The organism is Empedobacter sp. UBA5528 (genome assembly GCF_002426075.1).
Taxonomy (GTDB): Bacteria; Bacteroidota; Bacteroidia; order Flavobacteriales; family Weeksellaceae; genus Empedobacter; species Empedobacter falsenii_B.
Map to the genome: position 1 here is coordinate 14,256 of NZ_DINY01000041.1, position 57,671 is coordinate 71,926.

The following is a 57,671-nucleotide window of genomic DNA, read 5'->3' on the forward strand; positions in this document are numbered from 1 at the left end:
ACCAATTGAGCTATTCCCGCGTGCAAATTGTAAAAATCAAATTAAAAAGTACCTCAGGCGGGACTTGAACCCGCACGTCCTAATGGACACAGGATTTTAAGTCCTGCGTGTCTACCAATTCCACCACCAAGGCAAAATTTGATTTTTATGAATTTTTATATTTCAAAGAGCGGGAAACGGGGCTCGAACCCGCGACCTCAACCTTGGCAAGGTTGCGCTCTACCAGCTGAGCTATTCTCGCGATTGGAGTGCAAATATATAAAATCAATTTCTAATAATCCAAATCAAATTTGAATAAAATTTTAAAAATATATTTGCACTTATTTTAATTAGTTGATAGGCATTAACATATCAGCTACTTCTTTTATTTTATCTTTCATCTTTTTACGGTGAACGATCATATCAACGAAGCCTTTTTCTAATAAAAACTCAGAAGTTTGGAATCCTTCAGGTAAATCTCTACCAATAGTTTCTTTGATAACACGTGGTCCAGCGAAACCAATTAATGCTCCAGGCTCTGCCATGATAACGTCACCAATTGATCCGAAAGATGCTGTAATTCCTCCAAAAGATGGATTTGTTAAGATTGTAATGTAAGGAATGTTGTTGTCTGCTAATTGAATTAATTTAGCTTCTACTTTTGCTAATTGCATCAACGAAATTGCAGCTTCCATCATACGCGCACCACCAGATTGTGTAATGATAATGTAAGGTGTTTTGTGTTTGATAGAATAATCAATTGCACGAGCAATTTTTTCTCCCATTACAGATCCTAAAGAACCTCCAATAAATTTGAAATCCATACAAGAAATTGTAATGTCACGTCCATGAATTTTTCCAGTCGCATTGCGAATAGAATCTGTCATTCCCGTTTTCTTTTTAATTTCTTTTAAACGATCTTTATAAGGTTTTGTATCTGTCCAATTTAATGGGTCTTTACTTTCTACTTTTGTATCTAATTCTGTGAATTTGCTATCATCAAATAAGATATCAAAGTATTCTTGAGAACCAATTTGTACGTGATGATCATCCTCAGGACTTACATACGCATTTGCTTTTAGTTCTTCAGTTTCAATAATTTTTCCTGATGGTGTTTTATACCATAAGCCTTTCTTAACGTCTTTTTTAGACTCTGTAGGCGTTGTAATATTTTTCTTGCTTCTAATAAACCAAGGCATATTCTCTGTTTTTATTTGGGTAAGAATAATCTTAGTGAAAAGATTATCCTAAAGTATTAACATTATTTAAATCGTGAAAAGCTTGAATTAATCTGTCTTTGAAAGTAACTTCTCCAGCTCTTAACCACACGCGTGGATCATAATATTTTTTGTTAGGAGATTCTGGACCTTCAGGATTTCCAATTTGTCCTTGTAAATAAGCTGCATTTTCGTCAAAATATTTACGAATTCCTTCCATAAATGCATATTGTAAATCTGTATCAATGTTCATTTTGATAACTCCGTAGCTAATTGCTTCTCTAATTTCTTCTAACGTAGAACCAGAACCTCCGTGGAATACGAAGTTTACAGCGTTGTCTACACCATACTTTTCGTTGATGTATTTTTGAGAGTTATCTAAAATTTTTGGAGTCAATACAACATTTCCTGGTTTGTAAACACCGTGTACATTACCAAATGCTGCTGCAATCCAGAAATTATCAGAAATAGATTTTAAGTTTTCGTAAACGTAAGCAACTTCTTCTGGTTGAGTGTATAATAAAGAATTGTCAACATTAGAATTGTCAACACCATCTTCTTCTCCACCTGTAATACCTAATTCCATCTCCAAAGTCATTCCAACTTTAGACATTCTTTCTAAGTATCTTTTGCACTTTTCTACGTTTTCTTCTAAAGGCTCTTCAGATAAATCTAACATGTGAGAACTAAATAAAGTCTTTCCGAATTTATTAAAATGTTCTTCGTTAGCGTCCATAATTCCATCAATCCAAGGCAATAATTTTTTTGCACAGTGGTCTGTATGTAAAATTACAGTAGCTCCGTAAGACTCAGCTAAAGTGTGAATATGTTTTGCTCCCGCAATAGCACCTTTGATAGCAGAAAGTTGATTTTCTCCTTTTAATCCTTTTCCGGCATTAAAAGCAGCACCTCCGTTAGAAAATTGAATAATAACCGGAGAGTTTACTTCAACTGCAGCTTCCATTGCAGCGTTAATAGTATCTGAACCGATGACATTACACGCTGGTAAAGCGTATTGATTTGCTTTTGCATCATTGATAATGTCTTGAACTAATGAACCGGTAGCAACACCGGCAGGAAATTTTCTGCTCATTATGTTAGTATTTTGTGAAACAAATATAGATGTTTTTTTAGAAAGGATAATTAATTCCGAAGTGGATTCTTGGTTTAAGCAAATTAAAATTGTCAAATTGCCAGCGATCACCCAATTCGTAAGAAGGGTCATAAATTTTGTAACCTAAATCAAATCTTACAATTGCAAACGTACCAATGTGATAACGGAAACCTAATCCAGAACCAATTCCGAATTCTTTGTAAAAATCTTTGAACTTAAATAATGTTTCTGGACGATTTTTATTAACACCCCAAATATTACCAGCATCAAGAAAATATGCACCTTCCAAACTTCCAAAAAGATTGAAGCGATATTCAGCATTGAATAACAATTTCATGCTTTCAAATTCTAAACTTTGATTTTTAGAATCGATACGTGGTTTACTTCCAGGACCTAAAGTTAACGGTGCCCAACCACGAACATCATTTGCTCCTCCAGCCGAATAACTTCTTACGAAGGGTGCAACATCTGAGTTTCCATATGGTTGAATGATTCCGAATAAGAAACGTCCCGCTACGCTAGAATTTGAATTTAATTTGAATTTTCGTCTAACATCCACATCAAATTTTACGAATTGAGAATAAGGAATTCCAAAGATCAAACCTGCTTGATTTCCGTCTCGATCAGGTTCAGCTTTATTAAAGCCAAAAGCTTTGTCTAAACCTCTTAATACATTTCCGGCTAATTCAATTCTCGCTTGAATAAACCAAGGATTACTTTTTGGTCGAAATGAATTTTCTTGATTAAATGTAAATTGATAGATAAAAGAGTTGATTAATACATTTTGGGAAATATTAGCTTTTCTATATAACATATTCTCAAAATCAACATACAACTTTGCGTTTTCTCCAGTTAATGAACTTTGGAATCCTTTGTCAGCCTCGATTGCGTCTGTTAATTCATCGTCCGTTAGATAAATTGGTGCATTAGGATTGTATGCGTAGTATAAATCTTTTACTTCGTTTTTTGTATTATTATCTTTTGTAAACACTTCATAATAGCGATCTTTTTTTCGGTTACTAATAAATTCTGTGTTAAACAAAGAAACTTTGTGTTGAAACTCCGAACTCGAAATATCCATATCAAAACCAAAACCATAAGTCGTTTTGTCTAAACCTACATTTTTCTGCGTACTTGCATTCATTCGAATAGCAGATTCGGCAGTAAAACGTTTTGGTAAAATATTATCAAGATTAATTGGTGTTAATAAATAAGGAAATTTCAACTTTGTTTCGATAGCGATTTCGTAAGCATTTAAGAATGCTTTATTCATTGAGAAATCTTTGTTGACAGAACCTAAAGTTCCTTTCAAAGTTGTTTCTAAATTTTCTCCTCCTCCAAATAGATTTCTCGAAGTTAAAGTCATTCCGGGAGAAATTGCAAAGTTCATATAGCGAGAAGCATAACTTTCGACAAAGAGATTCAAGTCATATTTCTTTTTTGGTGTAAAGAAAACGTCTACATTTAGGATAGAATCTTGTTTATTAATTCTGAATCCATGTAAGTTAATGTTTTCTTTCTTGAAAATATTACGTTTTGTCTGAATTTCTTGTCGTTGACGATATAGTTGACCAGGACGAATTACAAATGCATCTGTAAAATATTTTGGTCGATATTCTGGTTCTTTTGTATATAAAACGTTATAATCTTTATATTCTTCTTTGATTAATTTACTTTCATCATCAACAAAACTGCGAGAATCTGCATAAATATTTATCTTCCCAAAACGGTATTGCGTAAAAGGTGTAATACTATCCGTTTTCAAAGAATCTTGAATATATTTATCAATAAACATCGTTACATCAAGGCGTTTGTTACTTTTTAATGTATCCGCTTCAAAATATAAATCTTCGCCCGAATCATTAAAATCATAGTAACCTCTATTCTTTAACAAATCGATGATACGATCGCGTTCTTCCTCAAATTTGTCAAAATTATATTGATCTCCAGCATGCAAAACAGTTTGTTTTCCAATAGAAGAATTAAGATATTCTTCTATTTTTTGATCAGATATTTTTTGATCATATGTTTCGATATAAGAAGGTTCCCCTAACTTAATATCATAAATAGTTTCTGCTTTTTTCGCAACAGAATCTTTATTATAGGAAACAGCTACTTTCGAATCGAAATAACCTTTGTCATGAAATAATCTATTTAAGTTCTTTGCCGAAAATTCTGATTGTTGTTCATCCAACAAAACTGGAGCCTCACCTTGACTATAATAAAGACGTTCTTTCCATAAACTGTGCCCAACATATTCGCTAAGATTATTCTTCGTTAGTAAACTGTCCAATAATTTTTGGTTACGAACCGAAGCATCTTGTCGATAATATTCCTGAAAAGTTTCATCAAATTTTGCAGGAGACCAATTATAAACCCATTGCCAAAGAGGGAAAAAACCAAGGAACTTACCAGCTGGTTTTTGTTTCACATAATCACTTAAATCTTTGTTGATTATAGTTTTTTTCTTCTTAATATCGGGATCTTCTTTATCGTAGATAAATTTGTTCTTTACAAACAAATATTCTCCTTCAGGTACTTTTTTAGTTGTACTACAGCTATAAAAAAGTAAACCTAAACAAGAGATAAGTGTTATATTTGTTGTAATTTTTTTTTGCATAAATATGTTATCAAATAACGTTATTAAGATAATAACTTCTCTGGGTTCTAAAAAATATAGACAAAAATATAATTTGTTTGTCGTAGAAGGTGTTAAAAATATTGGGGAAGTTATAAAAAGTTCTATAAATATTAAAGAATTATTTATAACTGAAGACTTTTGGCCAGAAGCTACACATATCAAAAAGACTTTTATTGAAGAAAAAGACTTGAAAAAGATCAGTTTCTTAACTACTCCGAATGTAGGTTTAGCACTTTGTGAATTACCTAATTATAACGAAAACATCAAGTTGAATGGTTTAAGTATTGCTTTGGATGATATTCGAGATCCAGGTAATTTAGGAACAATTATCCGCTTGGCTGATTGGTTTGGTGTAGAGGATATTTTGTGTACCAAAGAATCTGTTGATATGTACAACCCAAAAGTTGTGATGTCGACAATGGGCTCTTTTACACGAGTGAAAGTTCATTATATCGATTTGGAGAAATACTTGTCTGACTATAAAGGAAACATTTTCGGGACTTTTATGGAAGGAGAATCTATTTATGAACAAACACTTCCACAAGAAGGTATCTTGGTAATGGGGAACGAAGCGAATGGAATTTCTCCAGAAATCGAGAAGTTAACGACAAATAAACTAAGTATTCCGTTCTTTGGGAAAAATGGTTCTACCGAAAGTCTCAACGTAGCTGTTGCAACAAGTGTCATCTTAGGCGAGTTTAAGTCTCAACTTTCGCACAAATCATAAAAAAAACTTAATGTTTCTAAACGGGTAACTATTCCACAAATAAATATATACTTTAGTAGAAACAAACAATAAGATTAAGAAAAAACACATGAAATATGTAGCGGTTGTTCTTGCTTCTGCAATGCTGTTTATGGGAAGCTGTAGCAAGAAAAACGAACAAAAAGAAGAAGTTAGAAAGAAGGATCCTCATGCTTTGCGCTATGATTCGTTGGATTGGAAAGCAGATTTCAAGCCAATGAAGTACACACAAGCAGAACTTAATGATTACAGAAATAAACTAAACACCTATTATAAAGACTTTTGGGTTGACGGGAAAGTGAGCGGAGGTTTGTTGGTTGTGAAGAATGGGCAAGTACTTTTAGAGCAATATCAAGGGATGGCAGACGAAAGACATAAGCGTCCAATCACTGCCGAAACGCCTATTCACATAGCATCTATCTCGAAAGTTTTTACATCTATGGCGATACTTAAGCTGGTCGAGAAAGGTAAAATCAAATTAGATCAAAAAGTAAATACAATATTAGAAGGTTTTCCTTACGACGATATCACGGTTCGTAATTTGCTAAATCACCGCAGTGGTTTGCCAAATTATGCCAACGTTTTGTGGAATAACAAGAAGGTAATGATGGATCGCGAGAAACCAATTTCTAATCAAGATGTGTTAGATATCTTTAGAGAATTTGACGTTAAACAAATTCGTCCCGCAGACAAAGGGTTTTATTACTCGAACACCAACTTCGCTTTCCTTGCTTTAGTAATCGAAAAGATTATGAAAATACCTTATCCGAAAGCAATGAAATACATGGTTTTTGACCCTCTTGAGATGAATAACACCTTTGTTTTTGAGTATGATCGCGATAAAGATACAGTAGCTCGTTCTTACAAATACAATGGTTACGAGTGGGCTTGGGATGATTTTGACCGCACGTATGGAGACAAAAATATCTACTCAACGCCAAGAGATCTTTACAAGTTAGATGTTGCCATGTATTCAGACGATTTTTTACCGAAGAAGATCAAGAAAGAAGCTTTCAAAGGATATAGTTACGAGCAGAAAGGTTTCAAAAATTATGGGCTTGGAATGCGCTTGTTAGAATATGACAATGGTAAAAAATTATTGTATCACAATGGTTGGTGGCACGGGAATAACACAGTTTTTGTACACGATGTTAACAATCAATTTACGGTAATTGCATTAGGAAACAAGCAGAATAAGAATATATATAGTGCATTTAAATTGGCTGGACTTACAGGAACTTATCCGCTAAAAGCACCAAATAAAGATTCGATGAGATTGCATCAAAAACCAATTGTACCAAAAAGAACAGCAAAACTTTCGACCAAAGTTTCAAGATAATAGCAAGGCTTTCTTATATAAGAAAGCCTTTTTTATTTTTATGATATAATGTATTTTATTGATAATCAATAGTTTTATTTTGTTAATTAAATATAAAGTATTAACTTAGAGATAATTAACTATTAATATGTAAATACTTTTAATTATGGCTGTAAAATACAACGTTATTCAGAAGGCTTACCCAGGAGATCCTATGGCGCCTAAAAAGTTCTACGCAAATTCTATTGCAGATGGTGAAGTATCACTTCGAAATTTGAGTAAAGAAATTGCGCAAACCTCATCTATTAGTGAGAGTGATGTATATGCAACATTGATTGATTTGGCTAAAATGTTATCGAAACATTTGTCTGATGGAAAGATTGTTCGCTTAGGAGATTTTGGTTCTTTTCAAATAAGTATAAGTAGCGAAGGAATGGATGCAATGAACAAAGTAAATTCTTCTTCTATAAAAAGTGCTAAAATACTTTTTAGACCTGGTCTAGATTTACGAGATACTTTAGCTACTTTAAAGTATGAGAAAAAGAAATAGTTGAGATAATTTTTCTAACTTCTAATTGAAGTAAATAAAAAACGTCAAGTGGTTTTCATTAAAATCACTTGACGTTTTGTTTAAAACCTCCTTAGGTTTTATATAAAAGATAAGGAGGTTTTATAAAAAGTTTATTTATATCTCAATTGAATAATCATTAACAACATAGAAACATAGACTATGAAAACTAAAAAATATTTAGATGAATTAACTTATGAAATAATAGGTTCTGCTATAGAAGTTCATAAAATAATGGGTAGAGGATTATTAGAAAGTGTTTATCATCAATGCTTAAAAGAAGAGTTGAATCATAGGAAAATAAATTTTCTCACAGAAATGAAGATTCCAGTTGTCTATAAAGAAAAACTACTTGATCTTGATTTTCGTTGTGACCTCTATGTAGAAAATAGTATAGTTGTTGAGTTAAAAGCTGTGCAAGATATTGTTCCTGCTTATGAAGCTCAATTATTAACTTATATGAAACTACTAAAATGTCCAAAAGGAATATTAATCAACTTTAATTGTTTTAACATATTTAATGAAGGACAAAAAACGTATGTTAATGAGTTTTTTACTCATTTTCCAAATTATTAAACCGATGTATTTATATTGTAAAAACAGATAGGTTTTAAATTTTGTTTTGGTAAAATATTAACCACATAGAAACATAGAAATTGATTAATTGTGATTTATTTATAAACTTTCAGTTATTAACTTAAGTAAAGTTACTGTGAAAACTATAAGTCCATTCTAATATTTCTAAGAATTAAACCTATGTATCTATGTGGATAAAAAAGAAATATTTTAAATTTTCTTTTGGTAAAATCTTAACTACATAAAAACATAGAAATTGATTAATTGTGATTTGTTTATATACTTTCAGTTGTTAACTTAAGTAAAGTTATTGTGAAAACTAAAAGTCTATTCAAATCTTTATCAATATTTAACCTATGTCTCTATGTGGTTAAAAAAGATAAAATATTAATCACATAGAGACATAGATAAAGATATAACTTGTGTTTTAAATTATTTAAAAAAAGAAAATATAAAACTTTATAAGTTTCTTACTGCTTAATATCCATAATATCTCGCAATACATTCCCAAAGATATTAAACCCAAGAACCAATAACATAATAGCTAATCCCGGTAGAATTGCTAAATGTTGTTTCCCTAAAATAATATGATTATAATGTTCTTTGATGATGTTTCCCCAAGACGGAGTAGGAGGTTGTGCGCCAATTCCAAGAAAACTAAGACCACTTTCTACTAAAATTGCCGAAGCAAAATTGGCAGCAGATATAACAATAATAGGTGCAACAACGTTAGGTAATATTTGGTTGAAGATAATTCTTGTGTCCGAAAATCCTAAAGCTTTTGATGCTTCTACGAATTCTTTTTCTCTGTACGATAGGAATTGTCCACGAACTACACGTGCAACTTCTACCCACATCGTTAGTCCAACTGCGATAAATATCTGCCAAAAACCTTTTCCGATAGCTAAGGTAATTGCAATAACCAATAGTAATGTTGGGATAGACCACACAACGTTTATCAACCACATTATTATGTTATCTGTTCGTCCCTTGTAATAACCTGCAAGAGCGCCCAAGGAGATTCCGACAACTAATGAAATGAAAACAGCGATAAATCCGATAAGAAAAGAAATTCTTGTCCCGATGATTAATCTAGAATAAAAGTCTCTTCCGTAAGAATCTGTTCCAAGTAAATAGGTTTTTGTATAGATAAAATCCTTCTCTATATCTTGCGTTTTGATGTTATGCTTTGTCCAAGTTAACAAATCTATCTTTATTGCTTCACCACTTAGTCCGTTCCCTATATATGGAATATAAGTAATGCTTTGTCCATCTCTTTTGTAAGATGTAATACTTATTTGTTCGGTATCGATTTCTTTCCCGAATATAAAATCAGAAAAGTTCGTTTTTCCTGAATAATTAGGTAAAGGGATTTCGATTGTTTTTTGCTGATAACCTATAGGTGAATATGCAATGGTTAGGTCCTGTCTGTTTGCATTTTCCGTTTTGTCGGACGCAAAGACATAAGCAAAAATAGAAATGATTGCAGCTAATACTATTACACTAAAAGAAAGAACACCAAGGGTGTTCTTTCTTAATTTATTGAATATGATTTGAGAAAATGAACCGTTTTCTTGTTCCATTATTTAATGTCTCTTAAAACGTTAACAGCTTCGTTTAAATAAAAGTCTTTTTGCATTCCTTTGAACCAATTGTTACGTTTAGCTTTTAGAACAGTATCTGTTTTAGTAGTTGCTAAATCGTTTTGATTCATTGTAAATTTGAAATTGTTTTTATACTTGTCTAAAGTTTCGAATTTCTTGATTTTATCTTCGCGTGTTTTACGGTACGTTTTGTAATCTTCTAAGTTCAAAGGAATCTCTTTTACGTCTTCCATTGATTTGATGAACTTGAAACTTTCGTTCATTAATGCTAAGTGAGCATTGTTTGCCAAACGAGTTTTACTGTTCGTTTTAATCTTCGCTAAATCGAAAGCAGAAGGCCATTTTGCAATAACCAATGGTTTGATTTGATCCCAGTTCAAGGCTTCTGAACGAGAAGCTTCGCTGATATCTTCGTAAGTGAATTGATCAACTAATGCAATGTCCGATTGAACTCCTTTCAATTGTGTAGAACCTCCGTTTACTCGGTAGAATTTTTGTATTGTTAACTTAATAGCGCCTAACTCATCACTTCCCGACTGACGATCTAAAGGCAAGATTGTTTGTACAGTACCTTTACCAAAGGTTTGCGGAGAACCCACGATAACAGCGCGACCATAGTCTTGCATTGCTGCAGCAAAAATCTCTGACGCAGATGCAGAAAGCTCGTTAACCATTACTACTAAAGGTCCGTCGTATGCGATAGAATTATCTTTGTCTTCGTGAATTTTAAACATTCCGTCCGAACGTCTCACCTGAACAATTGGTCCTTGATTGATGAACAATCCAGAGATTTTAACTACCTCTTCAAGAGAACCTCCTCCATTATTTCTAACATCGAAGACAAGACCTTTGATGTTTTCTTTCTTCAATATATCAATTTCTTTCTTGATATCATCCGAAGGATAACGTCCGCCTTCTTTTCCCATTGGAGTGTAGAACTCAGGTAAATAGATGATTCCGTATTTATCTCCCTTCTCGTCCGTAATAACAGATGAGCGAGCAAACACTTCCTCTGATTCAATCACTTCACGAATCAAAGAGATTGTTTGTTGAGAACCGTCTTTTTTCTGAATAGTCAAGACAACTTCTGTTCCTTTCTTCCCTTTAATTAGGCGAATAGCATCGCTTAAAATCATCCCAACGATGTTTTTAGCTTCACCATTTTTCCCTTGTGCAACTTTAATGATCTTGTCACCAACTTCTAATTTATTGCTCTTCCAAGCTGGTCCGCCAACAATTAATTCAGCAATTGTAGCGTAACCTCTTTTGTCTTGTATTTTGGCTCCAATTCCTTCCATTTGTCCAGACATTTCGAATTCGAAATCCTCTTTACTTGTTGGAGAGAAGTATGTTGTGTGCGGATCGTATTGTTCTGTGAACGAGTTCATGTAAATAGAAAAATAGTTCTCGCGTTTTGTTTGTTTTATACGACGGAAATAGTCAGAAATCAAGTCTTTAACTTCTTCACGCGCCATCTTTTCTACTTCTGCAAAAGGCGTATCTTTTGTGATTTTCTTTTTCTCATCTGCCAAAGGATCTTTTATAGGTTTTATAGAAGAAGAGTTGTCTAATGTATCTTTCTTTTGACCTTTTAATTCGTCTTGCATTGAAATGATTTCTAACATCACGTTATATTTCAAATATTTGCGCCACAAATCTTTTGATTCGTTCTTATCTTTCGCGAATTTTGATGTTTTATAATCGATGTTGAAATTCTCTTTTTGATTGAAATCAAAAGGTTTTGACAAGGCATCCATCGAATATTTTTCAGCGTCAGCAATACGTTTGTAGATTGTGTCAACAGTAGAATTGTAGAAACCTAAGTTTTCTGATTTGTAATAATCATCTAAATTGTGATAATCTTTTTTGAATAGATCATAATCAGATTGCAATAAAAAACGTTTGCTTGGATCAATGTATTCTAAATATTTATTGAAAACATTTTCCGAAAATTTATCATCTACAGTAGCAGGTTTGTAATGTAGGTAAGTTAGGGTGTTTCGTGTATTTTTTACGATTAACTTTTCTCTTTCTTCATCTGTGTCTAGCATGGGTTTGCAAAAGCAAAAAGCAAGCAAACTCATTGATAAAAACGATAGTAATACATACGTTTTTTTAATTAACATATTGCGTTGGTATTATATAAATTAATAATTTAAGACTCCTTCAAATATAAAACAAAAAAGAAATTAGAAGGAAGTTTTTTACATTTGTAAAAATGATGAATAAAAGTAAGAATAAAATATGGAAAGACCGCTAATTTTAGTTACAAATGATGATGGAGTAACTGCGCCTGGAATAAGAGCGTTGATAGAGATTGCAAAAGGATTTGGAGAAGTTTATGTTGTTGCGCCAGATAGTCCGCAAAGTGGAATGGGGCATGCGGTGACAATAAATTCGACATTGTTTTGTGATGAAATAGAAGTTGATGAAGATGTAAAAGAGTATGCGTGTTCTGGAACGCCAGTGGATTGTGTGAAATTGGCTGTTTCGCAAATTTTACCTCGTAAACCAGATTTGTGTATTTCGGGAATTAATCACGGATCGAATTCGTCGGTGAATGTGATTTATTCGGGAACAATGTCTGCTGCTGTAGAAGCTGGAATAGAAGGGATTCCTGCGATTGGTTTTTCGTTGTGTGATTTTGCTTATAATGCTGATTTTAAAGCTGGAGAAGAATTTATTAAAACAATTATTGATCAAGTTTTAAAACATAAATTACCAAAAGGTGTAGTGTTGAATGTTAATATTCCGAAGTTGAAAGAACATGAAATAAAAGGAATAAAAGTTTGTCGCCAAGCTGATGCAAAATGGGAAGAAAAATTTGATAAACGTGAAGATCCTCGTGGAAGAACGTATTATTGGATGAGTGGAGAGTTTAAAAATCTTGACAAAGGTGAAGATACAGACGAACGTGCTTTAGAGGAGGGTTATGTTTCTGTTGTACCAGTTCGTTATGATTTGACAGCCCATCATTTTTTACCAGATTTAAGAAATTGGGATTTGTTCTAAGTTCGTTAAATCTACATTCAGAATGATAAAGCATAAAAAAAGGACTTCAATTGAAGTCCTTTTTTTTAAAATATTGAAATAATTATTTTACTAATTTTTTCTCAGCGTCACGATAGAAATTTTCTTTTTGTTCGTTTCCTAAAGTTTTGTAAGCTTGAATTAAGTTACGAATAACTTGACGATTTTCTGGTTGAATTTCGTACATTTTTTCAAGATAAGGAGCTGCTTCTGTAAACAAAGCTTTGCGTTTTACTTCGTTTGCATTATAAATTTCTTTCTCTTTTTTAGATGTTCCTAAATTGTTGTTCATTGTTTCAACAATTTCTTTGTCTGGTTGCAAAATAGCTAAAACTAAATTGTTGTAAGACTCGAAATGTTTAGGATTTAATTCAATCGCTTTTTTGAACAAGTTTTTAGATTCTTCTGCTTTAGAAGCGTCATCTAAATATAAAACTCCTAAGTTGTAATAATTTTGTGCATCGTTTGGATTAATTTTAATCGCTTCTTCGATACGTTTTGTCATTTTATCAGAGTTTCCAGAAACTTGGTAAATTCCAGTTGCGATATTGTTGATGTCAGCATCTTTTGGATATTTTGTAGTTGCTTCTTCTACGATAGTATCGTATTTTTTCGCATTGTACAATCCATTAAGTGCTAAAACATACATGTCACGGTTGTAATCTTTTGTTTGATTAGCTGATTTACCAGTGAATCCTTTTGCCGCTAATTCTTTCAAAATCGTTAACGATTTATCATAATCAGCTGCGTTGTAAAAACAGATTGCAGCTTGATATTTATAGATATCTTCTTTTGTACCTAAAGCTTCAACTAAGTTGAAAACATTTAAGAATTTTGTTCCAGCCTCAGTAAATTGTTTTGCGTCCATTGCTTTGTTTGCAGCGTCTAATTCTTTGTTTGCTAAATTAGAAACTTCAGATTGCAACAAGAAACCATATTTTGGTTGTAAAGCAACTTCTTTCGCTTTTGCGTAATTACCACTAGCTGTAGCTTTATCTAAATCGGCTTGAGAATAGTAAAATTCGTCTTTTTTAGAGTCTTTATTTTTGACTTGCCAAACTTTACCGTTTTCGTATTTAGATAATTTTGCTAAATCTTGACTTGCTTTTGTAACGTCACCTTTTGCTAAGTTTTCTTTTGCTGATTTATTATATTTTTCAGCTAAAACTGTAGGTTCTGTCGTTAATTCTTCTGTGTTAGTTTGAGCGAATGATGTCGACATTGCTAAAACTAATCCTAAACTAAATAATAATTTTTTCATTGATTATTCATTATTTGGATCCTCAGCAGGCGTTTCTTCTGCTTGAGTTTCGTTGTTTTCGTTTGTGTTTTCTACAACAATTGGATTTCCTTCTTCATCAAGTTCTACTTCGTTTTCCAATTCTTCTTCAACTTGTACTTTTGCAATTGCTGCAATTTCGTCGTTCTTTTTCAAGTTAATCAATCGAACACCTTGTGTTGCACGACCCATTACACGAATTTCATCTAAACCAGTTCTAATAGCAACTCCAGATTTATTAATGATCATTAAATCATCTTCGTCTGTAACAGCCTCAATCGCGATTAATTTTCCTGTTTTATCAGTAATATTAAGTGTTGTTACACCTTTACCTCCACGATTTGTTTCACGATAATCTTCGATAGAAGAACGTTTTCCGTAACCTTGTTCAGAAACAACTAATACAGTTTCTTTTTCTACATCAGTCACAACAATCATCCCGATAACCTCATTATCTGGTTGATCTCCTAAGTTGATTCCGCGAACACCAGAAGCAGTACGACCCATTGGACGAACTTTCTCATCTTCGAAACGGATAGCTTTACCATATTTAGAAGCGATCATAATTTGAGATTTACCATCTGTTAATAAAGCTTCTAATAATGTGTCACCTTCGCGAACAGTAATTGCGTTGATACCATTAACACGTGGACGAGAATAAGCTTCTAAAGATGTTTTCTTGATGATACCATTTTTAGTTACCATGATTACGTAATTATTATTTACGTATTCTTCGTTCATTAAATCATGTGTAAGGATATATGCTTTTACTTTATCATCTGGCTCGATGTTAATCAAATTCTGAATTGCACGACCTTTAGATGTTTTAGAACCTTCTGGAATTTCGTACACACGCATCCAATAACATTTTCCTTTTTCTGTAAAGAATAACATGTATTGGTGGTTAGATGCCGAAACCATATACTCTAAGAAATCTTCGTCACGTGTTGTAGCGGCTCTATTACCAACTCCTCCACGAGATTGTTTGCGGTATTCAGAAAGTGGTGTACGTTTGATGTAACCCATGTGAGAAATCGTTAAAACAACTTGCTCATCAGGAATTAAATCTTCGATATTTAAGTCTCCACCTGCGTAATCGATATCTGTACGACGTTCGTCACCATATTTTTTACGAATTTCTAATAACTCATCTTTGATAATTTGCATACGTAAATCTTCGTTTGCTAAAATATCTTTCAAATGGTTAATCATTTTCATGATTTCTTCGTACTCTTCACGAATTTTATCAATCTCAAGACCAGTCAATGTACGTAAACGTAAATCTAAGATTGCACGTGCTTGAATTTCTGATAACTCGAAAGCTTCCATTAATCCTGTGCGCGCTTCGTCTGGTGTTGCAGATTCGCGAATGATTTTAATTGCACGATCAAGATCATCTTGTGTTCCGATTACTTTCATGTAACCTTCTAAGATATGAGCTCTTTCTTGCGCTTTTCTCAATTCGTATTCCGTACGACGAACAATCACTTCGTGACGATGTTCTACGAAATGATAAATCATGTCTTTCAAATTCAATTGCTCTGGTCTACCTTTTACCAACGCAATGTTATTTACACTGAAAGATGATTGTAATTGAGTAAATTTATATAGTTTATTTAAAACGACGTTAGGAACCGCATCCATTTTAAGGACATAAACGATACGCATACCTTTACGGTCAGATTCGTCACGAATCTCAGAAATACCATCTAATTTACCATCTTTTACCAACTCAGCAGTTTTTGCAATCATATCTGCCTTGTTAACTTGGTAAGGAATTTCTGTAGCGATAATACAATCGCGACCATGTACTTCTTCGAAATTAGTTTTTGCACGTAAAACAACACGTCCACGTCCAGTTTCGAAAGCTTGTTTTACACCATCATAGCCATAGATAGTACCTCCTGTTGGGAAGTCTGGCGCTTTGATGTATTGTGTTAATTCGTCAATTGTAATCTCACGATTGTCGATGTATGCAATTGTTCCGTCAATAACTTCTGTTAAGTTATGTGGCGCCATATTTGTTGCCATACCAACCGCAATACCAGATGCACCATTTACTAATAAGTTTGGAACACGAGTAGGTAATACAGTAGGTTCTTGGATAGTATCGTCAAAGTTTAGTTGAAAGTCAACTGTCTCTTTATCTAAATCAGCTAATAATTCGTCTGAAATTTTTTGAAGTCTTGCTTCAGTATAACGCATTGCAGCAGGTGGATCACCATCTACAGAACCGTAGTTACCTTGTCCGTCAACTAATAAGTAACGCAAAGACCAAGGTTGCGCCATACGTACCATTGTGTCGTAAACAGAACTGTCGCCGTGTGGGTGAAATTTACCTAAAACTTCCCCTACAATACGTGCCGACTTTTTGTAAGAACGATTAGAAAAAACACCTAATTCATACATTCCGAATAATACTCTACGGTGTACAGGTTTTAAGCCATCACGCACATCCGGAAGCGCACGAGATACGATTACCGACATCGAATAATCGATGTAAGCGGATTTCATTTCATCCTCAATGTTAATTGGGATTAGTCTTTCTCCTTCAGTCATATTGTTTTGTTATATAAGGTGGCTAATATACGAATTTTAAGCTAAAATAAGATTGATAAAAACAAGATATTTGATGTTTTATGAAAGTTTTAAGGAAACTTTTCTAATCCTTCTAAAAATAGCTTTGTTTTATCCTCGTAAATGATATTGTTGATAAGTTTTAATTGTTATTGTTTTAATTTTCTCTTGCTTAACAAAAAAATGTTTTTATATTTGCACTTCGAAAATTACAAAGTGTAGAACGGAACGCGGTTTACTATTAATTCAGCTTTTTTGTAATTTTCTATCAATTTGATTTTTGAATTAATAATAATAACTGTATATTTGCAACCCATTCGAGTAATGGATTAGAAACTTAGTAAAGATGAGTAAGAGAACATTTCAACCAAGTAACAGAAAAAAAAGAAACAAACACGGATTCCGTGAGCGTATGGCTTCTAAAAACGGGCGCAAAGTATTAGCTGCTCGTAGAAAGAAAGGAAGAAAAGCATTAACTGTTAGTGAAGTAAGAGCTAAAAGATAATCGCTACAATTCATAAAAAATAAGCTTGAAGGTCGTTCTTTCAAGCTTTTTTTTTACATTTGTTTTAAAGACTGTAGAAAAGTATGGAAGCTAAAAATGTAATTGAGTTAAGTCAATCATCTATATATCAAAGAAATCATTTAGTATTATCTGACGTTAATTTTACACTTAATGAAGGAGAATTTGTCTACCTTATTGGAAAAACAGGAAGTGGAAAAAGTAGTTTGTTGAAAGTGCTTTATGGTGATTTGCCGCTTCAATCGGGACAAGGTTCTGTGGTTGGAATGGATTTGAAATCATTGAAAACAAGTAAGATTCCTGATCTTAGAAGACATTTAGGAATTGTTTTCCAAGATTTCCAATTGTTAACAGATCGTACAGTTGAGCAAAATTTGACGTTCGTTTTGAAAGCAACAGGTTGGAAAGATAAGGCTACAATCGATAAACGTATTGATGAGGTTTTAGATTCGGTAGGGATGTTGTCAAAAAAGAAAATGATGCCTTTCCGTCTTTCTGGAGGAGAACAACAGCGTGTTTCTATAGCTCGTGCTTTATTAAATCATCCTGAATTAATTTTAGCAGATGAGCCTACAGGAAACCTAGATCCAGAAACGTCAAATGATATTATGGATTTATTGTTGTCGGTATCGAAAGAAAATAATTGTGCAGTTTTGATGGCTACACACGATTATGAAATTATTCGTCGCTATCCTGCGCGTAAAGTGCGTTGTGAAGACGGAAGATTATTTGAAGTTGCGGAAGCGATATCAGAATAAGATAAATTACACAATATAATTTTAAAGAAAGAGTTTACTTAGTTGTAGACTCTTTTTTTTGTTAAATAATTAACTAACTAATGTATCAAGGTAATAAACTTCATTTTATAAGTATGGATGTTCCATTTCCTCCCAATTATGGAGGTGTTATAGATGTTTTTTATAAATTGAAAGCATTTCATCAACTTGGGATTGAGATTCATTTACATCTGTTTGGGTTTAATGAAATAGAAAGCGATGTTTTAAGAAAATATGCTAAAGAAGTTTATTTTTATCCAATACATCAAAAGCCTAATTATATTTTTAAGAAATATCCTATTTCAGTAAGATCGAGGGATAGTCAATTATTGTATGAACGAATTAAATCGTTGAAAGCTCCTATTTTTTTTGAAAGTCTAAAAACAACATTTATTTTGAATAAATATACTCTTGAAGGTTATTCTAAATATTTGAGACTACATAATATTGAGCAAAATTATTTTTCCGGATTGGCTGAAAGCGAAAAGAATCTAGCGAAAAAAGCATTGTTTTATATTGAGGCAAAAAAATATATCCAATACGAAAATATTATCCACCAGTTTGATGAAGTTTTTACACTTTCTAAATTTGAACAAAATTATATTCAAGAAAAATATAATAAAGGAAAATTTGTACCTGTTTTTCATGGAAATGAAACTTTTCAATCATTAAGTGAAAAAGGAGAATTTGCTTTGTATCACGGAGATTTGAGAGCTTCGGACAATTGTAAAGTAGTCGATTTCTTGATAGAAGTTTTTAAAGAAATTGATTATCCTTTCGTTATTGCTTCAGGTTCTAGAGAGGATTGGGTAAAAGCAAAAATTAAAAATCATCCACATATACAATTTGTTAAATTGAAAGATTTTAATCATTTGAAAAAACTTTTCGCAAAAGCTCATCTTAATATTGCGTGGTCTTTTCAGGAATCTGGGACAAAGCTAAAAGTAATAAATGCATTATTCAATAGTCGTTTTTCGATAATTAATGAAAATGTAATAGATGATGAGAAAATTAGTGGACTTTGTGTTCAAGTTTTGAATAAATTAGAGTTGATAAAAGCTATTAATCATTTAAAAAATAAACCTTTTTTAGGGTCAGAAGAATATATTGATACGCTTGAATATGATTTGAATGATAAATTGAATGCCAAAATTATTTTGAAACAAATTTTTAATTAACTTTATGATTATGAACAGAAATCAATTTGCAGATATAATTTTACAACGATTAATTGATCAAAAGGAAGAAATAAGTCAACAATATAATAGTAGCAAAGATAAGATCGGTTATTTTTGGGTTGATGATCTATTACCAGAAGAATTAGTTTTGGAAATAAATCAAGTTTTTCCACAAGAAAAAGAAATGGTGTTGAAAAAAAGTTTGAAAGAAGATAAATATATTGCTGTTCAAATGGATCAATATCATCCTATTTTAGAAGAAATTATTTACGCTTTTCAAGATGAAAGAATCGTAAATTTGATTGCTGAGATTTGCGAAATAAAACAACCTATTCCAGATTCATCTTTGTATGCTGGAGGTTTGTCTATGATGGGAAATCGTCAATTTTTGCAGCCTCATTTGGATAATTCTCACGATGCGAAAAGAGAATTGTGGCGTGTGTTGAATTTATTGTATTATGTAACGCCAGACTGGAAAGAAGAATATGGTGGTAATTTAGAAATTTGGCCAAATGGATTGAAAAATGATCAAATTACGATTTTTAGTAAATTCAATCGATTAGCGGTAATGGCAACGCATAATGATTCTTTGCATTCGGTTTCTCCAATAAAGTTTGAAGGTTTTAGAAAATGTGTTTCAAATTATTATTTTTCTAAAGAACCTTTAAGAGAAACAGATTCTTTTCATGTGACTTCGTTTAGAGGTCGTCCAGAGCAAAAGGTTTTGGATCAAGTTTTGCAAGTTGATAATGCACTAAGAATGGGCGTTAGAAAAGTATTTAAAAAAGGAGTAGTGGAAAATCCGCATATTTATAAAAAATAAAAAAGTAGATTAANNTTAATCTACTTTTTTATTTTTTCAAAAATCTCCTTCAATTTCAATTCTTCATTTTCCCAACAAAGTTCGTTTGCAGCATTTGCAAGATTTTCTTGGTAACTTCTTTTTCCTTCGTCTAAGATTTCTTGTAGTTTTTCAGCCAAATGTTTTGGATAGTGGTTGTCAATCACTTTTCCAACTTTATACTCTTCGACTATTTTTTTTATTTCTGGTAAATTTGTTGCTAAAATTGGTACTCTAGCTTGAATAAAGTCAAATAATTTATTCGGTAGAGCGTAGCGATAGCTTAATCCTAAATCTTCTTCCATACTCATTCCTACATCAGCTAAAGGTGTTATAGTTTTTAAAGTTTTTGGGGGAATATTTCCTAAAAAATGAATGCGATTAGTTAAGTCTAAATCTTTTACCAATTGTTCGTATTCAGTTTTTTTAGGCCCTTCGCCAGCAATCCAAAATTGACAATTATCAATGTGTTTGAACGCTTCAATCATTCTGTCAATTCCTCGACTCATGTTAATTGCGCCTTGATACAATAATATTTTATCGTTTGTTGGATTTTCGGGTAAGCGAAAGAAAATTAAATCTTGTTTATCGTTAAGTTTTGTTCGGTTGGGAACATTTCTAATCACAGCCGGATTAGCACCATATTCCTTGCGAAACCAATTGGCATATCCATCACTTACGGTATAAAAATACTTGATTTTTGGAACAAGAGAACGTTCTAAAGTTTTCCAAACTTTTTTTGTTTTAGGACGATTGTGTAATGATGGCAATTCTGAATAAATTTCGTGACTATCAAAAACTAAAGGAATTTTTTTGATTTTACTTACCAAATAAAAAGGAAGTAAGCTATCTAAATCATTCGCTAGTAAAATAGTTTGTTTATCCGCTTTTTTAAGTAAAGTGAAAAATAATTTGTAATTGAATTCAGCATACTTTTTCATTGTTGATTGATTCTTTTGTTCCATCAAAAATGTCTTGTACGGTTTATTCAATTTCGGTCTACCGTTTATAGTCGCGCCAATCAATTCTACATCGTATCCAAATTTTAACAAAGAATGGCAAACTTTATCTAATCTTTGATCCGTTTCAATATTATTTAGTACAGCAGATAGGATTTTCAATTTTATGGTTTTTGAAGATTATTTTCCAGGTTTGAAGATGATATAATACGCCTGAACTAAAAATAAAATCGCATTTGGAATAAGGACTGGCCAAGCCTCGATCATAGCAGCATAAATTACAAAACATACACAACCAATTGCATTGATAATGCGGATAATTGTAATCTTCGAAAAAAAGAATGCTAGTACAATAAAGACTGAAGCAAGATAGCCAAAAATATCAGCTATACCAATGTTAGATAAAAAATCCATAAAACGATAAATAAGAATGATAAAGTATAGGCAAAATTATGAAAAATAAGTCGATAACTTTGTGTAAATTTGCACAATGATAGAAACTTTATCAAAGATAAAACACAAAGATTCGCCAAACTTCTTTTTACTTGCTGGTCCATGTGCCATCGAAAGTGAAGATATGGCTTTGAGAATTGCTGAAAAAGTAGTAACAATTACTGATAAATTAGAGATTCCTTATGTTTTTAAAGGATCTTTCAAAAAAGCAAATCGTTCTCGTATTGATAGTTTTACAGGGATTGGAGATGAAAAAGCATTGAAAATTATTCAAAAAGTTGGAGAAACTTTTGATGTTCCAACAACTACAGATATTCACGAACCTTTTCATGCAGAAATGGCGGCGGCTTATGTAGATGTGCTACAAATTCCTGCTTTCTTGGTTCGTCAAACCGATTTAGTGGTTGCAGCTGCACAAACTGGAAAACATGTTACGTTGAAAAAAGGTCAATTTCTTTCGCCAGAAGCAATGAAATTTCCTGTAGAAAAAGTAACAGATTCTGGTAATAATAATGTAGCAATTATCGAGCGTGGAACAATGTTAGGTTACGGAGATTTAGTGGTAGATTATCGTGGAATTCCTGTGATGCAAAATTATGCACCAGTTATTTTAGATATCACACATTCTTTACAACAACCAAATCAGGCTTCAGGTGTAACAGGAGGAAAGCCAGAATTAATCGAAACGATTGCTAAAGCTGGAATTGCTGTTGGTGCTGATGGTATTTTTATCGAAACGCATCCAGATCCTAAAAATGCAAAAAGTGACGGTGCAAACATGTTACAATTAGATTTGTTAGAAGACTTATTAACTAAATTAGTTAGAGTTCGTCAGGCAATTCTATAAAAATAATTTTTAAAGAAAATTTATTAAATAATACTTAGTCAAGTTGATTAAGTATTTTTAATTTTTTTAGATAATGGATAATTTAATTCAGAAATATAATATTCCAGGACCTCGTTACACAAGTTATCCAACTGTTCCGTTTTGGGACAATGATGATTTTACTAAACAAGGTTGGATTGAAACTTTTCAACGATCTTTCGATGAAAGTAATGTAGAAGAAGGAATATCAATTTATATTCATTTACCTTATTGCGAGTCGTTGTGTACGTTTTGTGCATGTAACAAACGTATTACGAAACAACATTCGGTAGAAGTTCCGTATATTGATACAGTTTTGAAAGAATGGAGATTATATGTGGATTTATTTTCATCTCGACCAAAAATTAAAGAAATTCATTTAGGAGGAGGAACACCAACGTTTTTTTCTCCAGAAAATTTGAAGAAATTAATTGATGGTATTTTTGAATATGCGGATGTAGCTGAAGGACACGAATTTAGTTTAGAAGGTCATCCAAATAACACAACAAGAGAACATTTACAGGCTTTATACGATTTAGGTTTTAGACGTATTTCGTATGGTGTACAAGATTATGATCTGAAAGTTCAGGAAGCGATCAATCGTGTTCAACCTTTCGAGAATGTGAAAAGAGCAACCGAAGAAGCGCGCGAAATTGGTTTTACATCGATTTCTCACGATTTGATTTTTGGTCTTCCACATCAAACAATGGAAGGAATGATGGAAACTATTAATTTGACAAAAGAATTAAATCCAGATCGTATTTCGTTTTACAGTTATGCGCATGTGCCGTGGATAAAAGGTGTTGGACAACGTGGTTTTCAGGACGATGATTTGCCTTCACCAGAATTGAAACGTGCATTATATGAAGAAGGAAAGAAAATGTTCGAGGAAATGAACTATTTCGAAGTTGGAATGGATCATTTTGCCTTAGAACAAGACTCGATGTATCAATCGATGAAAAACCATACATTACATCGTAATTTTATGGGATATTCTTCTTCGAAAACACAATTAATGGTTGGTTTAGGAGTTTCTTCTATCAGTGATTCTTGGTATAGTTTTGCACAAAACGAGAAGACAGTAGAAGAGTACGAAAAATCAATCAATAACGGAGAATTATCCGTTTTCAAAGGACATATATTATCAGAAGAAGATTTGATTATGCGTCGTCATATTCTAAATTTAATGTGTAATTTAGAAACTTCTTGGGCTGATGATAACATGAAATTTGATGATGTAGATCGTATCAAAACTATGTTACAAGATATGGTTGACGATAATTTGATTGAATTTGTAGAAAATGGTTTGATCGTAAAAGAAGAAGGACGTCCATACGTTCGAAATGTGTGTATGACATTCGATAAGAGAATGATAGATAACGAGCCAGAAACACGCATTTTCTCAATGACAATCTAATAAAATAGATAAATGTTTTAAACTTTATCAAAAAAAGTATATATTTGAATATCTCAAACAATGAAAGAAATAGAAATTCACGGTAAAAAATTTATTCCGTACATCGCTTTTGAAGAAATAGAACACGCCATCAAAAATATGGCAAACGAAGTTTACGAAGAATACAAAGACGAAAGACCGATTTTTGTTGGTGTATTAAACGGAGTTGTAATGTTCTTCAGCGATTTCTTAAAACAATATCAAGGAGAATGTGAGATTTCGTTCTTGAAATTAAAATCTTACGAAGGAACAGAATCAACAGGGAAAATTACTATTGAGATGGATATTCCGATGAATGTTGAAGGACGTCACGTAATTATTTTAGAAGATATTGTAGATACAGGTAATACGTTAGTAGAGTTGCACCGAATCTTGAAAGAGAAAAAGGTAAAATCATTAAAAGTAGCAACTTTATTATTTAAGCCAGATGCTTACAAAAAAGATTTAAAAGTAGATTTAGTAGGAATTTCTATTCCTGATAAATTTGTAGTAGGTTATGGATTAGATTTTGACGGATTAGGAAGAAATTTACCAGATATTTATCAAATAAAACATTAAAACAAAATGCTAAACATTGTATTGTTCGGACCTCCTGGCAGTGGTAAAGGAACACAAGCTAAATTTTTAGAAGAAAAGTACCAAACTCCTCAAATTTCTACTGGAGACTTATTTCGTTTCAACCTTAAAAATGAAACAGAATTAGGCGCTCTTGTGAAATCTTACATGGACAAGGGACAATTAGTTCCAGATGAGGTAACAACAAATATGTTGGTTGATCATTTAGATAACAATCCAAATGCGCAAGGATACATTTTTGATGGATATCCACGTACAACATCTCAAGCAGAAGCTTTAGATAAAATCTTAGCAGATAAATACGAAAGCGAAGTTTCGATTACATTAGCATTAGTTGTGGATGACGAAATTTTGGTTCAACGTTTATTAGAACGCGGAAAAACTTCTGGTCGTGCTGATGATGTGGACGAAAAAATTATCCGTGATCGTATTACAGAATATTACGAGAAAACTGCAATTGTAGCAGAACACTACAAAGCGCAAGGAAAATGGGTTGAGATTGATGGAGTAGGTTCTATTGAAGATATTACCGAAAAATTGAACGCAGCAATTAAAGAAGTTTTATAAGAACAACTTTTACATAATACTAAAAATGCTCCTTTTAATTAAAGGAGCATTTTTTTATTATTATCATTTCTGAATGTAGCTTTTTGTGAAATGAAGAACCGACATCAGAATGACTTTTCTATTTTCCTTCAACCAAGCCTTTACAAATGTTTTTTACAACAGCAGGACCTTCATAAATAAAACCTGTATAAACTTGTAACAAACTTGCACCAGCTTCCAGTTTTTCTTTAGCATCTTCGGCTGTATGAATTCCGCCAACTCCAATGATAGGAAATGCTTTGTTCGATTTTTCAGAAAGATAACGAATCACTTCTGTTGAACGATTTTTAAGTGGTTTTCCCGAAACTCCACCAGTTTCTTTTACAATTTCTGGATCAGATTTTAATCCTTCTCTTGAAATGGTTGTATTTGTAGCAATCACTCCAGCAATTTTAGATTCTAATACAATATCTATAATATCGTCCAATTGAGAATCTGTTAAATCTGGTGCGATTTTAAGTAAAATTGGTTTCGGTTTTTCGTTTTGATTATTGTATTGTTGCAAATAATTAAGAATGTACAATAAAGGTTCTTTTTCTTGTAAATCGCGTAATCCAGGTGTGTTTGGAGAACTTACATTGACTACAAAATAATCAACATAATCAAACAATGCATTGAAACATTTGATGTAATCGTCAACAGCATCTTCATTTGGTGTCAATTTGTTTTTACCAATATTTCCGCCAATAATATAGTTTTCACGATTTTTTAATTCTCTAATTTTCGAAACAGCAAAATCAACACCTTTGTTATTAAATCCCATTCGGTTGATAATCGCTTCATCTTCTACCAAACGAAACATACGCGGCGCATCATTCCCTGGTTGAGGTTTTGGTGTAACGGTTCCAATTTCGATAAAGCCAAATCCGAAGTGGTTCAATTCTTCAATATATTCAGCATTTTTATCAAAACCAGCAGCTAAACCAATTGGATTTTTGAATTTAATTCCAAAAACTTCTCGTTCTAAACTTGGATGATTGTATTGATAAAATTTATCTAATAATTTTCCAACTCCAGGAAATGCAGCATAATTTTTTAGATTTCGCGTAACGAAATGATGCGCATCTTCGGGTTGTAATTGAAATAAAATGTTTTTGAATTGTTTGTACATGCTACAAAATTAATCAATCCTATTCATTATAAAAATATGTTTTGATTACTTATTTTTTGTGATTGATTGTATTGTGCTAATTGGAGAAATTTCAACAGTTTTTTGACCTTTTCCAACTTAAAAATAGTAGAGACTATTGGTATTGATAAGGTAGATTTCTTTTTTCTCACCAGAATTGAAAGTTAAGGTTTGTCCATATTTTTCGAATTTTAAATCTCCATTTTTTATTCGTTTTGATAAAAAATTACCACCACCAATTCCAAAACCTAAAAAGAAACAAATCAGCATAACAAAAAAGAATTCAATTGAATTTTGATTAATTTTCTTAGTGAATTCTTCATTCGTGAGGTTATCAGTTTCTTTAATCTTATAATATTTCTTAATGAATTTTTTCTCTGGATGTTTCAATGAATACTGTTTAAAACTATAAAGTAGAAAAATAAGAAGAATAAAAAAGATTAGTAGGAAAGGATGTGCGGTAATTTCAGAAATTGGACTTATTAAGATATCCATAATGCTCGAAAATTTCAGAATATTAATATCCAATTGATAGTAAAAAATAGATTCTTTAATAATTCCCATGATGACTAAATAAATATAACCAAAAGGAAGTAATCGTTGTAAATGTTCGTTATTCATACTATTGAATCTATTTTTGGCGCGATTTTATTTCTTTGTTAATCATAGAAAGCCTTATGACCAAAGGCATCAAAGTAGTTGAAGTTCTGCAAGCAACGGCAATTAATGCATAATTTTTTGATTTTATTGCTGAATATACCAAGAAGATAGAAATCAAAAACATCAAACATCCAAAAGTAATTACCATTGTTTTGGTTTGTTTTTGCTTTTTCAGAAGTTAGTCATCAGTATATTCGGACAAATTTTTTTAGTATTCATGATAGTGTGTTAATTAATTGAATAAATATAAATAAAAATCTGAGTCATTATAAATTATTCATTCAAAATAGATAATACAAGATTTTAATAAACAAATTAGAAATTGTACTTTTGCAGACTAATTAAAAGAGAAAAATTATGCAATCAAATTTTGTTGACTACGTAAAAATAAATTGTAGAGCCGGACATGGAGGTGCGGGTTCAGCAAGTTTGCATCGCGAAAAATATATTGACAAAGGTGGACCAGATGGTGGAGATGGTGGACGTGGAGGAAATATCACGCTTCTTGGAAACTCAAATCTTTGGACCTTGTTAGAATTTCGATTCAAAAGACATTTCCGTGCGCAAAACGGTGGACGTGGAGGTAAATCTCGTTCTACTGGTGCTGACGGTGAAGATATTATTTTGGAAGTTCCGATCGGAACAATTGCCAAAGATGACGAAGGAAATATTATTGGCGAAGTAACAGAAAATGGGCAAGAATTAATTATTGCGCAAGGAGGAAAAGGGGGGCTAGGAAACTGGCATTTCCGTTCTGCAACGCGTCAAACGCCTCGTTATGCACAGCCAGGTTTGGATGGTGACGAGCGTCAAGTTACATTGGAGTTGAAAATTTTGGCAGATGTTGGTTTAGTTGGTTTTCCAAATGCAGGAAAATCTACTTTATTATCAGCTGTTTCGGCTGCTAAACCAAAAATTGCAGATTACGCATTTACAACGTTAACACCTAACTTGGGAATTGTAGAATACCGTAATCATCAGTCATTTATTATGGCAGATATTCCTGGAATTATCGAAGGTGCGGCAGAAGGAAAAGGTCTTGGACATCGTTTCTTGCGTCATATTGAGCGTAATTCTAACTTATTATTTTTAATTCCTGCCGATACAGAAGATTATAAAAAAGAATATGAAATTCTGTTGAATGAATTGAAAAAATTCAATCCTGAATTGTTAGATAAAGAACGAATTTTAGCTATTTCTAAGTCAGATATGTTAGATGATGAATTGGAAGCTGAGATTAAAGCACAATTACCAACTGATATTGATACGATATTTATTTCGTCTGTTTCTGGAAAAGGAATCACAGAATTGAAAGATTTATTGTGGAAAAAACTACACGAATAACTAATTATTAAAGATAAAGACAAATGTTTAGAAATTTTGGAGACATCATGGGAATGATGGGAAAAATCAATTCATTTAAAGATAAATTTTCTGATTTGAAAAATGAATTAGATGGAGAAATTTTTACAACGACTTCTAACGATGGAAAAGTAAAAATTACAATGTCTAAATTAGCAACAATAAAAGATATTGAACTTGCTGAAGGAATGGAAAAAGAAGAAATTGAAGATTTGTTAGTGATGACGTTAAACAAAGCGTTGGAACAAGTAAAAACAGAAGCAATTGACAGAGCGAAAAAAACAGCTCAAGAAAATTTACCAAACATTCCTGGAATGCCTTTCTAAGAAGAATTTGAAAAAATAAAACCCCCTGAAAATTAATTTTCAGGGGTTTTTGTTTGATAATTTGGTTCAATATTTTTATCATCTTTCTCATCCAAAGATTCAAGATATTCTGCTTTCAAACGTTCTTGTTCTTGGTAAATATCCCATAAACGCTCGGCTTGTGGATCATAATAATTTTCTTGATCCCATTTCGGAACTTCTTTTTGTGGACCAATATTTCTAAACAAATAAGCAAAAAATGCACCCGAAATAAATCCACTTAAATGTCCTTCCCAAGAAATAGAATTACTACTTGTATCTGTTTTTAATTGTGGTAAAATTTCTTGAGGAACCATTCCCCAAATCATTCCGCCGTATAATAAAATAATGATTAATGAAATCGCCATTAAACCGCGTTCTTTTCTAATAATTCCACTGAAAAATATGAACGAAGCCAATAAATAAACGATAGAACTTGCTCCGATATGGCAACTTACATTATCATCTAAAAAAGGAGGATTTCCAATCATCCAAAGAATAATTCCTGATAAAATCCAACCAAAAAAAATAACATAATAAGCTAATCTATCGTACATCAATAGTGCGATAAAGCTAAGAAATGCTAACGGAAAGGTATTACTGATAATGTGTTTCCAACCCGAATGAAATAAAGGTGAGAGCAGAATTCCTTTCAATCCTACGAAAGTTCTCGGAATAACGCCGTAACAACCGTTTAAATTGTATCCGTTTTGTTGGAACAAAAAGATAATCCACATTGGTATAAGCAGTAGCAGAGGAATTATAATAGTTTTCTTCGGAAAAGGATAACTCATAAAATTGGTTTTGAAAACATCATTCAATCTTTATTCCTTTCCAGAAAATCTGCCAATTTTGGTCAAATTAAGTTTAATAGCGTTTTATTAATTCTCTCGCAAGCAATTTCCAATCTGTCCATTTCACGCCTAATTGATGATTTTGAACAGCAATTTTATGTTGGTAATTCAAATGCTTAATCACTTCCTTATAAGCTTTTATCAAATTAAAATTCGGATCATAAATATGAGTTGCTTCAGAATTTGCACCATTAATTTCAAGTATGACAAAATTTCCGTTCTGAAAATCTTCTAAACTTTTTGCTTTCAAATCGATACGACCATAATAAAAACCATCAATTTTTTGTGCGATTTGATCTATAGTTTCTTCTAATTTAGACGTTTTTAGAGAAGATCCATCTAAAAAAGTTGTTCCTCGACTATGATTTCCTATTGGTTCAACCAATAATTTTTCATCTTTTTGAAGAACTGAATTTAGTTCGTTTTGTAAACGTTTAAACAAATAATCTTTTCGGTAAAAAGCTCTTAAATTTTGTTCGATTAATTCTTTCAAAGTTGATTTTCCATCACCCGTAAACGTCAAAAAATCTTTTGCTGTTATCGACAGTATTTTACCATTTTTTTCTTTTGGTAATCTAACATAGAAAACACCAAACTCAAAGTTTGATTGAATATATTCTTGTAAAATTAAATCTCGATTATTTTGCTCTAAATAATTTTTCCAATCAATTTCATTTCTGATTAATTCTACACCAATTCCACGTTCACCAAGATTTGGTTTTGCAATAAAGGGAAAATTAAACGGAATTTCTTGTGTTGTAAATTCATCAAAAAAAATGGTTTTTGGCTTATAATTTTTATCAATTTGATTGAGTAAATCAATTTTAGAATAATCAATAAATCCGCCCCATTTCATTGTAGGATTTGCCGAGCAAAAGTAAGCTGGAGCGCCTGTTTGAAAGATTTTATAAATGTACCAAGGTGTCAATGGCGCATAAAATAACCAGAATGGCCAAAATTCGTATCGTGTCCATTTTGTTATTTTCGGATTCATTTTTCTTGATTTTGAAAAGCAATTGTAGAAGATGCAATTCCAAAATTTTGTGGAATTTTAATCGTTGAAAAATGAGTTTCGATCGCAATTTTAATCAACGCAAAATGATGAATGCTATGATCAAAACAATACATTAATTCGCGATAATTTGTGGTATTAATTGTGAAATTCTCTCCGTAATAATTCTGTTTTAGCTGAATTGTTTTTTCTAAATCTAAACGTTCTATTTGTGATTTTAGATGATTCAGCGTATTCAAACTTTCAACAACCGAATTTTCTAAAGCACGATTTCGCTCTCTATCATCATAACAAATACAATTGTTTTTTTGCGCTTGTAAAAAGCACGAATAAAACTCGATAATATGACGAAAATGTTGACCAACAGAAGCACCAGAAATGATTTCTAATTCCTTTTGAAAAGACAGATCGTCAAATTGCAAAAGAATCGATTTCATTTCATCAAAGGAATGCGCTATAGTTTTCTGAATACTCATAATTCTTTGCAAAGATAAATTTTTACATTTGAACTAAATTGAAAAATGAGATGTGTATAATCAGTTTTTACAGAAATGAGGATGAATTTGTGTTGACGCACAACCGAGATGAGGAAATAAATCGTTCTTCTTCTAAAGAGATTGTGGAGCAAAAGCGTTTTGATAAAACTTATTTTTCGCCTGTAGATGAGCGCGCAAATGGAACTTGGATTTTTTATTCGGAACAATATGTTGCGTGTATTTTGAATGGAGGAATCGAAAAACCAATGCATTTCAAAGAAAAATACAGAGAAAGTAGAGGAATTATCTTATTAGATTTATTGAAATATAATTCTGTAAATGAGTTTATTAATTCGGAAAATTTGTCAGGAATCGCACCTTTTACAATTTTTGTTTTTGAAAGACTAACTAAAAATGCTTACCTTTTGTTTTGGAATGAAAATAAACTGAGCGTAAAAGATATTTCGCAAGAAAAAATTGTGACATGGTGTTCGTCGACATTGTACAGTCCTGAAAGAAGAAATGAAATTGATGAAATTTTTAATCAAAATAATGATTTAAAATCCGAAGAAATTTTAGAACTTCACGATGATTTGAAAATGAAAAAAGGTGATTTGTACGATTTTTTAGCAACGACATCTATCTCTCAAATTATTATGAATTCTTTAAGAATTGATATGAAATATTGTCAGCTATTTTGAAATTAATAGACAATAATTCGTTATTTTAAGGAATCATCAAATCATTTCGGACATAGGCATAATTTATGCTATAGTCTATCAGAATAATTATATTTGTTAAAGACAGCTTAAATAATAAAATGAACGATAATTTCTCACAACAAGTAAAAGACGTTATTTCTTATAGTAAGGAAGAAGCGTTGAGATTAGGCCACGACCAAATAGGAACGGAACACCTTCTGTTGGGGATTATTCGCGACGGTGAAGGGAAAGCCATTTCTGTCTTAGAAGCATTGAATGTCGATTTAGACGAAATGCGTCAAAAAATAGAAAACCTAAACCCAGCAAAAGAAACTCCAGGTAATAATATAAAAAATTTGAGTTTGACAAAACAAGCTGAAAGAGCGTTGAAAACAACATTCTTAGAAGCAAAATTGTTTAAAAGTCCGACTGTAAATACAATTCACTTATTATTGTGTATTCTTCGTAATGAAAACGATCCGATTACAAAATTGATGAATAAGTTGGATATTGATTACAATACAGTAAAGGAGGAATTCAAATTTCAATTTCAAGATGAGGAAATTCAATCTCCTCGTGCAGAAAATCCATCTTTTGATGGAGGTGATTCTGATAACGATTTTGAGCGTGCATCTACAAGTAAACCTACTTCGAAAAGTAAAACACCAGTTTTAGATAATTTCGGACGAGATTTGACAGCGATTGCGCAAGAAGGAAAATTAGATCCTGTAGTTGGACGCGAAAAAGAAATAGAACGTGTTTCGCAAATTCTTTCTCGTCGTAAAAAGAACAATCCATTGTTAATTGGAGAGCCAGGTGTTGGTAAATCTGCAATTGCAGAAGGTTTAGCGTTAAGAATTGTACAACGTAAAGTTTCGCGCGTATTGTTCAACAAACGTGTGGTAACATTAGATTTAGCATCATTAGTTGCTGGAACTAAATATCGTGGACAATTTGAAGAGCGTATGAAAGCAATCATGAATGAATTAGAGAAAAATGATGATATTATTCTTTTCATTGATGAGTTACATACAATTGTTGGAGCAGGAGGAGCTACGGGTTCTTTAGACGCTTCTAACATGTTCAAACCTGCTTTGGCGCGTGGTGAATTACAATGTATTGGAGCAACAACGTTGGACGAATATCGTCAATATATTGAAAAAGATGGTGCATTAGTTCGTCGTTTTCAAAATGTGATGGTTGAACCAACAACTCCAGAAGAAACATTACAGATTTTACATAATATCAAAGATAAGTATGAAGCGCATCATAATGTAAATTATACAGATGAAGCGTTGCAAGCTTGTGTAAATTTGACAACACGTTATATTACAGATCGTTTCTTGCCAGATAAAGCGATTGATGCTTTAGATGAAGCGGGTTCTCGCGTGCATATCAAGAATATAAAAGTTCCTCAAGAAATTTTAGATCTTGAAGCAAAATTAGAAGAAGTTCGCGAAGAGAAAACGAAAGTTGTAAAATCTCAAAAATACGAAGAAGCTGCTCGTTTACGTGATTCAGAGAAACAAATAGAAAGTGATTTGAAACGTGAGCAAGCAAAATGGGTACAAGAATCGAAAGAGAATCGTGAAACAGTTACAGAAGAAAATGTAGCGGAAGTTGTTTCGTTGATGTCTGGCGTTCCTGTACATCGTGTAGCTGAAAAAGAATTGAAAAAATTGGCTCAGATGAATGAGTTAATGAAAGGAAAAGTAATTGGTCAAGATGAAGCGGTAACGAAAGTTGTAAAAGCAATTCAACGTAATCGTGCAGGATTGAAAGATCCGAACAAACCAATTGGTTCATTCATTTTTTTAGGAACTACGGGTGTTGGTAAAACACAATTAGCGAAAGTTTTGGCGAAAGAAATCTTTGATTCGAATGATGCGTTAATTCGTATCGATATGTCAGAATACATGGAGAAATTTGCCGTTTCTCGCTTAGTTGGAGCACCTCCGGGCTACGTTGGTTACGAAGAAGGTGGACAATTGACAGAAGCAGTTCGTCGTAAACCATATGCGGTAATTTTGTTAGATGAGATTGAGAAAGCGCATCCAGATGTATTCAATATCTTGTTACAAATTTTGGATGATGGTCATGTAACAGATAGTTTAGGTCGTAAAGTTGATTTCCGTAATACGATTATCATTTTAACGTCTAACATTGGTACAAGACAATTGAAAGAGTTTGGAGATGGTGTTGGATTTGGAACTTCATCTAAGAAAGATTCTGCTGATGAACGCGCAAAATCAACAATTGAAACAGCTTTAAAACGTGCTTTCGCGCCAGAATTTTTGAATCGTATTGATGATATTATCTTCTTTAATTCATTAACAAAAGAAGATATCATGAAAATTATCGATATTGAATTGGCAAGTTTAATAGAGCGTTTAACAGCTTTAAATTATCATATTGAATTAACTGAGGAAGCGAAGAATTTTATCGCAGACAAAGGATTTGATAAAGATTATGGAGCTCGTCCGTTGAAACGTGCGATTCAGAAATACATCGAAGATCCGATGGCAGAAGAAATCATCAATGCTGTAATTAGTGAAGGAGATGAATTAATCCTTGATTTAAATGATGCAAAAGATGGTGTTAAAATTTCTGTAAAAGGAAAAACGAAAGAAGAAAAATCAGAATAATTTCTAAGTTTCTATAATAGAAAGGCTTGAACATTTTTGTTCAAGCCTTTTTTTATTTCGGTAACTTTTGCCGTACATTTGCGCTCAGCAAGCCACTTTGTCGCTTCATGTATGTGAAGAGGAAAGTCCGGGCTCCAAAGAGTAAGCATAGCGGGTAACGCCCGTCCGTCGAGAGGCGAGGACAAGTGCAACAGAAAGTATGTACAGTTCGGCTGTAGTGAAACCAGGTAAACTCTATGCGGAGCAATGCCATGTATACCAGCAGTTAAGAGCTACTCGTTCGTTGCTGGGGGGTAGGCAGATTGATGTTTTAGGTAACTAAAATACTAGATAAATGACAAAGCATCTTGATTTATTAAGATGACAGAACCCGGCTTATCGGCTTGCTTTTTTTCTATTTTTTGAAGTAAAGACTAAATAATTCTGATGTATTAGAACAATCATTTTTCTTCAAAATATTTCTACGATGTGTATCAATAGTATGTTTACTTAAGCCAATTGCATCAGCAATATCTTGACTTGTGTAGCCTTTGATCAGAAACTCGATAATCTCCGTTTCTTTTTTTGTAAGTTGTAAAGATGAATTTGTTTTTGAATTAAGAAGATTATTCAATCCATCTTTGATATTGTAAATATGCATGGTCGGTTTTCCACCAACCTTTATTTGTGTGATGTCAGTCGCTAAGCAAAAAACTCGATTTGGTAAAAAATTCTTACTTAATTCGTAAAAGAAATGTTGCAAATGAATTTGATGAATTTCGCCTTTTTTATCCATCACACGAAAATCATACGTAAATTTATAATTGATTCTTTCTTCTGGAACAATTTCCAAACTGAAATTTGCAATTCGTTGCTGAATATCAATTACATGTTGCAAATCATCTGGATGTACGATCTCTACGCATAATTCTGCAGTGTATTCGTTAGGTAGATAACCTAAAATATCCTCGCATTGAGGAGATACATATTCGAAAGTAGCAGAATTAGGACTGATAAAATACATGAAAGATTCGCCAAGCGCAAGGCTTCCTAAAGTTTGTAAATAATCATTAATCGATTGAAAACTCTCATCTTTTTCGTTAAAGGTTCTACTATCTGTATTTTCACTCCATAATTTTTTTACAATACTTGCATATTCAGTTATAGATTTTTGATTTGCTTTTTTCATATGCTTACAAGTAAAAGATTAATAAAATACCATTAAATGAGTATTTTTTGAATTAGCAATATAAACTAATTTTGCAAAATATCTATAGGATTAAAGCAGTTTTGCTTTTTTCAACCAACCTATTTATATTTAACCTATAAAAAAAGGAGCTAAATTTTTTAGCTCCTTTTTAATATTATAATGGAATTAAAGTAAAGATTTTACTTTCTCGATTACAGCAGTAGAATCGATTCCATATTTTTTCATTAAATCTGAAGGTGTTCCAGATTCACCAAATTTATCATTAACCGCAACAAAAGCTTGTTTTGTTGGTAATTTTTGTGCTAAAACTCTTGCAACAGATTCTCCTAAACCACCTAAAATATTGTGTTCTTCAGCTGTTACAATTTTTCCTGTTTTCTTTACAGAGTTTAAGATAATTTCTTCATCCAATGGTTTGATTGTATGAATATTGATTACCTCACAAGAAATTCCTTCTTTTTCTAACTCAGCAGCAGCAACCAAAGATTCCCAAACTAAATGACCTGTCGCAACAATTGTTACATCAGAACCTTCGTTCATTAAGATACCTTTACCAATTTCAAATTTTTGGTCAGCTGGTGTGAAAACTGGAACAGCAGGACGTCCGAAACGTAGGTAAACAGGACCTTCGTATTCAGCTGCAGCAATTGTAGCCGCTTTAGTTTGATTGTAATCACAAGGATTGATAACCACCATTCCTGGTAACATTTTCATCAAACCAATATCTTCTAATGTTTGGTGAGTAGCACCATCTTCTCCTAATGTTAAACCAGCGTGCGATGCAGCGATTTTTACATTTTTGTTAGAGTAAGCGATAGATTGACGAATTTGATCGTACACACGAGCTGTAGAAAACTCAGCGAACGTTCCTGTGAAAGGAATTTTACCTCCAATTGTCAAACCTGCAGCAATTCCCATCATGTTTGCTTCTGCAATACCAATTTGGAAAAAACGCTCTGGATTTTCTTTGATAAATTGATCCATTTTCAATGAACCAATCAAGTCAGCACACAATGCAACAACGTTAGGATTTGTTCTTCCTAACTCTGTCAATCCGTCTCCGAATCCACTACGTGTATCTTTTTTTTCTGTGTATGTTAAGTCTATCATTGTTTTTGTTTTTTGTATTCGTTTTTGTATTTTTCTACTTCTGTTTTTTCATCAAATTGATAAATAAAATCATTTGGCGAAACATTAATTTCTTCTTCCTCTTCAGCGCTCTTTTTGATCCATTTTTCTAAGGTTTCAACATTTTCTAACACAATATTTTGTCCAACTCGATAAATCAAGCCTTTCAAATTTAGTTCAGAATTGATAAACGGAACGGTGTTGATGTTAGAATTTGTATCGATACAAATTTCTGTACCATTGTCGTTGTCATTATCTTTTCTGAAAATATTATACACTTCACATTGTTTATTCAGAATTGTTTCTTTTTGACCAGTTTTGTTCGCAACATAACTATTTCCGATTGCGGAATTCGTTAAACTTGGATTATTAGTCGCTAAAAAAGAATTTCCTAATAAATCTTTTGTGCCTTCGAAATCTATTTTAAAAACCTTCGGATTTTCTTCTTCGCTGTAAACAGAATACATATTGTCGTTTACTTTTAATGAAGCGAAATTTCCCATCGGTGTTCGCGTAATCATTAAATGCGCTTTATAATCTTTGGTTGATAAAATATCCAGAAAATCTGAATAGAAATCACTTTTGATACGATATTGAATAACGTTTTCGAATTTATACGATTGCATTTGAGCAAAAGTTAAACTTGTAAAAAGCGTTAATATAAAACTGATTGATTTTTTCATTATCGATGTATTTTGATCAATATTAATCCAAAGAATTCAAGAAAGTAGTTAACTTATCTTTGTCCTCTTTTTTCAGTTTATCATATTTATTGTTGATTTCTAAAATACTTTTTCTCATTGCATCAATTGTTCCCGAAAGAGCAACACTTCCACTTTGATAAATGTATAAATCGCACACTTGTCCTGCGTAATTGTAAACCAAATTTCCTAAATCTTTATCTGTAAAAGTTGGAATTTTAGCTTTCAAGTTTTTGCAATGTTCTGGTGCAACTTTCATGAAATCTTGAACGTCTGGATTGTCGATTGCTAAATCGATTTTGCTAATATCTGTCGTTTTGTAAGTAGACGTGTACGGATCGTAATAATCTGCAAGATTATAAGACTCAGCAACAGCAGAATCTACTGCTACAGCCGCTTCATCATAATCTGTTGAAACTTCTGTTAATTTAAACTTTTTAGCATCATCGAAATACGTTTTGAAAAGGTTATTTAATTCTTTTACTTCGCTTTTGTTTGCTAACTTATTCTTTTTGAATTGTTTTACCAATTGATTTGTAGAACCTTGCGCAGTTGCCAAAGCTTTAGAACGCTCTATATCAGGATTTCCATCATAATCACTATCATTATAAATCAAGCTATAATTTAATGAAGCAACAGTTCCAAAAAGACTATTTACGTTATCACTTTCTGATGTTTGATAATTGTAATAATTAATAATAGGATCCTCGTAACGATTGTCTGGTGAATAAGCTACTGCTTCGGCTGCATAAGCCGTATCTACAGACGACATCATGTTATCGTATTCTTGTTTCTTTTTTGCCAATTCGTTAGTAAAACTTTCGATTTCTTTTTTCTCATCAAAAGTTACTTTTACGTTAGAATTTGCAATATTTTGAATCGTTAATCCATTAAAATCTCCTGCGTCATATCTAATTAAAAGCCCTTTCAATTTTGTTTGAGGAAACATAATCGCAACGTTATTAATTGCATTTTTTTCATCAACACATAATGTAGAAGATTTTGTTTCGAAATCTGTTTTAGATGTTAATTCGTATTCATTACACTTATATCCATTGATCGTTGTAGATGAATTTAGATTTTTAACTGAAATAAATTTCTCGAACAAGTTATCTGAATAAGGTTTTAAACTATCATCCGATATACCTTCGTAATAATAAGGGGCTTTTATCGATAATTGATTTTCTAATGAATTGGCATATACTTCGAAAAACTTGCTGTTGTTGATAAAGAAAGCATCTTTATTAAAGCTTCCTGAAGTATAAGGACCTCCTTCCGAAGTTCCTAAAACAGCGTCTTTAGAAATATAGGTTACAAAAAATAAATCTTTTTGACCATCTAAATAAGTCTGATATTCTTCTGGTAAATTGATTTTATACGATACTTTTTTGTCAAAAGAATATGTTTTTTCCTGCCCAAAGGCTGTTAAAGAACAAAGCGTAAGTATAGAATAAAATAACGTTTTCATAGTATTTTGATTGTGTTGAAATTATTAATAATCTGTCAATTCAGTTTCAGGATTTTGCTCTAATGCAGAAGCTAATTGCTCGTCGTTAGGCGCTTTTCCGTGCCAAGAGTGGCTTCCCATCATGTAATCAACTCCATTACCCATTTCTGTGTGTAATAAAATTGAAACTGGTTTTCCGTTTCCTGTTAATGTTTTAGCTTCTTCTAAAATAGCAATTACTTTTTCTAAGTTATTTCCATCTTTTTCTTCTAAAACAATCCATCCAAAAGCTTCTAATTTAGCTTTCAAATCTCCTAATGGTAAAACGTGGTCTGTATCACCATCAATTTGACGACCATTGTAGTCAATCGTTGCAATTACATTATCCACTTTTTTACCAGCAGCATACATAAAAGCTTCCCAGACTTGACCTTCTTGTAATTCACCGTCACCATGTAATGTGTAAACTAATTTATCGTCGTTGTTTAATTTTTTTGCTTGAGCAGCACCTAAAGCAACTGATAAACCTTGTCCTAAAGATCCAGAAGCGATACGAATTCCAGGTAAACCTTCGTGTGTTGTTGGGTGACCTTGTAAACGAGAATCTAATTTTCTGAATGTAGCTAATTCGCTAACAGGGAAGAATCCTGAACGAGCTAATGTGCTGTAGAAAACTGGTGAAATGTGACCGTTTGATAAGAAGAATAAATCTTCTCCTTTTCCGTCCATAGAGAAGTCTGTAGAGTAAGTCATGATTTTACCGTATAATGCAGCAAAATATTCTGCACAACCTAATGATCCACCTGGGTGTCCACTATTTACGGCATGTACCATTCTCAAAATATCTCTCCTTGTTTGTTGTACTTGTGTTTGAAGTTCTTGAAGTGTCATTGTTTGTTTATAAAAATTTGAACAAAAATAATTCTTTTTTGTAGGGCAAAAAAATCGTAGAACATAAATCACTACAATTGGGGAGAATAATCGGTAATAATAGCTAACCTACTTATGAGACTATAAAAACCAGCGCTGAAGTTTATAAAGAAGAAGCTTGAAGTTAGTTAATAAGAAGGCAAGAGTTTTACAACGTTTATTTATCTTTTTGTAATCTTCTAATTGTAAAGGGTACAGAGAGATGTTTTTTAATAAAAAAGACGAAGCAAAACTTCGTCTTTTTTATTTATTCTTCTTCCACATGCCATTCGCCACGATGAGGTATCAAAGCGTCACGGACTTGTATCATTTCAGATTCTACCACCACCAAATAAGCAACTGCATATTCTGGTTCAACCTCTACAAATTCAGAAAATGTACTTTGTAACTTTTCTTTTTCTGCATATTGTTTCAAGTGAATTGCATGATGTTTTGCAGTTGGTATAGCATCGGGACCATAAAAATCCCAGATTAATTTTAATTTCTTTTCCATTTTTAATTTAATTCTTTTTGACGATTAGAACTTACTAACCACAAACCGATAAAGGTTAATAAACCATTCAAAATGATTAATTCAACACCAATTTTGTAATCAGTAAAATTAATCACTAATTCGTTGATGATATACGTAAAAATAGGTGCTAAAATAGCAACTGTAATAATTGAATATTTTCTGTAAATGTTACGTTTCGTTAAAATTCCGAAAGCAAACAATCCTAATAAAGGTCCGTAAGTATAACCTGCAATTTCCATCACAAGATAAACAATTGATTTGTTGTTAATCATTTTGAAAACCATAATCAAGATAAAGAAAACTACCGTGAAAATTAAGTGAACACGAATACGAATCTTTTTCTTTTCTTTTTCTGATTTTTCTTTGTCTTCGTTGATGTTTAATAAATCGACGCAATATGAACTTGTAACCGCCGTTAAAGCTCCGTCGGCAGAAGGAAATAAAGCAGAAATTAATCCGATAATAAAAATTACAGAAATAATCATTGGGAAATGATGTCCTAACAGCGAAAGTGCTGGAAACATATCATCACCCATAATATTTTGTCCGCCTTGTTCCATAAAGAAACCATCAGCAGTATAAAAACCACCTTCACTCATTGCGTATAAATAAAGCAATCCACCCAAAAATAAGAACGCTAAATTCACAATCAATAATGTTCCAGCGAACGTCAACATATTCTTTTTTGAGTTTTGAAGATTATCAACAGAAATATTTTTTTGCATCATTTCTTGGTCAAGACCAGTCATCGCAATTGTGATAAACATTCCGCCCAAAATTGTTTTTAAGAAATAAGTTTTCGAATTTGGATCAAGATTAATGAAATGGGTATAGTTTTTGGCTTGCATCCTATCGTAAGCTTCACCAACAGATAAATTAAGATGCGAAAGGATAAACCAAATACAAGCAATCAAGCTAATGATCATAAATGATGTTTGCAAGGTGTCGGTTACGACAATTGTTTTTACTCCACCTTCGAACGTGTATAATAATATCATCAATAATAAGACAAATGTTGTTGCCCAAAATGGTACGCCTAAATTGTCTAATAAAAATATTTGTAACACATTTACAACTAAATATAAACGTGCTGTTGCGCCAATTCCACGAGAAATAATAAAGAAAACCGATCCCATTTTATGTGCTTCAACATTGAAACGTTTTCCTAAAAAGGTGTAAATTGAGGTTAGATTCATTCGGTAATAGAGTGGAAGTAATACCCCCGCGACGATAAAATAACCAAGAAAAAATCCGATAACCATCATATAATATTCGAATCCTCCATAAATATATTCGGAACCAGTTAATTTTCCGACCGTACCCGGAACCGAAATAAAAGTAACGCCACTAAGGCTTGTCCCAATCATTCCGAAAGCCACCAACCACCATTTACTTTTTTTGTTTCCGTTAAAAAAAGATTGATTGTCAGAATTTCGACTGGTGAAGTAAGAGATCACTAAAAGTCCTACAAAGTATACGATAACACAAAGTAGTAAAATTGTTGAGTTCATAATTTATTTAGTAAATAAGCCCAAATTTAATATTTTTGAGTGAATGATGATAGATTAATTTTCCGAAGATAAAATTGTAAATTTGTTGTCTATAATTTTTTGAACGAATGAATTACCCAAGCAAGGTTTTAGAGCGAGCTGTAGAAGAGATGTCAAATTTGCCAGGAATAGGAAAGAGAACAGCTTTGCGACTTGTTTTACATATGTTAAATCGTCCCAAATCTCAAACGACGGCTTTATCCGAAGCGCTTTCTCATTTGGTAGATGATGTTAAATATTGTCAACATTGTCATACAATTTCTGATGATGAGGTTTGTGATATTTGCAACAACTCATTGAGAGAAGAAACTATAATTTGTGTCGTGGAAGATGTGCGTGATGTGATGGCGATTGAAAACACAGGACAATTTAAAGGACAATATCACGTTTTAGGAGGAAAGATTTCTCCAATGGAAGGCATTGGACCTGGTCAATTGAATATTCAAACTTTGGTAGATCGTGTTCAAAATGAAAATGTAAAGGAAATAATCTTTGCTTTAAGTTCTACAATGGAAGGAGATACAACTGTTTTTTACTTGTATCGACAATTAAAGAATGCCGAAATTATTTTTTCGACCATTGCACGAGGTCTTGGTGTAGGAGATGAGTTAGAATATGCAGACGAAGCGACGTTGGTTCGTTCTATACAACATCGAATCCCATATTCAGAAAATAAATTTTAAAATGAAATTATCGATAATTATTGTTAGTTATAATGCGCCAAAACATTTAGAGCTTTGTCTTGATTCGTGTCAGGAAGCTTTAAAAAATGTAGATGGCGAAATAATTGTAATTGATAATGATTCATCGGAAATTGATTTTATATTCCTAAAAAAAACTTTTCCTACTGTAAATTTTTTACTTCAGAATGAAAATCTTGGTTTTGCAAAAGCGAATAATATTGGGGTTGAGAATGCTTTGGGAGAATATATTCTGATTCTTAATCCAGATACAATTATTCCAGAGAATTTATTCGAATCTTTGATTGAATTTCATCAGTCAAAAGAAAAAATAGGTTTTGTGGGAGTACGAATGATAGATACAAACGGAAATTTTCATCCAGAATCAAAACGTAATATTCCGACAGCTAAAAATTCATTTTCTAAGTTGTATAGTCGATTTAATCATTCAAAGAAAAATAATTATTACAAATTAGAAGTTGATGAATTTGAAATTGCTCCTTGCGAAATTTTAGTTGGTGCTTTTATGTTCACCACGAAGAAAATCTATCAGGAAATTGGAGGATTTGATCCACGTTATTTTATGTATGGAGAAGATATAGATTTGTCTTTTAGTGCAGAATTGGCTGGTTATAAAAATTATTATAAAGGAGATATAACGGTTTTACATTACAAGGGAGAAAGTACGAAAAAAGATAAAAAATATTATAAACATTTTTTTGAAGCCATGATGATTTTCTTAGCAAAATATTATCAAAAAAATTGGTTGCATTATCAACTTTTACGTTCGGGAATTTTGATTAAATATTTAATTCAATTATTTAAATTTTCTTTACATTCACCTAATAATACGTCTAAAATAGAAGTAAATGCAGAAGAATTATTTTGGATAAATATAAATACGGATTTAAAATCTTTATCAAATAATGAAATTGTAATTGATACAGTTTTTTTTACTTATCAAGAGATATTATCAATCATTTCTGAAAACAACTCTTCTTCACGTTCATTTTATATTCGCCCTAAAAATAAAAATTATGTAATAGGCGATGATAAGCAGATTATAAATCTATAAAAACAAAAAAAGCTGAATCTTAATGACCAGCTTTTACAGTATCTTTTTTCTCAACTTTCGGAGTTTCTGCCGTTTTTGTAGAATCTTTCACTTCTTCGTGTTTTTCTTCAACAGCTTCCTCATGTTTTTCGTGACCTTCGTGAGCAGCTTCAGATTTGTGGTGCATTTCTTCTGCAGTAGCTGGTTCGTGAACAACTGGAAGAACTCCGTGATTTACACTTGCTTTAGAGTTACAAGAAGTAGCGAATGCTGCAACAGCTACTAAAAGAATTAATTTTTTCATGTCTTACAAATTTATTGTATGGGTATATTATTATAATTGTTTTGACAAAATTAGTTAAAAACATTGAGTTCAACTAACTGATTTATTTCAATTGTGCAATTTTCTGAATTCCACCTTTTGTTTTATCTCCAACCTTTACATTAATCTCAGTATCAAGTGGTAAAAAGATATCAACACGCGATCCGAACTTGATGAAGCCATATTCTTTACCAGCAACAGCGTCGTCATTCTCTTTACTGTAACAAACAATTCTTCGTGCAACTGCACCTGCAATTTGTCTGAAAAGAACTTTTGTATGATCTGCATTTTCTACAACAACAGTTGTTCTTTCATTCAATTCTGATGATTTTGGATGAAACGCAACCAAAAATTTTCCTGGATGATATTTCGAATAAATCACTTTTCCATTCACGGGATAACGCGTTACATGTACGTTAAGAGGCGTCATGAAAATTGATAATTGAATACATTTTTGATTCAAAAATTCACTTTCAAATACTTCTTCTAATACAACAACTTTTCCATCAACTGGTGCGATAACGCAGTTTTCTGACGAATCTGATTCACGAATTGGGTTTCTGAAAAACCAAACGATAAATCCGTAAAGTATCCATAATGGTAAGGCAAAGTAAAAACCATATACAGGAAAAAAGTAATGTAATACTCCTGTAGCGATTGCAAATAAAATTAAGCAACCTATCAAAATTGCTGTTCCTTCTCTGTGAAGTTTCATAAAGTATATACTAATAAATAATATAAATAAACAAATGGTATGACAAATATAAAACTATCTAATCGATCTAAAAAACCGCCATGTCCTGGAATAAGGTTAGAGCTGTCTTTTACATTAAAAAATCGTTTTAATTTAGATTCTGTCAAATCTCCCAATGGACCTAATGCTGCAACGATCAAACCAATAATCATCCAGTTTCCGTGCAAGTTCTCTCCAAAATATTTCTGAATTAAGAATCCAGCGATAATGGTGAAAATAATTCCTCCAAAAAAACCTTCCCACGTTTTTGCTCCCGAAATTTTAGGTGCTAATTTATGTTTTCCAATTAAGTTTCCTGTTAAATATGCAAATGTATCACTGCTCCAAAGTAATAAGAAAACGAAAAACACTTCGTAATGCATCACTTTTTCACCTAAATTATAATCAAAACTAGGTAAAGTTAATGCTAAGGCAAATGGTGCGATAACGTATGTTAAACCTAAAGTAGCTTTTCCAAAATCGTTCAATAATTCATTGGTTGATTTGAAAATAATATAAATACTAAAAACAAATAAAACTGGAATGATGAAGTACAAACTTTTTAAATGAAAATAGTAATGATTTGAAGTTTCGAAAGCTTCTAAAAATTCTTTTCCATAATATCCAAAAACAACTAAGGCAGCTAAAAGTGCTCCTAATTGATAAAGTTTATTGGTAAGATTAGTGATTTTAAAAAACTCGTACAAACAAAAAAGTCCAAAAACCATCATCAAAACAATCAAACCTTTTGGATTTATCGTTGTCCCGAAAAATATAATAAGTGCGTAAATAAGTCCAGAGAAAGCTCTAATTGCTAAATTTTTCATAGCTAATCTTCAACCAATAACAAATAAATATTCTTCGCGTTGTCTACGTTGGGAAATTTGTGCATATTTTTTCCTCGAATCGAAGTTATTTTAGATGGAAGGTTGTCTTTTTTTAATGTTCGTAATTTCTGTAATGCCACACTCACATTTTCCACTAATTGTGACGGGCGTGCATAGATAATAAAATTTGACGGAAAATCAGCAATATTTCTACCATAAGTTTGATGCGCCGATAACATAATACTTCCATCAAAAGCAATCAGAAATTCGCAACTAAGAAAACTAAGCGTATAACGAGAATCGCATGGATTTTCGACAAAAGGAATATTGACTGAATTAAGAACCTGTTGTAAATTTGGATCAGGACAAATTAATTCGGTTACATTTTCGTAATTGACAATCTCTTTAAGGTTTTTAGAAGCCTCCTCTATATTATCACAAAATAAAAAATGTCCACCACCTACATTAAAGTTTGTAGCAAATACTTCATCCATAGAAATCTTTTGGTCAGCATAATTCGGATGAAATAAATCAATGTGATTATCATCTGAATTCTCTGCTGATTTTTCAGTAGCTTTTTTAAGTAGGTTTTTAATTGCTTTCCACATGAAAACTCATGATTTTATATGAAATTAATCAATTACAGCCTAAAGGTAATAATTTTTAACAATATAATAAGAAGTAAAAAAAAAATCGTCCAAATAGGACGATTTTTTCTATTATTTTGAATGAATTTGATTAAATATCATTTCCAGATTCTGGTTGAACAACTTGCTCTGAACCAGCTTCTATAGCTTCTTCTTGTTTTTCTTCGATTTGATCTAATTCGTTTACAAATTTTCTTGGTCCGAAAATTTCTTCCAAATCTTCTCTAAAGATCACCTCTTTCTCAATTAATTTTTGAGCTAAAACATCTAATTGATCGCGATGTTCACGTAAAATATCTTTTGCTCTATCATATTGAGCTTCGATCATTGTTTTTACCTCTTTATCAATTACCTGAGCAGTTTGTTCTGAATAAGGCTTGCTGAAACCATACTCATTTTGTCCAGATGAATCGTAATAAGAAACATTACCAACTTCTTTGTTCAATCCGTAAATACTAACCATTGCAGAAGCTTGTTTTGTAACTTTTTCCAAATCACTTAATGCACCAGTAGAAATATTATTGAAAACAACTTCCTCAGCAGCACGACCACCCATTGTCATACACATTTCGTCTAACAATTGTTCTGTCGTTGTAATTTGTCTTTCTTCTGGCAAATACCAAGCGGCACCTAACGAACGTCCACGAGGAACTATAGTTACTTTAACCAATGGAGCAGCGTGTTCTGTTAACCAACCAATTGTAGCGTGACCAGCTTCATGATAAGCGATACGTTTTTTCTCAGAAGGTTTAATCACTTTACTTTTCTTCTCTAATCCACCAATAATACGGTCAACAGCGTCTAAAAAGTCTTGTTTTTCTACAACGTCTTTGTTTTTACGAGCAGCAACTAAAGCTGCTTCGTTACAAACATTGAATATATCTGCACCAGAGAAACCTGGAGTTTGTTTTGCTAAAAATTCGATTTCAACATCTTCACCTAATTTTAATGGACGTAAGTGAACTGCGAAGATTTCTTTACGTTCGTTTAATTCAGGTAAATCAACGTGAATAATACGGTCAAAACGACCTGGACGCATCAATGCTTTATCCAATACATCAGCACGGTTTGTTGCAGCAATCACAATTACGTTAGATTCTGTTCCGAAACCATCCATCTCTGTTAATAATTGATTTAATGTATTTTCGCGTTCATCATTAGAGCCTGTAAAGTTTGATTTTCCACGTGCGCGACCAATTGCATCAATCTCATCAATAAAGATAATTGAAGGAGATTTTTCTTTTGCATTTTTGAATAAGTCACGTACACGAGATGCACCAACCCCCACAAACATTTCTACGAAATCTGATCCTGATAATGAGAAGAAAGGAACTTTTGCTTCTCCAGCAACAGCTTTTGCTAATAAGGTTTTACCTGTACCTGGAGGTCCTACTAATAAGGCTCCTTTTGGGATACGTCCACCTAATTTTGTAAATTTTTCTGGATGTTTCAAGAATTCAACGATTTCTTCGATTTCTTCTTTTGCACCTTCTAAACCTGCAACATCTTTGAAAGTTGTTTTGATATGATCATCACCTTCAAATAATTTCGCTTTCGATTTTCCGACAGAGAAAATTCCTCCGCCACCTCCAGCAGATCCGCCTCCGCCCATTCGTCTAAATAGTAAGAAGTAGATTAATCCGAAGAAAATTAATGAAATAAAAAGATTCATAAACAAACTTCCAAAACCATTTGATATTTGTGTGTTAAGAACGGCAGTTTTATTTGGACTCTTTTCTACGTTAGCATAAAAATCTTTTTCAAAATTTCCTGCATCAGCAACATTGAAAATAAAGTTTGGAGTACCTGTAGCAAAAGGATTTAAAGTTTCGTTTGATTTTTTAAACTTTTTAAATTCTTCAGTATTCAGAGCTGCGTCCGTTAAATATACACTTACACGTCCTGATTCTTTTTCTAGATTGGCTTCTTTTACGTAACCTTTTTCTACATAAGAAAGGAAAGTCGTACGGTCTATATTTTTAGTAGTTCCGCCGGCACCTCCAATGTTATCAGAAAATAATAGAAAGGCAATCAGCAATAATCCAATAATGGCATATATCCATGTAGGATTAAACCCCGAAGGTTTAAAATTATTTTTTTTCAATTTTTTTTGGTTTCAGTTATGATTAATATTCCATTTCGATACGCGTCTCTACAGCATCACCCCAAAGACTTTCGATATCGTAATATTCTCTGTATTCTTTTTGGAAAATATGGACAATAACATTTGTGTAGTCCAACAAAACCCATTGATTGTTTTGTGTTCCTTCTACATGAAAAGGTCTTTCTGACATTTCTGTTTTTACAGTTCTTTCAATCGAACCTGCTAAAGCACTAACTTGTGTATTCGAGTTTCCGGTACAAATAACGAAGTATTGACAAAATGCATTTTCAATTTCGCGTAAATCTAGAATTGTAATTTCTTCTCCTTTAACATTTGTAATTCCGTCAACAATGCTATCTAGCAAGTCTTTTGTATATTGAGTATCTATCATCTTTTATTTTGTAATTCGCAAATTTAGTGAATCCTTATTAAAGTTTAAACTTTTTAAAATAACTTTAACCACTCTATAAAAATAGTAAAAAAAATGTATTTAATTAGTTTTGATTCTTTGCCTAATACGAATGAGTTCTTGGTGGATTTGTCCAAAAAAGATGCCAATAGTTGGACTGTCATACATGCTAAAAATCAAACAAAAGGAAAAGGTTACGCAGGAAATGAGTGGAAAGTTGTCGCTGGAGAAAATTTAACCTTTAGTTTTTTGCTGAAAACGGATTATAGTTTTCAAGAATTAATTTATTTTAATGAATGGATTTCGAATGTTATTTGTCTATTTTTAAAACAATTTCATCCAAAATCTAACGTAAAATGGCCAAATGATATCATTTTAAATGATAAAAAGGTTTGTGGAATATTAATCGAAAATCATCGTTCCAATGGAATTATGAATTCTGTAATCGGAATAGGAATTAATGTCAATCAAGCTGATTTTAATCACTTACCAAAAGCAACATCTATTCGAAAAGTAACTGACAAAGAATATGACATCGAGGAAATTTTGGCAGATTTAATACATTATTTCGAAAATGAATATTCAATTTTAGAAGAGAAAAATTTTGAACAAATTCATCAAACTTATTTAGATAATCTGTTTAGAAAAGATGAAATTTCGCATTTTAGATTGGATGGAGTAGAAGTGGACGGAATTATTAGAGATGTAAATGAAGCGGGAAATTTACTGATAGAAATCAATCAAGAATTGAGAGAATTTAAGCACAAAGAAATCGAACTTCTTTTTTAATCCTATAGAAAAGGCTATTTTTGTTTAATGGAAGAATTTGTAGTTTTAGTTGATCAGGACGATCAAAAATTAGGATTGATGGAGAAACAACAGGCTCATGTAGCTGGTTTGTTGCATCGTGCATTTTCTGTTTTTGTATTCAATTCCAAAGGAGAATTAATGATTCAGCAACGAGCTGCGAGCAAATACCATTCGCCAACGTTGTGGACGAATACATGTTGTAGTCATCCGCGCGATAACGAAACTTACGAACAAGCGGCGCACAGACGTTTGGAAGAAGAAATGGGATTTGATTGCGAATTAGAATATAAATTTAATTTCATTTACAAAGCGCATTTAGAAAATGATTTGATCGAGCATGAATTAGACCATGTTTTTATCGGAACATTTGATGATGAACCAAAGCTAAATCCTGATGAAGTGATGGCCTATCGTTGGGTAGAATTGGATGATTTGAAAAAAGATATGGAAAAAAATCCTCAGAATTATACAGCTTGGTTCAAAATAATTTTTGAACATTACGTTTCGTATATCGAAGAATAAAAATTTATACAGATGAAAGTTACTGTCAACAGAAAAGCACATTTTAATGCTGCGCACCGATTGTTTAACAAGAATTGGAGCGACGAACAAAATTTTGAAGTTTTCGGAAAATGTTCTTATCCAAACTATCACGGGCATAATTACGAAATTATTGTGGCGGTGAAAGGCGAAGTTGATCCAGAAACTGGTTTTGTGATGAATTTGGACGAATTACGAAAAATTATTGCGATTGAAGTTGAAGATTATTTGGATCATAAAAATCTGAATGTTGATATTGAAGAATTTAAAACTATCAATCCAACTGCCGAAAATATTGTGATTTTGATTTGGAATAAAATTAGAGCAAAATTAGCGACCGATTTAGAATTGAAAGTAACCTTATACGAAACTCCACGTAATTTTGTAGAATACGCAGGCGAATGAAATTAGGCGATCACATTCCAACCTTTTCGTTGGAGGATAACAAAGGAAATTGGTTTAATTCGGACGAATTTTTATACAAAAAATATTTTGTTTTATTCTTTTATCCGATGGATTTTACGCCAATGTGTACAAAAGAAGTATGTCAATTTCGTGATGTAAATGCAGATTTCAATGCTTTAGACGCTGTGATTGTCGGAATAAATGGACAATCAACTTCTTCTCACGAGAAGTTTTATACAAAACATCAATTAAACTTTCCGTTGCTTTCTGATAAAGGAGCAAAGTTGTCGAAGTTGTTGGGAATCAAAAAGAAATTTGGCTTAATCACACCGCGAGAAACTTTTGTATTCAATAAACAAGGAAAATTAATTAAACACATTGTTTCAAATGTAGCCGAAACGCACATTGAAGAAGCAATGCAAGCAATAAAAAAAGACCAAGGAAATTAGTTTTCTTGGTCTTTTTGTTTGTATAACATTTTTCTTATGACAACTCGATAAATAAAAAAGATAACCGTTCCAATTGCCGAATAAACCAACATTGTTTGCACATCGCTTTTATCGAACAAATATTTTAGTCCAAATAACACGAAAAAGAAAATGATACTATAAATGATATTTTGTTTCATGTGGTAAAAGTAGGAATTAATTTATTTGTTATAAAGATTCTATGAATCATTCTGAATTTGTTTCAGAGTTTCATTTTAAAACTTCACCTCACCAACCTTAATTAATTTCTTAGAAGTTGCCAATTGATTTGGATTTGTTCCTGGTTCGTCTTGCGGAACTTTTTTTCCTTTTTTACGATAGAAATCTATCCAAAAATCATCAATAATTCCAGTTTCTTTGTTTTTGAAATTCATGGGAATCAATTCAAAAATAGTATCATCACGAAAAGCTCTTTCCACAAAATCTGAACAATATAATTCGTCATCATTCAAAATGTATAACCAATTATAAGGTTTTCCGAGCATTGTTTTAGCTTTTTCAATAGCATGAGGAATTGTATATTGATATTCATTTTTGAGACGATAAATGACAATTTTATTATTCTTTTCGGTTTGAGAAATGTAAAAATGATGAATTTCCTCTCGTTGCGATCCGCCCATTGGAGCAGCATGTAGAACAAAAATAGAATCATCAGTTTTTTCGATTAAACCAACATGATCAAAATTGGTTTCGTCATTTATTTTTGTCACTCTATTTATCGCGCCCGAAAGTTCTTCTGTTTGCGCACCAACAAAAATCAAATCTCCATTTTGGATATTTTGTAATGAAATTGAATGTTTTTCTTTTAATATTTTTGCTTTTGTACAACTATTCATTGTCAATGTAAATAGAAGTAAAAAGATAGGAAATAAAACGAATATTTTTTTCATTCGGAATGAATTATTACTTTTAATCTACGAATTAACCAAAAAGATGGATTTTAAAAAAATTTTGACCATATCAATTGTCGTTTTATTGATTTTAGTTGGTGCTGCAATTATTATTGGAAGCAACAAAGATCGACGCGTTTTCTTTATTGAGAGCTTTAATAAACCAATTGAAAATGTTATTAATTCTCGTTTGGATACAGATTATTCGTACGAAATTGTAAAAGTAAAAGGTAAAACAAACGATACCATTTTGATTATTCCTTGCGAAGGTTGTCAACCATTGAAATTATCAGGAAAAATAAACGAAAAGTTTATGAACAAATTTGGTAAAGGAAAATCGGTTATGCGTTTCGAGCCGTATAAAGCGACGGAAGGGAATTTAAAAATTATTCATAAAATTAGATAATCTTCTATTAAAGAAATTTTCCTAACAATTAATTCCTTATTTTTGGGAGAATTATAAACTTATCAAAGCAAACAAACAATGAAAGTAACTGCATTAAACCAAAAGCACAAAGATTTAGGTGCGAAAATGGTTCCTTTTGCTGGATATGAAATGCCAGTGCAATACGCAGGTGTTAACCAAGAACATTTTGCTGTTCGAGAAAAAGTTGGCGTTTTTGATGTTTCTCACATGGGACAATTTTTTGTAAAAGGAGAAAAAGCAACAGACTTATTACAACACTTATTGACGAATGATGTAACGAAAGTTACTATTGGTCAAGCTCAATATAATGCAATGCCAAACGAAAAAGGAGGAATTGTAGATGATTTAATCATTTATAAAATCTCTGATGATGAGTGGATGGCAGTTGTAAATGCATCTAACATCGATAAAGATTGGGAATGGATGAACAAACACAATACGTTTGGTGCAGAATTAACAAACAAATCTGATGAGATGTCTTTGTTAGCAATCCAAGGACCAAAAGCAATTGAAGCGATGCAAGCATTGACAGATGTTAATTTAGCTGAAATTCCGTTCTATCATTTCGCAATTGGTACGTTTGCAGGTATGGAAAATGTGATTATTTCTGCAACTGGTTATACTGGTTCAGGAGGTTTCGAGATTTATTTCGCGAATGAGCAAGCAAACGAAATGTGGGACAAAGTAATGGAAGCTGGAAAATCTTTCGATATTGAGCCTTGCGGTTTAGCTTCTCGTGATACGTTGCGTTTAGAGAAAGGTTACTGTTTATACGGAAATGATATCAACGATGACACAACTCCATTAGAAGCTGGTCTTGCTTGGGTAACGAAATTGGATACAAACTTTATTTCTTCTGATATTTTGAAAGCTCAAAAAGAAGCTGGAGTTGAGAAGAAATTAGTTGGTTTCAAAATGATCGAAAGAGGAATTCCTCGCCACGATTATAAAGTTGTAGATGACAACGAGAATACAATCGGTATTGTGACTTCAGGAACGCAGTCTCCAATGTTGAAACAAGGAATTGGTTTAGCATATGTTCATACAGATTTTGCTAAAGTTGGAACAACAATTAGAATTCAAATTCGTGATAAAAATGTATTAGCAGAAGTTGTAAAAACTCCTTTTGTTTAAAACAATATAAAGTCAAAATACAAAAAAGCTTTCGAGGATTTCGAAAGCTTTTTTTATGAATTCATATTAATTGATACATTTATTGATGTCTTTTTTAGATAAAATTAATAAAATAGATTATTAACTACGAATATTATAAAATTGTTAATATTTCTTAAAAAAAACATAACTTAGATTTGCTTAAATATGATATATGTTATATTTTTGAGATAATAATATTACTGATCAGTAATACAATTAACACTAATTATGATTTTAAGACCTCTATTAGAGGTCTTTTTTATTTTTTAAAACTTTTGAGAATCAGCACTTGGTCCATAACTCGAAGGTAAATCTATTCCAAGTAAGCGATAAAAAACTCCCAATTGAGCGCGGTGATGTGTAATTTGATTTAAAGCATGACGAATTGCTTCATATTTTGTAAAATCTGCAAAAACAGTTTCTCCTTCTGTAACTTGCCATCTTTTTGATAAATGATCTTCGTTCACATTCTCTAACGCCGCTTTTCCTAATTCATAATCATCATCCAATTTTTGTTGTAAATCTTCAATAGAGGTAAATTTTGTCGGTTTGTAATCCCCTGCTGCAAAATCTAATTTATCAGTTGTTAAGATCAAAGCTGGCCAAGCAAATATTTCAACCACATGATTTGTTAAAGTTGTAATATCCATACTTTTTTCATGAGGTTTGTATGTCGTTTTATCCTCAGGAAATCTTGCAATAAATTCTTTGGTAATTTGATACTCGTTTTGCAATTCTTTTGCTAATAATTCTACTATTTTCATGTTGTTTTGATTTGTAGTTAAAAGGTACAAATTTTTGAAATAATTCATAAAAAAACTGCTTTACAATTTAGTAAAACAGTTTATATTTTTAGATATCGTCTGTGTATAAATCAATAATTGGACGAGGCTTTTTTCGCTTGATTTGAGTTAGCCAATAGACAAAAATTCCTATTCCATTTCCAAAAATAATAATCGTAATCCAGACCAAACGATCATCACTTTTTATCAAATTTGGATTCTTTAAAGCATGCACAATAAAGTAAACAAAAGAAATCACACCAGTGAAAAAACTCATCAATACCAAAAAGATAAAAATGATAAGATTTCCTAATAAGGCACTCAATAGTGATTTAGAACTTCCTAAATGTCCTAGCTGCGCATCGAGCGTGCTAAACATCGAATAAAAAATTCCAAAATAACTTAACAAGCCAAGTATAAATAAAGTGATAGGAACAATTGCCAAAGTAGCTTGTAACTTTGGATTGTTCAAAAGAGACGTTAAATCTCTGTCAATTAGTAGATTTTTCATCATTCGAAAAATAATCTTTTATTTTTTTTGCTTTAGATTTTCCTATACAATCGGTTAATTCTAACAAAGATGCATTTTTTATTCGTTCGACCGATTTAAATTTTGTTAATAATTCTTTAATTGTTTGCGGACCGACACCTTCTATTTCTTCCAAAACCGAATTATAAGCGTTTTTACTTCGACGATTTCGGTGACGCGTAATTCCAAATCGATGCGATTCATCTCGCACATGTTGAAGCACTTTTAAGGTTTCAGAATTTTTGTCCAAATATAACGGATAAGGATCGTCTGGATAATAAATTTCTTCCAAACGTTTCGCAATTCCAATCACGGAAACTTTTCCACGTAACCCTAAACGATCAATCGATTTTAGAGCAGAACTTAATTGTCCTTTTCCACCATCAATCAAAATTAATTGAGGCAAAGATTCTCCTTCAGCCAAAACTCTTGAATATCGTCTTTCAATCACTTCTTCCATAGTTGCAAAATCATTTGGCCCTTCTACAGTTTTAACATTGAAAATACGATAATCTTTTTTGCTTGGTTTTCCATTTTTGAACACCACACAAGCCGAAACAGGATTCGTTCCTTGAATGTTAGAGTTATCAAAACCTTCTATATGTCGAGGTTCTGCAGGTAAACGTAAATCAACTTTCATCTGATTCATGATACGATTTGTATGACGATCAGGATCGACGATTTTAGTTTGTTTAAGCTGTTCTAAACGATAAATTCGAGTATTTTTTAATGATAAATCGACAATATGTTTTTTATCGCCAATTTTTGGAACTGTAATTTTTCTGAACGGAATTTCTAAACTCAATTCAAACGGAACATAAATTTCTTTCGAAGTTAAATTAAATCGATCTGAAAAATCAATAATTGCGCGCTCCAATAAATCTTCGTCCGTTTCATCCAATTTCTTTTTCCATTCCTCTGTATGCGACTGTATAATAGCACCGTGATAAATTTTCATGAAATTGACATACGCATATTCTTCGTCTGACGTAATCGAAAAAACATCAACATTGGTAATCGTTGGCGAAACAATTGTAGATCGAGATTGATAATTCTGCAACGCTTCAATTTTTTCTTTAATCATTTGCGCTTTTTCAAACTTCAAATCCGATGCATATTTCGTCATTTGATTGACCAAATATTGTTTTGCTTCGTTAAATTCTCCTTTGATAATATTACGAATTGCCGAAATTTGTTCGTTGTATTCTTCTTCGGTTTGATAAGCTTCACAAGGACCAAGACAATTGCCAATATGATATTCTAAACAAACTTTGAATTTATGATTTTCAATATTTTTCTCGCTCAAATCGTACGAACATGTTCTTAGTTGATACAATTCTTTGATCAAACCTAACAAAACTTTCATCGCTTTTCCGTTAGAATATGGTCCAAAATATTCCGAACCATCTTTGATTACATTGCGAGTCGAAAAAATTCGCGGAAATCGTTCATTTTTGATACAAATCCAAGGATAGGTTTTGTCATCTCTTAACAGGATATTATATCGCGGTTGATGTTCTTTAATCAAATTATTTTCCAACAACAACGCGTCATATTCAGAATTTACGTTGATGGTTTCGATGTTATCAATATTACTCACCAAAACACGCAAACGTTTTGAATCGTGTTGTTTATTGAAATACGAATTCACGCGACGCTTCAAGTTTTTCGCTTTGCCAATGTATAACAAATCTCCTTTTTTGTTATAATACTGATAAACACCAGGCGTTTCGGGTAAACTCGCTAATTTTAATTTTACATTTTCATTCATCAAAATACCTCTACAACATTTATTTTTTGCTGTTCATCATCAATATAAATCAAGATTTTGGTCTGAATATTATAACCTAAATTTCTAAAAAAATCTGTATATCTATTCACTTGAAAATGATGATCTAAATCGGGTTGACCAGTTTTATAATCGATAATTGAACAATTATTTTCAGAATCAATTACCACACGATCGGCTCTGAAAATTTGTCCATTTTCATCAATAAAATCGCGTTCATTTAAAACGGTTAAACCTTCAGCAAAATATGGAACTAATTTAGCATCTTGTAATAAATTTTGCAAGGTTTTTTGCAGATGTTCTACATTTTCGACTGAAATTGTACCACGTTGTTTTTCACTTTCGATGATTTTTGGTAAATCATTTTGTGTAACAATTTGCGATAAAATGTTATGAACTGTATTTCCAAATTCGGTGAATTTTAACTTTTCTTGCGCCTTTTCCGAATTCGTATTAATCACTAAACGCGTATTCCAATCCGAAGAATAAATTTTTAACTCAGCCGAAGAGTTTTCTATGATTTTAGGAGTTGAAATTCGTTCTGGAGAACCTTTCAAAATAACTTCATCCTCAGAAAAACCTTTACTGAATACAAATTCGTGTAAATAATTTGCAATATTTTTAGATTTCGAAGATTCTTTCGGTTTTAGCGCTATCATATACAATTGCTCTTTTGCGCGCGTTGTTGCAACATAAAGCGTATTAATTTCATCCAATTGAACCAAATTCTCTTCTTCGTCAATCTTCGATTTTATCGCTTCATTTTTGATTGATTTTAATTCATTATTAATTCCAACATAAAATGTTTCGAACGGATTTTCCTCATCTTTTTGTAATGGAATCCAAATTTTAGAATTCTTACTTTGCCAATCCAAAAATGGCAAAATTACAACTGGAAATTCTAATCCTTTTGACTTGTGGATCGTCATAATCTGAATTGCATCGACACCTTTTGGTGTTTTGATACTCGCTTTATCTTTGATTGTTGACCAAAACTCAAGAAATGAATTAAGATCAGATTCATTTTTTGATGAATATTCTAAAATAACATCCAAAAAGCTCAAAATATAAGCTGGTGAACGCTCTTGTAAATGTAAAGTTCGAATCGCTTTTTCGGTGAAATCGTATAATGAAAGGTTTTGATCTTGAATAAAATCTAAATCAATTCCAAGTGATTTGGTTAATTTTAAAAACTTTGGCAAATCACCTTTTAAGGCTTTTTCAACTGCGATTGTTAAATCATCTGTTTTGAATAATTCTAATTCATAAGCCACCATCAAAAAACGAATTTTTGATTGTTCGTCTTGTGGATTTGATGTGATTTTGAACAAATATTCAATCAATTGAATTTCGAAAGAATTTTTTAACAATAAAGCTTCATTTGAAATCACAACCAAGTTATTTTCGGTCAAATATTTCGCTAACAAAATCCCTTGCGCATTACTACGAACCAAAATCGCAATATCTTTTAATGAAAAACCATTTGCTCGACAATCTTCAATTGTTTTAAGAACTAATTCTAAATTTTGTTCTTTAAATAAATCTTTCGAACGACCT

General features: G+C 32.1%; 57 protein-coding genes, 2 tRNA genes and 1 other RNA gene (1 of these 60 only partly in view). 26 read left to right on the top strand and 34 right to left on the bottom strand.

What is annotated here, in order from left to right; translation table 11 throughout:
• Positions 1-49: 49 nt before the first annotated feature.
• The 5 genes from B4L98_RS09135 to B4L98_RS09155 all read right to left on the bottom strand — a co-directional run bounded on the left by B4L98_RS09135 (position 50) and on the right by B4L98_RS09155 (position 4,930).
• Positions 50-133, bottom strand: a tRNA-Leu gene (locus tag B4L98_RS09135).
• A gap of 35 nt (positions 134-168) precedes the next feature.
• Positions 169-241 (bottom strand) — tRNA-Gly (locus B4L98_RS09140).
• A gap of 88 nt (positions 242-329) precedes the next feature.
• Positions 330-1,178, bottom strand: a complete 849-nt coding sequence (accD, locus tag B4L98_RS09145) for an acetyl-CoA carboxylase, carboxyltransferase subunit beta (RefSeq protein ID WP_180905093.1) — start codon at positions 1,176-1,178, stop codon at positions 330-332.
• 43 nt (positions 1,179-1,221) lie between these two features.
• Positions 1,222-2,289 carry a class II fructose-bisphosphate aldolase gene (fbaA, locus tag B4L98_RS09150; protein ID WP_219033712.1) on the bottom strand — a complete coding sequence of 356 codons (1,068 nt, stop codon included), beginning with the start codon at positions 2,287-2,289 and terminating at the stop codon, positions 1,222-1,224.
• A 37-nt stretch (positions 2,290-2,326) separates the two neighbouring features.
• Positions 2,327-4,930 (bottom strand): BamA/TamA family outer membrane protein, encoded by a 2,604-nt coding sequence (locus B4L98_RS09155; RefSeq protein ID WP_286494748.1) that lies wholly within the window; start codon positions 4,928-4,930, stop codon positions 2,327-2,329.
• A gap of 4 nt (positions 4,931-4,934) precedes the next feature.
• On the opposite strand from B4L98_RS09155, the gene B4L98_RS09160 reads away from it, so the two are divergent.
• From B4L98_RS09160 to B4L98_RS09175, 4 genes are all read left to right on the top strand, one after another.
• On the top strand, positions 4,935-5,678 hold the full coding sequence (locus tag B4L98_RS09160; RefSeq protein WP_115001648.1) for a TrmH family RNA methyltransferase: 744 nt from the start codon (positions 4,935-4,937) through the stop codon (positions 5,676-5,678).
• An 88-nt stretch (positions 5,679-5,766) separates the two neighbouring features.
• Positions 5,767-7,035: a serine hydrolase domain-containing protein gene (locus tag B4L98_RS09165; protein ID WP_291078072.1), complete on the top strand. Its 1,269-nt coding sequence runs from the start codon at positions 5,767-5,769 to the stop codon at positions 7,033-7,035.
• 145 nt (positions 7,036-7,180) lie between these two features.
• A complete protein-coding gene (locus tag B4L98_RS09170) occupies positions 7,181-7,564 on the top strand; it encodes an HU family DNA-binding protein (protein ID WP_280045253.1) in 384 nt (127 codons plus the stop codon).
• Between the two features lie 180 nt (positions 7,565-7,744).
• The gene (locus B4L98_RS09175) at positions 7,745-8,158 is read left to right on the top strand and encodes a GxxExxY protein (RefSeq protein WP_291078074.1); all 414 of its coding nucleotides are present in this window, start codon (positions 7,745-7,747) and stop codon (positions 8,156-8,158) included.
• A 470-nt stretch (positions 8,159-8,628) separates the two neighbouring features.
• Here the strand turns inward: B4L98_RS09175 and B4L98_RS09180 are convergent, their stop codons facing one another.
• Both B4L98_RS09180 and B4L98_RS09185 read right to left on the bottom strand, forming a co-directional pair.
• Positions 8,629-9,741, bottom strand: coding sequence for an ABC transporter permease (locus B4L98_RS09180; RefSeq protein ID WP_291078076.1), 1,113 nt, complete (start codon positions 9,739-9,741; stop codon positions 8,629-8,631).
• Complete coding sequence (locus tag B4L98_RS09185; protein WP_291078078.1) at positions 9,741-11,813, bottom strand: carboxy terminal-processing peptidase; 2,073 nt, start codon at positions 11,811-11,813, stop codon at positions 9,741-9,743. Before B4L98_RS09185 ends, B4L98_RS09180 begins: the two co-directional genes overlap by 1 nt.
• A gap of 193 nt (positions 11,814-12,006) precedes the next feature.
• On the opposite strand from B4L98_RS09185, the gene surE reads away from it, so the two are divergent.
• Positions 12,007-12,774 (top strand): 5'/3'-nucleotidase SurE, encoded by a 768-nt coding sequence (gene surE, locus B4L98_RS09190; RefSeq protein ID WP_219033704.1) that lies wholly within the window; start codon positions 12,007-12,009, stop codon positions 12,772-12,774.
• Between the two features lie 82 nt (positions 12,775-12,856).
• Here the strand turns inward: surE and B4L98_RS09195 are convergent, their stop codons facing one another.
• Together B4L98_RS09195 and gyrA are read right to left on the bottom strand one after the other, a co-directional pair.
• Entirely contained in the window at positions 12,857-14,053 is a 1,197-nt protein-coding gene (locus tag B4L98_RS09195; RefSeq protein ID WP_221854161.1) for a tetratricopeptide repeat protein, read from the bottom strand.
• Between the two features lie 3 nt (positions 14,054-14,056).
• Entirely contained in the window at positions 14,057-16,630 is a 2,574-nt protein-coding gene (gyrA, locus tag B4L98_RS09200; protein ID WP_219033702.1) for a DNA gyrase subunit A, read from the bottom strand.
• Between the two features lie 364 nt (positions 16,631-16,994).
• Here gyrA and rpmH point away from each other — a divergent pair, with 364 nt between their 5' ends.
• The 4 genes from rpmH (at position 16,995) to B4L98_RS09220 (ending at position 19,948) form a co-directional block, all read left to right on the top strand.
• Complete coding sequence (gene rpmH / locus B4L98_RS09205) at positions 16,995-17,153, top strand: 50S ribosomal protein L34 (protein WP_019974979.1); 159 nt, start codon at positions 16,995-16,997, stop codon at positions 17,151-17,153.
• Positions 17,154-17,236: 83 nt separating this feature from the next.
• Positions 17,237-17,929 carry a cell division ATP-binding protein FtsE gene (locus B4L98_RS09210; RefSeq protein WP_038333079.1) on the top strand — a complete coding sequence of 231 codons (693 nt, stop codon included), beginning with the start codon at positions 17,237-17,239 and terminating at the stop codon, positions 17,927-17,929.
• Positions 17,930-18,042: 113 nt separating this feature from the next.
• On the top strand, positions 18,043-19,125 hold the full coding sequence (locus B4L98_RS09215; RefSeq protein ID WP_219033701.1) for a hypothetical protein: 1,083 nt from the start codon (positions 18,043-18,045) through the stop codon (positions 19,123-19,125).
• Positions 19,126-19,135: 10 nt separating this feature from the next.
• A complete protein-coding gene (locus B4L98_RS09220; protein ID WP_291075815.1) occupies positions 19,136-19,948 on the top strand; it encodes a 2OG-Fe(II) oxygenase in 813 nt (270 codons plus the stop codon).
• Between the two features lie 20 nt (positions 19,949-19,968).
• On the opposite strand, the gene B4L98_RS09225 is transcribed toward B4L98_RS09220, so the two are convergent.
• Both B4L98_RS09225 and B4L98_RS09230 read right to left on the bottom strand, forming a co-directional pair.
• Entirely contained in the window at positions 19,969-21,087 is a 1,119-nt protein-coding gene (locus B4L98_RS09225) for a glycosyltransferase (RefSeq protein WP_115001639.1), read from the bottom strand.
• 18 nt (positions 21,088-21,105) lie between these two features.
• Positions 21,106-21,339 carry a uroporphyrinogen decarboxylase gene (locus B4L98_RS09230; protein WP_115001637.1) on the bottom strand — a complete coding sequence of 78 codons (234 nt, stop codon included), beginning with the start codon at positions 21,337-21,339 and terminating at the stop codon, positions 21,106-21,108.
• 76 nt (positions 21,340-21,415) lie between these two features.
• On the opposite strand from B4L98_RS09230, the gene kdsA reads away from it, so the two are divergent.
• The 4 genes from kdsA to B4L98_RS09250 all read left to right on the top strand — a co-directional run bounded on the left by kdsA (position 21,416) and on the right by B4L98_RS09250 (position 24,842).
• Positions 21,416-22,225, top strand: a complete 810-nt coding sequence (kdsA, locus tag B4L98_RS09235; protein ID WP_115001635.1) for a 3-deoxy-8-phosphooctulonate synthase — start codon at positions 21,416-21,418, stop codon at positions 22,223-22,225.
• 73 nt (positions 22,226-22,298) lie between these two features.
• A complete protein-coding gene (gene hemN / locus B4L98_RS09240) occupies positions 22,299-23,660 on the top strand; it encodes an oxygen-independent coproporphyrinogen III oxidase (RefSeq protein ID WP_115001634.1) in 1,362 nt (453 codons plus the stop codon).
• Between the two features lie 60 nt (positions 23,661-23,720).
• On the top strand, positions 23,721-24,257 hold the full coding sequence (gene hpt / locus B4L98_RS09245) for a hypoxanthine phosphoribosyltransferase (RefSeq protein ID WP_038333090.1): 537 nt from the start codon (positions 23,721-23,723) through the stop codon (positions 24,255-24,257).
• 6 nt (positions 24,258-24,263) lie between these two features.
• On the top strand, positions 24,264-24,842 hold the full coding sequence (locus B4L98_RS09250; RefSeq protein WP_125350758.1) for an adenylate kinase: 579 nt from the start codon (positions 24,264-24,266) through the stop codon (positions 24,840-24,842).
• Positions 24,843-24,960: 118 nt separating this feature from the next.
• On the opposite strand, the gene B4L98_RS09255 is transcribed toward B4L98_RS09250, so the two are convergent.
• Together B4L98_RS09255 and B4L98_RS09260 are read right to left on the bottom strand one after the other, a co-directional pair.
• Entirely contained in the window at positions 24,961-25,992 is a 1,032-nt protein-coding gene (locus B4L98_RS09255; protein WP_291052576.1) for a quinone-dependent dihydroorotate dehydrogenase, read from the bottom strand.
• A 117-nt stretch (positions 25,993-26,109) separates the two neighbouring features.
• Positions 26,110-26,631 (bottom strand): hypothetical protein, encoded by a 522-nt coding sequence (locus B4L98_RS09260; protein ID WP_291052573.1) that lies wholly within the window; start codon positions 26,629-26,631, stop codon positions 26,110-26,112.
• A 396-nt stretch (positions 26,632-27,027) separates the two neighbouring features.
• On the opposite strand from B4L98_RS09260, the gene obgE reads away from it, so the two are divergent.
• A complete protein-coding gene (gene obgE / locus B4L98_RS09265) occupies positions 27,028-28,014 on the top strand; it encodes a GTPase ObgE (RefSeq protein ID WP_115001628.1) in 987 nt (328 codons plus the stop codon).
• Positions 28,015-28,037: 23 nt separating this feature from the next.
• Positions 28,038-28,358, top strand: a complete 321-nt coding sequence (locus tag B4L98_RS09270; RefSeq protein WP_291060570.1) for a YbaB/EbfC family nucleoid-associated protein — start codon at positions 28,038-28,040, stop codon at positions 28,356-28,358.
• Positions 28,359-28,390: 32 nt separating this feature from the next.
• Here B4L98_RS09270 and B4L98_RS09275 read toward each other — a convergent pair whose 3' ends face one another.
• The 3 genes from B4L98_RS09275 to B4L98_RS09285 all read right to left on the bottom strand — a co-directional run bounded on the left by B4L98_RS09275 (position 28,391) and on the right by B4L98_RS09285 (position 30,718).
• The gene (locus B4L98_RS09275) at positions 28,391-29,170 is read right to left on the bottom strand and encodes a rhomboid family intramembrane serine protease (protein WP_260392035.1); all 780 of its coding nucleotides are present in this window, start codon (positions 29,168-29,170) and stop codon (positions 28,391-28,393) included.
• Positions 29,171-29,243: 73 nt separating this feature from the next.
• Positions 29,244-30,224, bottom strand: coding sequence for a hypothetical protein (locus B4L98_RS09280; protein ID WP_125350526.1), 981 nt, complete (start codon positions 30,222-30,224; stop codon positions 29,244-29,246).
• Entirely contained in the window at positions 30,221-30,718 is a 498-nt protein-coding gene (locus tag B4L98_RS09285; protein ID WP_125350525.1) for a hypothetical protein, read from the bottom strand. Before B4L98_RS09285 ends, B4L98_RS09280 begins: the two co-directional genes overlap by 4 nt.
• A gap of 50 nt (positions 30,719-30,768) precedes the next feature.
• On the opposite strand from B4L98_RS09285, the gene B4L98_RS09290 reads away from it, so the two are divergent.
• The 3 genes from B4L98_RS09290 to rnpB all read left to right on the top strand — a co-directional run bounded on the left by B4L98_RS09290 (position 30,769) and on the right by rnpB (position 34,458).
• Entirely contained in the window at positions 30,769-31,419 is a 651-nt protein-coding gene (locus B4L98_RS09290; RefSeq protein ID WP_115001619.1) for an NRDE family protein, read from the top strand.
• Positions 31,420-31,538: 119 nt separating this feature from the next.
• Positions 31,539-34,064, top strand: a complete 2,526-nt coding sequence (locus B4L98_RS09295; protein WP_291078080.1) for an ATP-dependent Clp protease ATP-binding subunit — start codon at positions 31,539-31,541, stop codon at positions 34,062-34,064.
• Positions 34,065-34,148: 84 nt separating this feature from the next.
• Positions 34,149-34,458: RNase P RNA component class A (gene rnpB / locus B4L98_RS09300), an RNA gene on the top strand.
• Here the strand turns inward: rnpB and B4L98_RS09305 are convergent.
• The 7 genes from B4L98_RS09305 to B4L98_RS09335 all read right to left on the bottom strand — a co-directional run bounded on the left by B4L98_RS09305 (position 34,459) and on the right by B4L98_RS09335 (position 41,484).
• Positions 34,459-35,232: a LuxR C-terminal-related transcriptional regulator gene (locus B4L98_RS09305; RefSeq protein ID WP_291078082.1), complete on the bottom strand. Its 774-nt coding sequence runs from the start codon at positions 35,230-35,232 to the stop codon at positions 34,459-34,461.
• A gap of 186 nt (positions 35,233-35,418) precedes the next feature.
• Positions 35,419-36,360, bottom strand: a complete 942-nt coding sequence (locus tag B4L98_RS09310) for a transketolase family protein (protein WP_180906861.1) — start codon at positions 36,358-36,360, stop codon at positions 35,419-35,421.
• Positions 36,360-37,064, bottom strand: coding sequence for a hypothetical protein (locus B4L98_RS09315; RefSeq protein ID WP_291078084.1), 705 nt, complete (start codon positions 37,062-37,064; stop codon positions 36,360-36,362). The genes B4L98_RS09310 and B4L98_RS09315 overlap by 1 nt, the downstream gene beginning before the upstream one ends.
• 22 nt (positions 37,065-37,086) lie before the next feature.
• The gene (locus B4L98_RS09320) at positions 37,087-38,550 is read right to left on the bottom strand and encodes a hypothetical protein (protein ID WP_291078087.1); all 1,464 of its coding nucleotides are present in this window, start codon (positions 38,548-38,550) and stop codon (positions 37,087-37,089) included.
• Positions 38,551-38,574: 24 nt separating this feature from the next.
• Positions 38,575-39,420 carry a transketolase gene (locus tag B4L98_RS09325; RefSeq protein ID WP_125350518.1) on the bottom strand — a complete coding sequence of 282 codons (846 nt, stop codon included), beginning with the start codon at positions 39,418-39,420 and terminating at the stop codon, positions 38,575-38,577.
• Positions 39,421-39,706: 286 nt separating this feature from the next.
• The gene (locus B4L98_RS09330) at positions 39,707-39,952 is read right to left on the bottom strand and encodes a hypothetical protein (protein WP_125350517.1); all 246 of its coding nucleotides are present in this window, start codon (positions 39,950-39,952) and stop codon (positions 39,707-39,709) included.
• Positions 39,953-39,954: 2 nt separating this feature from the next.
• Complete coding sequence (locus B4L98_RS09335) at positions 39,955-41,484, bottom strand: sodium:solute symporter (RefSeq protein ID WP_291078089.1); 1,530 nt, start codon at positions 41,482-41,484, stop codon at positions 39,955-39,957.
• A gap of 107 nt (positions 41,485-41,591) precedes the next feature.
• On the opposite strand from B4L98_RS09335, the gene recR reads away from it, so the two are divergent.
• Positions 41,592-42,206 carry a recombination mediator RecR gene (recR, locus tag B4L98_RS09340; protein ID WP_286494730.1) on the top strand — a complete coding sequence of 205 codons (615 nt, stop codon included), beginning with the start codon at positions 41,592-41,594 and terminating at the stop codon, positions 42,204-42,206.
• Position 42,207: 1 nt separating this feature from the next.
• The gene (locus tag B4L98_RS09345) at positions 42,208-43,278 is read left to right on the top strand and encodes a glycosyltransferase family 2 protein (RefSeq protein WP_291060564.1); all 1,071 of its coding nucleotides are present in this window, start codon (positions 42,208-42,210) and stop codon (positions 43,276-43,278) included.
• Positions 43,279-43,297: 19 nt separating this feature from the next.
• On the opposite strand, the gene B4L98_RS09350 is transcribed toward B4L98_RS09345, so the two are convergent.
• From B4L98_RS09350 to rsfS, 6 genes are all read right to left on the bottom strand, one after another.
• A complete protein-coding gene (locus tag B4L98_RS09350) occupies positions 43,298-43,561 on the bottom strand; it encodes a hypothetical protein (RefSeq protein ID WP_221854180.1) in 264 nt (87 codons plus the stop codon).
• 82 nt (positions 43,562-43,643) lie between these two features.
• Positions 43,644-44,294, bottom strand: a complete 651-nt coding sequence (locus B4L98_RS09355) for a phosphatidylserine decarboxylase family protein (RefSeq protein ID WP_038331813.1) — start codon at positions 44,292-44,294, stop codon at positions 43,644-43,646.
• Positions 44,291-45,139, bottom strand: a complete 849-nt coding sequence (locus B4L98_RS09360) for a phosphatidate cytidylyltransferase (RefSeq protein ID WP_291060562.1) — start codon at positions 45,137-45,139, stop codon at positions 44,291-44,293. The genes B4L98_RS09355 and B4L98_RS09360 overlap by 4 nt, the downstream gene beginning before the upstream one ends.
• A gap of 2 nt (positions 45,140-45,141) precedes the next feature.
• A complete protein-coding gene (locus B4L98_RS09365; RefSeq protein WP_221854182.1) occupies positions 45,142-45,747 on the bottom strand; it encodes a hypothetical protein in 606 nt (201 codons plus the stop codon).
• 130 nt (positions 45,748-45,877) lie between these two features.
• Positions 45,878-47,890: an ATP-dependent zinc metalloprotease FtsH gene (gene ftsH, locus B4L98_RS09370; RefSeq protein WP_280036918.1), complete on the bottom strand. Its 2,013-nt coding sequence runs from the start codon at positions 47,888-47,890 to the stop codon at positions 45,878-45,880.
• Positions 47,891-47,912: 22 nt separating this feature from the next.
• The gene (gene rsfS / locus B4L98_RS09375; RefSeq protein WP_038331822.1) at positions 47,913-48,281 is read right to left on the bottom strand and encodes a ribosome silencing factor; all 369 of its coding nucleotides are present in this window, start codon (positions 48,279-48,281) and stop codon (positions 47,913-47,915) included.
• A gap of 93 nt (positions 48,282-48,374) precedes the next feature.
• Here rsfS and B4L98_RS09380 point away from each other — a divergent pair, with 93 nt between their 5' ends.
• From B4L98_RS09380 to B4L98_RS09395, 4 genes are read left to right on the top strand one after another with little or no spacing between them, the layout of a single operon-like run.
• Positions 48,375-49,088 carry a biotin--[acetyl-CoA-carboxylase] ligase gene (locus B4L98_RS09380; protein ID WP_219033682.1) on the top strand — a complete coding sequence of 238 codons (714 nt, stop codon included), beginning with the start codon at positions 48,375-48,377 and terminating at the stop codon, positions 49,086-49,088.
• A 27-nt stretch (positions 49,089-49,115) separates the two neighbouring features.
• On the top strand, positions 49,116-49,631 hold the full coding sequence (gene idi, locus B4L98_RS09385) for an isopentenyl-diphosphate Delta-isomerase (RefSeq protein ID WP_115001587.1): 516 nt from the start codon (positions 49,116-49,118) through the stop codon (positions 49,629-49,631).
• A gap of 12 nt (positions 49,632-49,643) precedes the next feature.
• On the top strand, positions 49,644-50,054 hold the full coding sequence (locus B4L98_RS09390) for a 6-pyruvoyl trahydropterin synthase family protein (RefSeq protein WP_125350508.1): 411 nt from the start codon (positions 49,644-49,646) through the stop codon (positions 50,052-50,054).
• Positions 50,051-50,503 carry a peroxiredoxin gene (locus B4L98_RS09395; protein WP_219033681.1) on the top strand — a complete coding sequence of 151 codons (453 nt, stop codon included), beginning with the start codon at positions 50,051-50,053 and terminating at the stop codon, positions 50,501-50,503. The genes B4L98_RS09390 and B4L98_RS09395 overlap by 4 nt, the downstream gene beginning before the upstream one ends.
• A gap of 254 nt (positions 50,504-50,757) precedes the next feature.
• On the opposite strand, the gene B4L98_RS09400 is transcribed toward B4L98_RS09395, so the two are convergent.
• On the bottom strand, positions 50,758-51,432 hold the full coding sequence (locus B4L98_RS09400; RefSeq protein WP_257467987.1) for a YiiX/YebB-like N1pC/P60 family cysteine hydrolase: 675 nt from the start codon (positions 51,430-51,432) through the stop codon (positions 50,758-50,760).
• A gap of 43 nt (positions 51,433-51,475) precedes the next feature.
• Here B4L98_RS09400 and B4L98_RS09405 point away from each other — a divergent pair, with 43 nt between their 5' ends.
• Positions 51,476-51,838 (top strand): hypothetical protein, encoded by a 363-nt coding sequence (locus B4L98_RS09405; protein ID WP_219033679.1) that lies wholly within the window; start codon positions 51,476-51,478, stop codon positions 51,836-51,838.
• Positions 51,839-51,916: 78 nt separating this feature from the next.
• A complete protein-coding gene (gene gcvT / locus B4L98_RS09410) occupies positions 51,917-52,993 on the top strand; it encodes a glycine cleavage system aminomethyltransferase GcvT (protein ID WP_291047111.1) in 1,077 nt (358 codons plus the stop codon).
• Between the two features lie 287 nt (positions 52,994-53,280).
• On the opposite strand, the gene B4L98_RS09415 is transcribed toward gcvT, so the two are convergent.
• From B4L98_RS09415 to B4L98_RS09430, 4 genes are all read right to left on the bottom strand, one after another.
• On the bottom strand, positions 53,281-53,778 hold the full coding sequence (locus tag B4L98_RS09415; protein ID WP_125348619.1) for a DinB family protein: 498 nt from the start codon (positions 53,776-53,778) through the stop codon (positions 53,281-53,283).
• An 88-nt stretch (positions 53,779-53,866) separates the two neighbouring features.
• A complete protein-coding gene (locus tag B4L98_RS09420) occupies positions 53,867-54,307 on the bottom strand; it encodes a hypothetical protein (RefSeq protein WP_257467985.1) in 441 nt (146 codons plus the stop codon).
• Entirely contained in the window at positions 54,288-56,096 is a 1,809-nt protein-coding gene (gene uvrC / locus B4L98_RS09425) for an excinuclease ABC subunit UvrC (protein WP_280036900.1), read from the bottom strand. The genes B4L98_RS09420 and uvrC overlap by 20 nt, the downstream gene beginning before the upstream one ends.
• Positions 56,096-57,671: the 3' portion of a UvrD-helicase domain-containing protein gene (locus B4L98_RS09430; protein ID WP_291078091.1), read on the bottom strand. Its footprint extends 1,535 nt past the window's final position; 1,576 of the gene's 3,111 nt are visible here — the last part of the coding sequence; its start codon lies off the right edge, out of view; it ends in the stop codon at positions 56,096-56,098. Before B4L98_RS09430 ends, uvrC begins: the two co-directional genes overlap by 1 nt.

Coding starts and splice junctions, on each gene's coding strand:
- B4L98_RS09330 (WP_125350517.1), bottom strand. CDS start 39,952: ATGGAAAAGAAATTAAAATTAATCTGGGATTTTTATGGTCCCGATGCT.
- B4L98_RS09255 (WP_291052576.1), bottom strand. CDS start 25,992: ATGTACAAACAATTCAAAAACATTTTATTTCAATTACAACCCGAAGAT.
- B4L98_RS09290 (WP_115001619.1), top strand. CDS start 30,769: ATGTGTATAATCAGTTTTTACAGAAATGAGGATGAATTTGTGTTGACG.
- B4L98_RS09175 (WP_291078074.1), top strand. CDS start 7,745: ATGAAAACTAAAAAATATTTAGATGAATTAACTTATGAAATAATAGGT.
- B4L98_RS09400 (WP_257467987.1), bottom strand. CDS start 51,432: ATGAAAAAAATATTCGTTTTATTTCCTATCTTTTTACTTCTATTTACA.
- B4L98_RS09280 (WP_125350526.1), bottom strand. CDS start 30,224: ATGAATCCGAAAATAACAAAATGGACACGATACGAATTTTGGCCATTC.
- B4L98_RS09415 (WP_125348619.1), bottom strand. CDS start 53,778: ATGAAAATAGTAGAATTATTAGCAAAAGAATTGCAAAACGAGTATCAA.
- obgE (WP_115001628.1), top strand. CDS start 27,028: ATGCAATCAAATTTTGTTGACTACGTAAAAATAAATTGTAGAGCCGGA.
- uvrC (WP_280036900.1), bottom strand. CDS start 56,096: ATGAATGAAAATGTAAAATTAAAATTAGCGAGTTTACCCGAAACGCCT.
- B4L98_RS09420 (WP_257467985.1), bottom strand. CDS start 54,307: ATGAAAAATCTACTAATTGACAGAGATTTAACGTCTCTTTTGAACAAT.
- B4L98_RS09215 (WP_219033701.1), top strand. CDS start 18,043: ATGGATGTTCCATTTCCTCCCAATTATGGAGGTGTTATAGATGTTTTT.
- hpt (WP_038333090.1), top strand. CDS start 23,721: ATGAAAGAAATAGAAATTCACGGTAAAAAATTTATTCCGTACATCGCT.
- B4L98_RS09390 (WP_125350508.1), top strand. CDS start 49,644: ATGAAAGTTACTGTCAACAGAAAAGCACATTTTAATGCTGCGCACCGA.
- B4L98_RS09335 (WP_291078089.1), bottom strand. CDS start 41,484: ATGAACTCAACAATTTTACTACTTTGTGTTATCGTATACTTTGTAGGA.
- B4L98_RS09295 (WP_291078080.1), top strand. CDS start 31,539: ATGAACGATAATTTCTCACAACAAGTAAAAGACGTTATTTCTTATAGT.
- idi (WP_115001587.1), top strand. CDS start 49,116: ATGGAAGAATTTGTAGTTTTAGTTGATCAGGACGATCAAAAATTAGGA.
- B4L98_RS09305 (WP_291078082.1), bottom strand. CDS start 35,232: ATGAAAAAAGCAAATCAAAAATCTATAACTGAATATGCAAGTATTGTA.
- accD (WP_180905093.1), bottom strand. CDS start 1,178: ATGCCTTGGTTTATTAGAAGCAAGAAAAATATTACAACGCCTACAGAG.
- B4L98_RS09185 (WP_291078078.1), bottom strand. CDS start 11,813: ATGCTAGACACAGATGAAGAAAGAGAAAAGTTAATCGTAAAAAATACA.
- recR (WP_286494730.1), top strand. CDS start 41,592: ATGAATTACCCAAGCAAGGTTTTAGAGCGAGCTGTAGAAGAGATGTCA.
- B4L98_RS09315 (WP_291078084.1), bottom strand. CDS start 37,064: ATGAAAAAATCAATCAGTTTTATATTAACGCTTTTTACAAGTTTAACT.
- B4L98_RS09365 (WP_221854182.1), bottom strand. CDS start 45,747: ATGTGGAAAGCAATTAAAAACCTACTTAAAAAAGCTACTGAAAAATCA.
- B4L98_RS09355 (WP_038331813.1), bottom strand. CDS start 44,294: ATGAAACTTCACAGAGAAGGAACAGCAATTTTGATAGGTTGCTTAATT.
- rsfS (WP_038331822.1), bottom strand. CDS start 48,281: ATGATAGATACTCAATATACAAAAGACTTGCTAGATAGCATTGTTGAC.
- kdsA (WP_115001635.1), top strand. CDS start 21,416: ATGATAGAAACTTTATCAAAGATAAAACACAAAGATTCGCCAAACTTC.
- B4L98_RS09180 (WP_291078076.1), bottom strand. CDS start 9,741: ATGGAACAAGAAAACGGTTCATTTTCTCAAATCATATTCAATAAATTA.
- gcvT (WP_291047111.1), top strand. CDS start 51,917: ATGAAAGTAACTGCATTAAACCAAAAGCACAAAGATTTAGGTGCGAAA.
- B4L98_RS09160 (WP_115001648.1), top strand. CDS start 4,935: ATGTTATCAAATAACGTTATTAAGATAATAACTTCTCTGGGTTCTAAA.
- B4L98_RS09405 (WP_219033679.1), top strand. CDS start 51,476: ATGGATTTTAAAAAAATTTTGACCATATCAATTGTCGTTTTATTGATT.
- rpmH (WP_019974979.1), top strand. CDS start 16,995: ATGAGTAAGAGAACATTTCAACCAAGTAACAGAAAAAAAAGAAACAAA.
- B4L98_RS09320 (WP_291078087.1), bottom strand. CDS start 38,550: ATGAAAACGTTATTTTATTCTATACTTACGCTTTGTTCTTTAACAGCC.
- B4L98_RS09260 (WP_291052573.1), bottom strand. CDS start 26,631: ATGAATAACGAACATTTACAACGATTACTTCCTTTTGGTTATATTTAT.
- B4L98_RS09380 (WP_219033682.1), top strand. CDS start 48,375: ATGTATTTAATTAGTTTTGATTCTTTGCCTAATACGAATGAGTTCTTG.
- B4L98_RS09250 (WP_125350758.1), top strand. CDS start 24,264: ATGCTAAACATTGTATTGTTCGGACCTCCTGGCAGTGGTAAAGGAACA.
- B4L98_RS09285 (WP_125350525.1), bottom strand. CDS start 30,718: ATGAGTATTCAGAAAACTATAGCGCATTCCTTTGATGAAATGAAATCG.
- hemN (WP_115001634.1), top strand. CDS start 22,299: ATGGATAATTTAATTCAGAAATATAATATTCCAGGACCTCGTTACACA.
- B4L98_RS09195 (WP_221854161.1), bottom strand. CDS start 14,053: ATGAAAAAATTATTATTTAGTTTAGGATTAGTTTTAGCAATGTCGACA.
- B4L98_RS09230 (WP_115001637.1), bottom strand. CDS start 21,339: ATGGATTTTTTATCTAACATTGGTATAGCTGATATTTTTGGCTATCTT.
- B4L98_RS09165 (WP_291078072.1), top strand. CDS start 5,767: ATGAAATATGTAGCGGTTGTTCTTGCTTCTGCAATGCTGTTTATGGGA.
- B4L98_RS09325 (WP_125350518.1), bottom strand. CDS start 39,420: ATGACACTTCAAGAACTTCAAACACAAGTACAACAAACAAGGAGAGAT.
- B4L98_RS09170 (WP_280045253.1), top strand. CDS start 7,181: ATGGCTGTAAAATACAACGTTATTCAGAAGGCTTACCCAGGAGATCCT.
- B4L98_RS09360 (WP_291060562.1), bottom strand. CDS start 45,139: ATGAAAAATTTAGCAATTAGAGCTTTCTCTGGACTTATTTACGCACTT.
- B4L98_RS09210 (WP_038333079.1), top strand. CDS start 17,237: ATGGAAGCTAAAAATGTAATTGAGTTAAGTCAATCATCTATATATCAA.
- B4L98_RS09155 (WP_286494748.1), bottom strand. CDS start 4,930: ATGCAAAAAAAAATTACAACAAATATAACACTTATCTCTTGTTTAGGT.
- B4L98_RS09345 (WP_291060564.1), top strand. CDS start 42,208: ATGAAATTATCGATAATTATTGTTAGTTATAATGCGCCAAAACATTTA.
- fbaA (WP_219033712.1), bottom strand. CDS start 2,289: ATGAGCAGAAAATTTCCTGCCGGTGTTGCTACCGGTTCATTAGTTCAA.
- B4L98_RS09270 (WP_291060570.1), top strand. CDS start 28,038: ATGTTTAGAAATTTTGGAGACATCATGGGAATGATGGGAAAAATCAAT.
- gyrA (WP_219033702.1), bottom strand. CDS start 16,630: ATGACTGAAGGAGAAAGACTAATCCCAATTAACATTGAGGATGAAATG.
- B4L98_RS09220 (WP_291075815.1), top strand. CDS start 19,136: ATGAACAGAAATCAATTTGCAGATATAATTTTACAACGATTAATTGAT.
- B4L98_RS09350 (WP_221854180.1), bottom strand. CDS start 43,561: ATGAAAAAATTAATTCTTTTAGTAGCTGTTGCAGCATTCGCTACTTCT.
- B4L98_RS09395 (WP_219033681.1), top strand. CDS start 50,051: ATGAAATTAGGCGATCACATTCCAACCTTTTCGTTGGAGGATAACAAA.
- surE (WP_219033704.1), top strand. CDS start 12,007: ATGGAAAGACCGCTAATTTTAGTTACAAATGATGATGGAGTAACTGCG.
- B4L98_RS09275 (WP_260392035.1), bottom strand. CDS start 29,170: ATGAGTTATCCTTTTCCGAAGAAAACTATTATAATTCCTCTGCTACTG.